The sequence below is a fragment of the Corynebacterium sp. KPL1986 genome (genome assembly GCF_000477975.1).
GTDB lineage: Bacteria > Actinomycetota > Actinomycetes > Mycobacteriales > Mycobacteriaceae > Corynebacterium > Corynebacterium accolens.
Window position 1 is genome coordinate 2,506,303 of the sequence record NZ_KI515719.1, and the last position, 56,851, is coordinate 2,563,153.

General features: G+C 59.8%; 53 protein-coding genes, 1 tRNA gene and 1 other RNA gene (2 of these 55 running past the window's edge). 36 read left to right on the plus strand and 19 right to left on the minus strand.

Features of this window, described 5'->3' with window-relative positions:
* Both hpf and secA read left to right on the plus strand, forming a co-directional pair.
* Nucleotides 1-64, plus strand: partial view of a ribosome hibernation-promoting factor, HPF/YfiA family gene (gene hpf / locus HMPREF1287_RS11610; protein WP_005277524.1) — the final stretch only. Its footprint begins 581 nt before the window's first position; the window shows 64 of its 645 coding nt (coding positions 582-645); its start codon lies beyond the left edge, outside the window; its stop codon occupies nt 62-64.
* Nucleotides 65-301: 237 nt separating this feature from the next.
* Nucleotides 302-2,887 (plus strand): preprotein translocase subunit SecA, encoded by a 2,586-nt coding sequence (gene secA / locus HMPREF1287_RS11615; protein WP_005277525.1) that lies wholly within the window; start codon nt 302-304, stop codon nt 2,885-2,887.
* A gap of 79 nt (nt 2,888-2,966) precedes the next feature.
* Here secA and HMPREF1287_RS11620 read toward each other — a convergent pair whose 3' ends face one another.
* Nucleotides 2,967-3,350 (minus strand): hypothetical protein, encoded by a 384-nt coding sequence (locus tag HMPREF1287_RS11620; RefSeq protein ID WP_023016916.1) that lies wholly within the window; start codon nt 3,348-3,350, stop codon nt 2,967-2,969.
* A gap of 176 nt (nt 3,351-3,526) precedes the next feature.
* Here HMPREF1287_RS11620 and HMPREF1287_RS11625 point away from each other — a divergent pair, with 176 nt between their 5' ends.
* Both HMPREF1287_RS11625 and HMPREF1287_RS11630 read left to right on the plus strand, forming a co-directional pair.
* On the plus strand, nt 3,527-3,937 hold the full coding sequence (locus HMPREF1287_RS11625; RefSeq protein ID WP_005281786.1) for an HAD-IA family hydrolase: 411 nt from the start codon (nt 3,527-3,529) through the stop codon (nt 3,935-3,937).
* Between the two features lie 38 nt (nt 3,938-3,975).
* Nucleotides 3,976-4,452: a hypothetical protein gene (locus tag HMPREF1287_RS11630; RefSeq protein WP_042404175.1), complete on the plus strand. Its 477-nt coding sequence runs from the start codon at nt 3,976-3,978 to the stop codon at nt 4,450-4,452.
* Between the two features lie 6 nt (nt 4,453-4,458).
* Here the strand turns inward: HMPREF1287_RS11630 and rsgA are convergent, their stop codons facing one another.
* Together rsgA and aroA are read right to left on the minus strand one after the other, a co-directional pair.
* Nucleotides 4,459-5,493 (minus strand): ribosome small subunit-dependent GTPase A, encoded by a 1,035-nt coding sequence (gene rsgA / locus HMPREF1287_RS11635; protein WP_005277534.1) that lies wholly within the window; start codon nt 5,491-5,493, stop codon nt 4,459-4,461.
* On the minus strand, nt 5,486-6,787 hold the full coding sequence (aroA, locus tag HMPREF1287_RS11640; RefSeq protein ID WP_034653495.1) for a 3-phosphoshikimate 1-carboxyvinyltransferase: 1,302 nt from the start codon (nt 6,785-6,787) through the stop codon (nt 5,486-5,488). The genes rsgA and aroA overlap by 8 nt, the downstream gene beginning before the upstream one ends.
* Here aroA and HMPREF1287_RS11645 point away from each other — a divergent pair.
* Nucleotides 6,786-7,433 carry an SOS response-associated peptidase gene (locus tag HMPREF1287_RS11645; protein WP_023018174.1) on the plus strand — a complete coding sequence of 216 codons (648 nt, stop codon included), beginning with the start codon at nt 6,786-6,788 and terminating at the stop codon, nt 7,431-7,433. The two genes, aroA and HMPREF1287_RS11645, sit on opposite strands and share 2 nt — an antisense overlap.
* Here HMPREF1287_RS11645 and ybaK read toward each other — a convergent pair.
* Nucleotides 7,419-7,922: a Cys-tRNA(Pro) deacylase gene (gene ybaK / locus HMPREF1287_RS11650; RefSeq protein ID WP_023016919.1), complete on the minus strand. Its 504-nt coding sequence runs from the start codon at nt 7,920-7,922 to the stop codon at nt 7,419-7,421. The two genes, HMPREF1287_RS11645 and ybaK, sit on opposite strands and share 15 nt — an antisense overlap.
* Before the next feature lie 36 nt (nt 7,923-7,958).
* Between ybaK and HMPREF1287_RS11655 the strand changes: the two genes are divergently transcribed.
* Nucleotides 7,959-8,561, plus strand: coding sequence for a sigma-70 family RNA polymerase sigma factor (locus tag HMPREF1287_RS11655; RefSeq protein WP_005277540.1), 603 nt, complete (start codon nt 7,959-7,961; stop codon nt 8,559-8,561).
* The gene (locus HMPREF1287_RS11660; protein ID WP_005281801.1) at nt 8,561-8,833 is read left to right on the plus strand and encodes an anti-sigma factor; all 273 of its coding nucleotides are present in this window, start codon (nt 8,561-8,563) and stop codon (nt 8,831-8,833) included. The genes HMPREF1287_RS11655 and HMPREF1287_RS11660 overlap by 1 nt, the downstream gene beginning before the upstream one ends.
* A 157-nt stretch (nt 8,834-8,990) precedes the next feature.
* Here the strand turns inward: HMPREF1287_RS11660 and HMPREF1287_RS12945 are convergent, their stop codons facing one another.
* Nucleotides 8,991-9,065: a 50S ribosomal protein bL37 gene (locus HMPREF1287_RS12945; protein WP_369707509.1), complete on the minus strand. Its 75-nt coding sequence runs from the start codon at nt 9,063-9,065 to the stop codon at nt 8,991-8,993.
* 104 nt (nt 9,066-9,169) lie between these two features.
* Complete coding sequence (locus HMPREF1287_RS11665) at nt 9,170-9,430, minus strand: WhiB family transcriptional regulator (RefSeq protein WP_005277545.1); 261 nt, start codon at nt 9,428-9,430, stop codon at nt 9,170-9,172.
* Between the two features lie 517 nt (nt 9,431-9,947).
* On the opposite strand from HMPREF1287_RS11665, the gene HMPREF1287_RS11670 reads away from it, so the two are divergent.
* Nucleotides 9,948-10,427: a hypothetical protein gene (locus HMPREF1287_RS11670; RefSeq protein ID WP_034653816.1), complete on the plus strand. Its 480-nt coding sequence runs from the start codon at nt 9,948-9,950 to the stop codon at nt 10,425-10,427.
* Between the two features lie 50 nt (nt 10,428-10,477).
* On the opposite strand, the gene HMPREF1287_RS11675 is transcribed toward HMPREF1287_RS11670, so the two are convergent.
* Entirely contained in the window at nt 10,478-11,716 is a 1,239-nt protein-coding gene (locus HMPREF1287_RS11675; RefSeq protein WP_023016921.1) for a hypothetical protein, read from the minus strand.
* Nucleotides 11,713-13,071 carry a DEAD/DEAH box helicase gene (locus HMPREF1287_RS11680; RefSeq protein ID WP_023016922.1) on the minus strand — a complete coding sequence of 453 codons (1,359 nt, stop codon included), beginning with the start codon at nt 13,069-13,071 and terminating at the stop codon, nt 11,713-11,715. Before HMPREF1287_RS11680 ends, HMPREF1287_RS11675 begins: the two co-directional genes overlap by 4 nt.
* Before the next feature lie 74 nt (nt 13,072-13,145).
* Here HMPREF1287_RS11680 and HMPREF1287_RS11685 point away from each other — a divergent pair, with 74 nt between their 5' ends.
* From HMPREF1287_RS11685 to HMPREF1287_RS11720, 8 genes are all read left to right on the plus strand, one after another.
* The gene (locus HMPREF1287_RS11685) at nt 13,146-13,370 is read left to right on the plus strand and encodes a DUF3107 domain-containing protein (RefSeq protein ID WP_005277549.1); all 225 of its coding nucleotides are present in this window, start codon (nt 13,146-13,148) and stop codon (nt 13,368-13,370) included.
* Nucleotides 13,371-13,436: 66 nt separating this feature from the next.
* On the plus strand, nt 13,437-14,390 hold the full coding sequence (locus HMPREF1287_RS11690; RefSeq protein WP_042404025.1) for a DUF3152 domain-containing protein: 954 nt from the start codon (nt 13,437-13,439) through the stop codon (nt 14,388-14,390).
* Nucleotides 14,391-14,400: 10 nt separating this feature from the next.
* Nucleotides 14,401-15,189, plus strand: coding sequence for a hypothetical protein (locus HMPREF1287_RS11695; RefSeq protein WP_005277551.1), 789 nt, complete (start codon nt 14,401-14,403; stop codon nt 15,187-15,189).
* Between the two features lie 32 nt (nt 15,190-15,221).
* Nucleotides 15,222-18,329, plus strand: coding sequence for an ATP-dependent DNA helicase (locus tag HMPREF1287_RS11700; protein WP_198010393.1), 3,108 nt, complete (start codon nt 15,222-15,224; stop codon nt 18,327-18,329).
* Nucleotides 18,322-21,501 carry an ATP-dependent helicase gene (locus HMPREF1287_RS11705; RefSeq protein WP_023016925.1) on the plus strand — a complete coding sequence of 1,060 codons (3,180 nt, stop codon included), beginning with the start codon at nt 18,322-18,324 and terminating at the stop codon, nt 21,499-21,501. Before HMPREF1287_RS11700 ends, HMPREF1287_RS11705 begins: the two co-directional genes overlap by 8 nt.
* A 99-nt stretch (nt 21,502-21,600) precedes the next feature.
* A complete protein-coding gene (locus HMPREF1287_RS11710; RefSeq protein WP_005277555.1) occupies nt 21,601-22,719 on the plus strand; it encodes a TrkA family potassium uptake protein in 1,119 nt (372 codons plus the stop codon).
* The gene (locus tag HMPREF1287_RS11715) at nt 22,720-23,451 is read left to right on the plus strand and encodes an NAD(+) diphosphatase (protein WP_023016926.1); all 732 of its coding nucleotides are present in this window, start codon (nt 22,720-22,722) and stop codon (nt 23,449-23,451) included.
* On the plus strand, nt 23,444-25,498 hold the full coding sequence (locus HMPREF1287_RS11720; protein WP_005281820.1) for an ATP-dependent DNA helicase UvrD2: 2,055 nt from the start codon (nt 23,444-23,446) through the stop codon (nt 25,496-25,498). Before HMPREF1287_RS11715 ends, HMPREF1287_RS11720 begins: the two co-directional genes overlap by 8 nt.
* Here the strand turns inward: HMPREF1287_RS11720 and HMPREF1287_RS11725 are convergent.
* Nucleotides 25,476-26,342 (minus strand): hypothetical protein, encoded by an 867-nt coding sequence (locus HMPREF1287_RS11725; protein ID WP_232215101.1) that lies wholly within the window; start codon nt 26,340-26,342, stop codon nt 25,476-25,478. The genes HMPREF1287_RS11720 and HMPREF1287_RS11725 overlap by 23 nt on opposite strands.
* Nucleotides 26,343-26,462: 120 nt before the next feature.
* On the opposite strand from HMPREF1287_RS11725, the gene HMPREF1287_RS11730 reads away from it, so the two are divergent.
* Nucleotides 26,463-26,981, plus strand: coding sequence for a M48 family metallopeptidase (locus HMPREF1287_RS11730; RefSeq protein WP_023016928.1), 519 nt, complete (start codon nt 26,463-26,465; stop codon nt 26,979-26,981).
* A 6-nt stretch (nt 26,982-26,987) separates the two neighbouring features.
* Here HMPREF1287_RS11730 and HMPREF1287_RS11735 read toward each other — a convergent pair whose 3' ends face one another.
* Nucleotides 26,988-28,445 (minus strand): zinc-dependent metalloprotease, encoded by a 1,458-nt coding sequence (locus HMPREF1287_RS11735; protein WP_023016929.1) that lies wholly within the window; start codon nt 28,443-28,445, stop codon nt 26,988-26,990.
* A 93-nt stretch (nt 28,446-28,538) separates the two neighbouring features.
* Between HMPREF1287_RS11735 and HMPREF1287_RS11740 the strand changes: the two genes are divergently transcribed.
* A complete protein-coding gene (locus tag HMPREF1287_RS11740) occupies nt 28,539-29,603 on the plus strand; it encodes a PDZ domain-containing protein (RefSeq protein ID WP_034653501.1) in 1,065 nt (354 codons plus the stop codon).
* A 22-nt stretch (nt 29,604-29,625) separates the two neighbouring features.
* Here the strand turns inward: HMPREF1287_RS11740 and HMPREF1287_RS11745 are convergent, their stop codons facing one another.
* Together HMPREF1287_RS11745 and HMPREF1287_RS11750 are read right to left on the minus strand one after the other, a co-directional pair.
* Entirely contained in the window at nt 29,626-30,294 is a 669-nt protein-coding gene (locus HMPREF1287_RS11745; protein WP_023016930.1) for a hypothetical protein, read from the minus strand.
* Nucleotides 30,295-30,330: 36 nt separating this feature from the next.
* Nucleotides 30,331-30,867 (minus strand): PPA1309 family protein, encoded by a 537-nt coding sequence (locus tag HMPREF1287_RS11750; RefSeq protein ID WP_005277569.1) that lies wholly within the window; start codon nt 30,865-30,867, stop codon nt 30,331-30,333.
* Between the two features lie 123 nt (nt 30,868-30,990).
* Here HMPREF1287_RS11750 and HMPREF1287_RS11755 point away from each other — a divergent pair, with 123 nt between their 5' ends.
* Entirely contained in the window at nt 30,991-33,960 is a 2,970-nt protein-coding gene (locus HMPREF1287_RS11755) for a UPF0182 family protein (protein ID WP_034653503.1), read from the plus strand.
* A 162-nt stretch (nt 33,961-34,122) separates the two neighbouring features.
* Nucleotides 34,123-34,199: transfer RNA gene (locus HMPREF1287_RS11760), tRNA-Met, on the plus strand.
* An 88-nt stretch (nt 34,200-34,287) separates the two neighbouring features.
* Here the strand turns inward: HMPREF1287_RS11760 and HMPREF1287_RS11765 are convergent.
* The 3 genes from HMPREF1287_RS11765 to HMPREF1287_RS11775 are packed head-to-tail and all read right to left on the minus strand — an operon-like array spanning nt 34,288 to nt 37,252.
* Nucleotides 34,288-35,118, minus strand: a complete 831-nt coding sequence (locus HMPREF1287_RS11765; RefSeq protein WP_023016932.1) for an ABC transporter ATP-binding protein — start codon at nt 35,116-35,118, stop codon at nt 34,288-34,290.
* On the minus strand, nt 35,115-36,227 hold the full coding sequence (locus HMPREF1287_RS11770) for an iron chelate uptake ABC transporter family permease subunit (protein ID WP_005281828.1): 1,113 nt from the start codon (nt 36,225-36,227) through the stop codon (nt 35,115-35,117). Before HMPREF1287_RS11770 ends, HMPREF1287_RS11765 begins: the two co-directional genes overlap by 4 nt.
* Entirely contained in the window at nt 36,227-37,252 is a 1,026-nt protein-coding gene (locus HMPREF1287_RS11775) for an iron ABC transporter permease (protein WP_023016933.1), read from the minus strand. The genes HMPREF1287_RS11770 and HMPREF1287_RS11775 overlap by 1 nt, the downstream gene beginning before the upstream one ends.
* Before the next feature lie 633 nt (nt 37,253-37,885).
* Here HMPREF1287_RS11775 and HMPREF1287_RS11780 point away from each other — a divergent pair.
* From HMPREF1287_RS11780 to HMPREF1287_RS11795, 4 genes are all read left to right on the plus strand, one after another.
* The gene (locus HMPREF1287_RS11780) at nt 37,886-38,902 is read left to right on the plus strand and encodes an iron-siderophore ABC transporter substrate-binding protein (RefSeq protein ID WP_023016934.1); all 1,017 of its coding nucleotides are present in this window, start codon (nt 37,886-37,888) and stop codon (nt 38,900-38,902) included.
* A 337-nt stretch (nt 38,903-39,239) separates the two neighbouring features.
* Nucleotides 39,240-40,223, plus strand: coding sequence for an ABC transporter substrate-binding protein (locus HMPREF1287_RS11785; RefSeq protein WP_023016935.1), 984 nt, complete (start codon nt 39,240-39,242; stop codon nt 40,221-40,223).
* Between the two features lie 336 nt (nt 40,224-40,559).
* Nucleotides 40,560-42,428 carry a siderophore-interacting protein gene (locus HMPREF1287_RS11790; RefSeq protein ID WP_023016936.1) on the plus strand — a complete coding sequence of 623 codons (1,869 nt, stop codon included), beginning with the start codon at nt 40,560-40,562 and terminating at the stop codon, nt 42,426-42,428.
* 410 nt (nt 42,429-42,838) lie between these two features.
* Entirely contained in the window at nt 42,839-43,456 is a 618-nt protein-coding gene (locus HMPREF1287_RS11795; RefSeq protein WP_023016937.1) for a hypothetical protein, read from the plus strand.
* Between the two features lie 64 nt (nt 43,457-43,520).
* On the opposite strand, the gene HMPREF1287_RS11800 is transcribed toward HMPREF1287_RS11795, so the two are convergent.
* A complete protein-coding gene (locus HMPREF1287_RS11800; RefSeq protein WP_023016938.1) occupies nt 43,521-43,961 on the minus strand; it encodes a DUF1990 family protein in 441 nt (146 codons plus the stop codon).
* A gap of 210 nt (nt 43,962-44,171) precedes the next feature.
* Between HMPREF1287_RS11800 and HMPREF1287_RS11805 the strand changes: the two genes are divergently transcribed.
* The 4 genes from HMPREF1287_RS11805 to HMPREF1287_RS12370 all read left to right on the plus strand — a co-directional run bounded on the left by HMPREF1287_RS11805 (nt 44,172) and on the right by HMPREF1287_RS12370 (nt 47,997).
* On the plus strand, nt 44,172-45,263 hold the full coding sequence (locus HMPREF1287_RS11805) for a S1 family peptidase (RefSeq protein ID WP_023016939.1): 1,092 nt from the start codon (nt 44,172-44,174) through the stop codon (nt 45,261-45,263).
* 239 nt (nt 45,264-45,502) lie between these two features.
* Nucleotides 45,503-45,799 carry a FeoA family protein gene (locus HMPREF1287_RS12365; protein ID WP_005281834.1) on the plus strand — a complete coding sequence of 99 codons (297 nt, stop codon included), beginning with the start codon at nt 45,503-45,505 and terminating at the stop codon, nt 45,797-45,799.
* Between the two features lie 3 nt (nt 45,800-45,802).
* Nucleotides 45,803-47,740 (plus strand): ferrous iron transport protein B, encoded by a 1,938-nt coding sequence (gene feoB / locus HMPREF1287_RS11815; RefSeq protein ID WP_023016940.1) that lies wholly within the window; start codon nt 45,803-45,805, stop codon nt 47,738-47,740.
* Entirely contained in the window at nt 47,737-47,997 is a 261-nt protein-coding gene (locus HMPREF1287_RS12370) for a hypothetical protein (protein ID WP_023016941.1), read from the plus strand. Before feoB ends, HMPREF1287_RS12370 begins: the two co-directional genes overlap by 4 nt.
* On the opposite strand, the gene hisN is transcribed toward HMPREF1287_RS12370, so the two are convergent.
* Nucleotides 47,994-48,776 (minus strand): histidinol-phosphatase, encoded by a 783-nt coding sequence (gene hisN / locus HMPREF1287_RS11820; RefSeq protein ID WP_023016942.1) that lies wholly within the window; start codon nt 48,774-48,776, stop codon nt 47,994-47,996. The two genes, HMPREF1287_RS12370 and hisN, sit on opposite strands and share 4 nt — an antisense overlap.
* Nucleotides 48,769-49,605, minus strand: coding sequence for an inositol monophosphatase family protein (locus tag HMPREF1287_RS11825; RefSeq protein WP_005281837.1), 837 nt, complete (start codon nt 49,603-49,605; stop codon nt 48,769-48,771). The genes hisN and HMPREF1287_RS11825 overlap by 8 nt, the downstream gene beginning before the upstream one ends.
* Before the next feature lie 60 nt (nt 49,606-49,665).
* On the opposite strand from HMPREF1287_RS11825, the gene prfB reads away from it, so the two are divergent.
* Complete coding sequence (gene prfB / locus HMPREF1287_RS11830; RefSeq protein ID WP_005277601.1) at nt 49,666-50,769, plus strand: peptide chain release factor 2; 1,104 nt, start codon at nt 49,666-49,668, stop codon at nt 50,767-50,769.
* A gap of 21 nt (nt 50,770-50,790) precedes the next feature.
* Here the strand turns inward: prfB and HMPREF1287_RS11835 are convergent, their stop codons facing one another.
* Complete coding sequence (locus HMPREF1287_RS11835) at nt 50,791-52,419, minus strand: AbgT family transporter (protein ID WP_023016943.1); 1,629 nt, start codon at nt 52,417-52,419, stop codon at nt 50,791-50,793.
* Nucleotides 52,420-52,539: 120 nt separating this feature from the next.
* Between HMPREF1287_RS11835 and ftsE the strand changes: the two genes are divergently transcribed.
* The 7 genes from ftsE to HMPREF1287_RS11865 all read left to right on the plus strand — a co-directional run.
* On the plus strand, nt 52,540-53,238 hold the full coding sequence (gene ftsE / locus HMPREF1287_RS11840; protein WP_023016944.1) for a cell division ATP-binding protein FtsE: 699 nt from the start codon (nt 52,540-52,542) through the stop codon (nt 53,236-53,238).
* Nucleotides 53,235-54,137: a permease-like cell division protein FtsX gene (gene ftsX, locus HMPREF1287_RS11845; protein WP_005277606.1), complete on the plus strand. Its 903-nt coding sequence runs from the start codon at nt 53,235-53,237 to the stop codon at nt 54,135-54,137. The genes ftsE and ftsX overlap by 4 nt, the downstream gene beginning before the upstream one ends.
* 44 nt (nt 54,138-54,181) lie before the next feature.
* A complete protein-coding gene (smpB, locus tag HMPREF1287_RS11850; protein ID WP_023016945.1) occupies nt 54,182-54,685 on the plus strand; it encodes an SsrA-binding protein SmpB in 504 nt (167 codons plus the stop codon).
* Nucleotides 54,678-55,043, plus strand: coding sequence for a DUF488 domain-containing protein (locus HMPREF1287_RS11855; RefSeq protein WP_005277610.1), 366 nt, complete (start codon nt 54,678-54,680; stop codon nt 55,041-55,043). Before smpB ends, HMPREF1287_RS11855 begins: the two co-directional genes overlap by 8 nt.
* A 66-nt stretch (nt 55,044-55,109) precedes the next feature.
* Nucleotides 55,110-55,492: a transfer-messenger RNA gene (ssrA, locus tag HMPREF1287_RS12375) on the plus strand.
* Nucleotides 55,493-55,728: 236 nt separating this feature from the next.
* A complete protein-coding gene (locus tag HMPREF1287_RS11860) occupies nt 55,729-56,721 on the plus strand; it encodes a siderophore ABC transporter substrate-binding protein (RefSeq protein ID WP_023016946.1) in 993 nt (330 codons plus the stop codon).
* 67 nt (nt 56,722-56,788) lie between these two features.
* Nucleotides 56,789-56,851, plus strand: partial view of an ABC transporter permease gene (locus HMPREF1287_RS11865; protein ID WP_023016947.1) — the start only. Its footprint extends 903 nt past the window's final position; only the first 63 of its 966 coding nucleotides appear in the window; it begins with the start codon at nt 56,789-56,791; its stop codon lies off the right edge, out of view.

The following is a 56,851-nucleotide window of genomic DNA, read 5'->3' on the forward strand; positions in this document are numbered from 1 at the left end:
GGTTTACCGCCGCCACGCTTTCGACTACGGCATCATCTCTTTGTCTGAGGATGCAGAGGGCTAAAATCTCCCGCGCCTGGCTAAAGAGTTAAGCCTCTTTATTCCCCCTTCCTACCCATCACGTTAGAACTCGATGAGGTTTGGAAGGGGGATTTGTCATGCTGTGAGTTATCTGTTTTCTTAGTGCCCTTAGTATGAAATCACTATCGTTTAAGGGCGGGTAGAACGCGAGAAGGGCAGTGGCGTGAGTACAATTGCGGGAAGTTAACTAATGTGTCGCGACAAGAAGGACTAACGAATAGTGTTTGGACTTTCCAAGCTGCTGCGCGCGGGTGAGGGCCGTACGGTCAAGCGCCTGGGCAAAATTGCAGACGATGTAATTGCACTCGAGGATCAGTACGCGGAGCTTTCGGACGATGAGCTAAAGGCCAAGACTGACGAGTTCAAAACTCGCCTAAAGGATGGCGAAGAAAAGAACGACATCTTGCTCGATGCTTTTGCTACCGTCCGCGAAGCCGCTTGGCGCGTCCTGGGACAAAAGCACTACCCCGTGCAGATCATGGGCGGTGCCGCCCTGCACTTTGGCAATGTTGCAGAGATGCGCACCGGTGAGGGCAAGACCCTGACCTCCTTGTTGCCCGCTTACCTCAACGCTTTGGAGGGCCAAGGCGTCCACATTGTTACGGTCAATGACTACCTGGCCAAGCGCGATGCTGAGATGATGGGCCGTGTGCACCGCTGGTTGGGCCTGTCCGTGGGCGTTATCCTGTCTGAAATGCGCCCGCAAGAGCGCAAGGAAGCCTACGACTGCGACATCACCTACGGCACCAATAATGAGCTGGGTTTTGACTACCTGCGCGATAACATGGTGCGCACCCTCAATGATGTAGTTCAGCGCGGACACAATTTCTGCATCGTGGATGAGGTGGACTCGATTCTTATCGATGAAGCCCGTACCCCACTCATCATCTCCGGCCCGGTTGATGGCTCCTCCCAATTCTACGGCGTCTTTGCGCAGCTGGCGCCGCGCATGCGCGAGGGAATCCACTACGAAGTGGACCACAAAAAGCGCACCATCGGCGTCTTGGAAGAGGGCGTGGAGTACGTCGAAGATCAGCTCGGCATTGATAACCTCTACGCGCCTGAGCACTCCCAGTTGGTTTCCTACCTCAATAACGCGTTGAAGGCCAAAGAGCTATTTACCCGCGATAAGGACTACATCGTCCGCAACGGCGAAGTGATGATCGTGGATGGCTTTACCGGCCGCGTTCTGGCAGGACGCCGCTACAACGAGGGCATGCACCAGGCCATTGAGGCCAAGGAGCAGGTGGAGATCAAAAACGAGAACCAGACGCTGGCGACGGTTACCCTGCAGAACTTCTTCCGCCTCTATGAAAAGATTTCCGGCATGACCGGTACCGCGGAAACGGAAGCTGCGGAGCTGCATTCCATCTATGGGCTGGATGTGGTTCCTATTCCTACCAATAAGCCGAACCAGCGCACCGATCATTCGGACCGCATTTACAAGACCCAAGAGGCAAAGTTCGCCGCGGTGGTTGATGATATTGCAGAACACGTCGAGCATGGCCAGCCGGTCTTGGTGGGTACCACCTCTGTGGAGCGCTCCGAGTATCTGTCGCAATTGCTTAGCAAGCGCGGCGTGCAGCACAACGTGCTCAATGCCAAGCACCACGAGGAAGAGGGTCAGATCATTGCCCGTGCGGGCCGCCCTGGCACCGTGACCGTGGCAACCAACATGGCCGGCCGTGGTACCGATATCGTGCTCGGCGGTAACCCGGAAGTCATTCTCGATGAAAAGCTGCGCGAACGCGGCCTCGACCCCTTTGAAGATGAGGAAAAGTACCAGGAGGCCTGGGAAGCCGAGATCGACGGCGAGAAAGAGCGCTCGAAGCGCTTGGGCGATGAGGTGCGCGAATCGGGCGGACTCTATGTCTTGGGCACCGAGCGCCACGAGTCCCGCCGCATCGATAACCAGCTGCGCGGTCGTACCGGCCGTCAGGGGGACCCGGGCGAGACCCGCTTCTACCTGTCCATGCGCGATGAATTGATGGTGCGATTTGTGGGCCAGTCCATGGAGCACATGATGAACCGCCTCAACGTGCCTGATGATGTCCCCATTGAGGCCAAGATGGTCTCGAACTCCATTAAGGGCGCCCAGGCGCAGGTGGAGAACCAGAACTTCGAGATGCGCAAGAACGTGCTGAAGTACGATGAGGTGCTCAATGAGCAGCGCAAGGTGGTTTACTCCACGCGCTATTCCATCCTCGATGCCGATGACATCAAGGACGATATCCGCACCATGATCGATGACACGGTCTCTGCCTACGTCGCGGGCGCTACCGCCACCGGTTATGTCGAGGACTGGAACCTCGAGGAACTCTGGAACGCTCTTGAGGCGCTCTACGGCCCCACGATGTCCCCGGAGGAACTCGTAGAAGGCTCCGAGTACGGCTCCCCAGGCGAGCTCACCGCGGAGCAGCTGCGCGATGCCCTCGTCACCGACGCGAACCGGGAGTACGACAAGCTGGAGGAAGCCGTGTCTGCCATCGGCGGAGACAAGCAGATGCGCAATACCGAGCGCATGGTCATCCTGCCGATTATTGACCAGAAATGGCGCGAGCACCTCTATGAGATGGACTACCTCAAGGAGGGCATCGGCCTGCGCGCGATGGCGCAGCGCGACCCGCTGGTGGAATACCAGAAGGAGGGTGGCGATATGTTCAATGCCATGAATGAAGGCGTGAAGGAAGAAACCGTGCGCCAGTTGTTCATGCTGCGCAAGCAGTTCAAGCAGCAGGAAGAAAACCAAGAGTCCGGCGGTGACTCGGGCTCTGGTCCTGCAGGCCAAGAAACCGTAGAGGCATAAAACCTCCGCGCTCTTTTGCGCCCCTTCCTTTCCTCCCCACCTTCGCGTGGTGAAGAAGGAGGGAGGGGCGCTGTTAGTTTTAGAGCAGCCGAAACGAGCGCAGCCCCTGGTCCGTGGCGGAGCCGGTAAAGGCGTGGCGCTGGGTGCCGATGACAGCGGAACCGAAGTATTCGCCGTTGGGACGCGCGTGCAGGCTGGTAAGGCGCAGGGCATCGGTGTCGTAGGGGCTTTTTCGACGGTGTACCCAAGAACCAATGTGCAGGCGGATGGAATCCGAAAAGCGCGGGGAATTGAGGTGGGCAATGGGGCGGTAGCCGGCGGCGACCTCAAGGATAAAGACGACCCAGGCTTGGATATGGTGCTGGGCGGCTACCTCTGCAGTAGTGGGCAGGCGGCCGTAATGGATGCGGTGCGGGGCGATATATAGCTTGAGATGAGAGTAGCCGGGAATGGGCTCATACATGGTGAAATGAGTGCTCCTGCGAAAAAGGCAGGGAGGCGAACGCGTGATAATTATCTCATGGGGGCGCTGCGCGCGCTATTTCTGGCAGTTTCCTGTATGAGGCGGGCGAGAATATAAGCGCAGTTCGCTATACTTTCGGGAGTTACAAAATATTCGTGTACTGAAGGATTAAATATATGCGTGGTCTCATCGTTGACTATGTCGGCGTCCTCGATGGCGCTGAAGAGGACAATCGCCGCTGGAAGGCTCTTCTATCCGCGGCGAAGGCAAATGGTGCCGCAACCGCTATCTTGTCTAATGACCCGGGCGGTTCCGGCGCTGAGCACATTCGCGAGTGGGAATACCGCGGCAACGTCGATGCCGTGGTGTTGTCTGGCGAAATCGGGGCGGAAAAGCCGGAGGTTGCGGCCTTCCAAGCGGCTGCCGATGCCCTCGAGCTGCCCTTGAGCGATTGCGTCATGGTCGATGATTCGATTCTTAACGTGCGCGCCGCCGTCGATGCCGGGATGATCGGTTTCTTGTACACCAGCTTCGACCGCGTGTCCGTAGAAATTCAAGCCGTATTCGATATTGAAGGGGAATTTTAGTGGCTGAAGCCCGCGTCTATATTCCGGCGACCTATGCCATGCTGGCGGAGCTCGCAGAAACCGGTACGCTCGCGGCGCGTTCCGGTTGGGGTTTCATGGTTACCCCGGCCCTGCGCGATTTTTATACCGCAGGCGATGAAGAAGAGATCGCCTACTCCGCCTTCCTCGAGGCCTCCATGGCCTCGCTGCGCCTGTTGACCATTGGGGATGAGGAGAAGTTCCCGCACCGTCGCGTGGTCATTTCCATCGACGTTGATGACACGGCAGTCACCCCGCGCCCAGATATGGGCGAACCGGTGGTAGAGCTCCAGCCAGCGCAGTTTGGCACCGATAACCTCGCCGCCATTCACGTGGATATTGAAGAATCCGAAGAGGCAACGGCCAAGGCCATCGAGGCCATTGATTCCGCTGACCTCGGCGATGAGGACGCGGAGCTCGCGGTGGGCGATGCCCTGGATAACTTCATGGCCTTCTACCACCCCACGGAGCTGCCCTTCCTTGTGGAATTGCTCTAGGCCGCGCTAGTTTTCCCACTCCACGTTGGTGCGCAGGGCTTGCAGCAGCCCGCGTACCGCATCGCGGCGGCGGGCGGTAGCGGTGCCCTCGGGAATGATTTCTGGATCATCGAGCCCGCATTCGGGATCCGCCGGTGGCCCCGCGTGCGTACAGCCGCGCGGGCATTCCTCAATGGCCGCGGCGAGATCCTCGAAAACGCCAAGGATGGTATCCGCGTCCACGTGCGCCAGCCCAAAGGAGCGAATGCCCGGCGTATCGATGATCCAGCCGCCCTGGGAGTCGGTGCTAGGAGCGTCGGTGGGCAAGGGGAGGGCCACCGATTGCGTCGAGGTATGCCGGCCCTTGCCGATGCCCGATACTTCCCCCGTTTCCCTTTCCGCATCTGGGACCAGCCGGTTAACCAGCGTGGATTTGCCCACCCCGGAATGCCCGATGAGCGCGGTGATATGCCCATCTACCTGCGCGCGCACGGCTTCCAAGCCATCCTCGACCCCGGCCTCGACCACCGTGACATCTAGGTCGGCGAACTCTTCTGCAAACGGCGTCGGGTCCGCGAGATCCGTCTTGGTAAGGCACAAGATGGGGTGGAGGTTGCCCACGAACGCGGCAATCAAGGCGCGCTCGACAAAGCCGGACCGCGGGGGAGGGTCGGCCACGGCGGACACGATCAGCAATTGATCGGCATTGGCTACGACGATGCGCTCATACGGATCCGTGTCATCGGCCGTGCGGCGCAGCACGGAGGTGCGATCCGCCAGCTTGACGATGCGCGCCAGCGTGTCCTTCGCACCAGAGGTATCACCAACCACGCCGACGCGGTCACCGACTTCGATGGCGGTGCGGCCCAGCTCGCGGGCGCGCATGGCGGTGACGGTGGGGCCATCGTCAAGCGCGACGCCCCACCGACCGCGGTCCTTGGTAATTACCATGCCGTATTTGGCATTTTTGTGCTTGGGCCGATCCTTGGTGCGCGGGCGCGAGCCCTTGCCGGGGCGCACGCGCACATCAGATTCATCAAAGGAACCGAAACGTCTAGCCATGTAAATCCTGTTGGTCGGGGTGCAACATCGTCTCCCACATGCGGGCGAAGCCGGGCAAGGTCTTGGAAGTGGTGGAAATATCCTCAATCTGGATACCAGGGACCTTTAAGCCCACAATGGCGCCGGCGGTGGCCATGCGGTGATCGGCATAGCAGGGCCAATCGCCGCCGTGGAGCTCGGCGGGTTCGATCACCAGGCCATCGTCAAGCTCGGTGACCCTGCCGCCCAGCGCATTGATATTCGCCGCGAGTGCCTGCAAGCGGTCGGTCTCGTGGCCGCGCAGGTGGGCAATGCCCGTGAGCCGCGACGGCGTTTCCGCGAGCGCGCACAGGGCCGCAACGGTGGGGGTAAGCTCCCCGATATCGCCCATATTGCGCTCGATGCCCTGCAGCTTGCCTGCCGGGTTGCCCTCTGCCGTGACGCTGTTGTGCTCCTGGGTTACCATCACGCCCATATCCAGCAGGATATGGCGGATGGCATCGCCCGGCTGGGTGGTATTCGCCGGCCAATTCTTGATGGTCAGGCGCCCGCCGGTGACCGCCGCGGCGGCGAGGAATGGCGTGGCATTGGATAAGTCCGGCTCGATGAACCATTCGCGTCCGGCGATGGGGCCGGGGTGCACCGTCCACGTCGTGCCATCCGAATCCACGCGCACGCCCGCCTGGCGTAGCATGCCCACCGTCATTTCCACGTGCGGCATGGACGGCAGTTGGCCGCCCTCGTGGGTGAGCTGGATGCCCTGGGAAAAGCGTGCCCCGCTGAGCAGCAGGCCGGAGACGAACTGGGAAGAACCGGAAGCATCGATGGTGACCTTCCCGCCTTCTGGCACGTCGTTGGCGGACACCGTAAAGGGAAGGCTATCGCCTTTTACATCAACGCCGAGGCTGCGCAGCGCATCCAGCGTCGTGGACATGGGGCGGTTATAGGCCTGCTTATCGCCATCGACGCGCACCGGGCCATCCGCCAGCGCCGCGACCGGTGGCACAAAGCGCATCACGGTGCCGGCCAGCCCGCAATCCACCGTGGCACCGTGCAGCTTTCCAGGCTGGACGTGGATATCGGCCCCCTCATGGGTGAAGCGAACCCCCATGGCGCTGAGCGCATCCTCCATCAGCTGCGTATCGCGCGATACCAGCGGGGCGTGCAGGATAGACGGGGAATCAGCCAGCGCGGCCAAGATGAAGGCGCGATTGGTAATAGATTTCGATCCTGGCACCTGGTGTTCCCCCGTAACGGGGCTGGTAGCCAGCGGGGCGGTCCAAGGTTGAGACATAGTGTCCATAATAGAGGCCATGTGCGGAAGATTCGTTCTTTTTACCGAGTCCCTCCTCGATGAGGTGGGAAACCTCCCGGGAATCCAGGAAGTCCACGCCCCACAGGGTACGCCCGGGCCCCGATATAATATTGCCCCGACTCAGCCCATTCCCATCGTGCGCGTGCGCGAGGAGCTAGCGGAAGTTGATCCCGCGCGGTGGGCGCTCTTGCCGCAGTGGAAGAAAGACCTAGATGGCCCGCCGCTTTTTAATGCCCGGGCAGAAACGGTGGCGAGCAAGCCGTCTTTTCGCACCGCCTTTAAATCCCAGCGCTGCCTTATCCCCATGAACGGCTATTACGAGTGGCACAAGGATGGCTCCACCAAGACGCCGTACTACGTCCACCCAGACCAGGGACTGCTGTGGGCCGCGGGGCTCTGGGATACCGGGTTGGACCGGCTCTCTGCCACCATCGTGACCACCGCGGCTACCGAAGAGATGGAGTGGCTGCACCACAGGTTGCCGCGATTTTTGGCGCCGGAGGAGATGCGCACCTGGCTCGAGGGTAGCGCCGAGGAAGCCAAGGAGCTGCTAGCGCCCACGGGCCTGCGGGGATTTGAGTACCACGCGGTGGATAAGGCCGTGGGGACCGTCTCTAATGACTACCCGGAGCTACTCAGCCAGTAGATCGGCAAAGTCTGCCCCGCACAAGCGCGCGAGGTCTTCTGCATCGAGCTCGATATCTAGGCCGCGGCGGCCGCCGGAGATAAAGACAGTATCGAAAAGCACCGAGGATTCCTCGATCACCGTGGGCAGCGCGTTCTTTTGCCCGAGCGGGGAAATACCGCCGTGCACGTAGCCTGAGGATTTCTCAGCATCGTGCACCTGCGCCATGGCGGCCTTAGATACGCCAAGGGCAGCGGCGGCCTTCTTGAGGCTTAAATGGTGCGTGGTGGGAATCACGCACACCGCCAACTCACGGCGCGGACCTTTGCCCGCGGTGAGATCAATGATGAGCGTTTTCAGCACGCGTTCGGGTTCTACGTCTAAGGCCGCCGCGGCGTGATCACCAAAGTGATCCTTGCCCGCCTCGAAGGTGGATACGGAGTGTTTGACTCCGGCATCTTCGATAACTTTCAGTGCCGGGGTAGCGGCATGCGGGGACTTTTTGGCCATATAGGAATTTTAGCGTGAGACGTTAGGATAGATTGTGTGGTTAAAGAAACAGTGAGCGAGAAGGAGCTGCAGCGCCGCTTTGAAAAGGAAGCGCTCCCGCTGCTCGATCAGCTCTATGGCGGCGCGCTGCGCATGACGCGAAACCCGCAAGACGCGGAAGACTTGGTGCAAGAGACCTATCTGAAGGCCTATAAGTCCTTTCATTCCTTTAAGCAGGGAACGAACCTGAAGGCATGGCTGTATCGCATCATGACCAATAACTACATCAACTCTTATCGCAAGGCGAAGCGGCGCCCTACCGAGTCTTCTGCCGATGATCTGAGTGATTTTCAGCTCTATACCACCGCGGGGCACGATTCCACCGGCTTGGAATCCGCCGAGGTGGCAGCGCTTAAAGAGATGCCGGATAGGTCCATTTCGCAGGCCATTAATGACCTACCGGAGGACTACCGGATGGTGGTCTACTACTCCGATGTGGAGGGCTTAGCGTACAAAGAAATCGCCGAAATCATGGATACTCCATTGGGAACGGTGATGTCTCGCCTTCACCGTGGAAGAAAAATGCTCCGCAAGGCGTTGAAGGACGTAGCACGTGAACAAGGAATTGGATTAGAACACCCGGACATGGAGGACAAGTAATGGAAGGCGCAACCGGAAAGAACTGTGGTGCGTGCAGCTCCACTGAGGTACACAACCTATTTTGCGAGCTTCTCGATGAATCCACGACCTATGCCCGCGCTTTAGCCATCCGCGAGCACATCGCCCAATGCGATTTTTGCCAGCAACGCCTAGAGCGCGAAGAGCTCGTCCGCTCCCTCGTGCGCAATTGCTGTGCCGGCCAAGCTAAGGCACCGCAATCGCTGCGCCGCCGTATCTCGGTAGAAATTACGGAGATCGAATCCCGCTGGTAAGAAGTGTCCTTCAGAGCTGCGAAACCCTCTGGAGGCTTCTGGGGTTTTTGGGGTGCAGAAATTTCTTGTTTAGACCTTAACGTAGATATAGCAAAAGCCCGGCTGGGTAGTGCTGAAATGCACTGCCAACTAAGCCGGGCTTTATGTTTGCTGTACGTTATGCGCCAGGACGCTTGCCGTGATTAGCGGCCTTCTTGCGGCGATCCTTGCGCTTGCGACCACGCTTGCTCATTGCGCACTCCTTCGTTGAGGGTTTCTGAACTTTATTCAACTGTAGCGGCTAAGGGCGCCGAAACGAAAATTGGGGTAGGCGTTAGGCTCTCCGGGTCCGCGCTTTTAGGCGGACACGCGGGAACGGCCGCGGCCGCGGTTGCGGCGACGCTTGAGGGCGCGGCGCTCCTCTTCAGACAGGCCGCCCCAGACGCCGGCGTCGAGGCCAGACTCGAGTGCCCAGTTGAGGCAGGAAGAAGCGACGGGGCAGCGGTTGCAGACCAGCTTGGCCTTAGCGATCTGGGTAAGAGCAGGACCAGAGTTACCTACTGGGAAGAACAGCTCTGGGTCTTCGTCGCGGCAAACGGCTTCGTGGCGCCAATCCATGATTGATATCTCCTAACAAATTTTTGACAGCAGTAAATACGAGCGCAATCCGTGCGGGGCAGGAAAGCACCTTGATTTTTAGGTGGTGTGTGAACTGGTCTGCTAGCAGTGGGGCCCGGTCTCGAGGTCGGGCCAGCGTCGCCGCCGCCTATGGTTCACGGTGTTGTTGCCTGAAGTTTCCTCCAGGTTAAGAAGAGGTTTACGCCCTCTTTCTTTTTGCTACTAGAGAATCATGACATGTTTACCCGATCGCCGCTAGGGTTAAAGACTAAATTGTGGTTAACATCACGCAAATAGGCGCAGTGTGGGGGCCATAAATGCCAAAATCAAATTTTAAAGAAGCCTGTGAGAATCGCCGTGAGCTGCAGCTATAGGTGCTATGTTGTGAGTGTGGTGAGGGAGAGGCCGTCAAATCTCCCAGCTCAGCCCCTTGCCCCCGCGCTAGCGCAGGAAACATCGAGGCCCTGCCGTGGGTGGCACAGAAAAAATTCACGCCGGATTAGTAGACTGTGGCTTTGTGTCTAAGCAGAACAAACGCCAGGTAAATAAGCAGCAGCGAGATAAGGCGGCAGCGCCAGCGGCACCACCGGATAGTGCCCCGCAGTCGGTGCTGATAGGCGCTGGCATTGCCACGGTGCAATCCATCGCGGTTATTTGTTTTGGTATTTTCCTCATCGTGCGCGAAGCGATGGGCGCGGAAAATGACTCTATGGTTTCTGATTCCGGATCAGGAAGCTTTGTGGGGCTTGGCACCGCCATCTTTATCTTCATCGTCTTTGGCTTTGTCATCGCAGGCGCCTGGGCCATGGTGAAGGGAAAGCGATGGGGAAGAGGCGCCGTAGTCCTCGTAGAGCTCATCTTGGGCGCGAGCGCGTTTCAAATGTATAGCGGTGGATCCCCGGTGCTGGGAACTATCACCCTGTTAAGCGCGGTTGCGGTGCTTTATCTCTTGATGTTTAGGCGCGAGTCCTCAGAGTGGGCCGCCTCGAATTTCTAAGGGCCACTCGCGTTTGGGCCATTCGCGCGGGAGCAGCGAGTGGCACTCGCTTAGTCGCTGCTGAGGCCGACGACGGTATCGCCGCGGGTTTCTACAATGGTCTCGCCCGCCAACGTGAGGTGGACGGGACCACGGTAATCTCCGCGGTCGACGGCAATCTCGCGCAGTACCTCCCCGGTAGACCAGTCCACAACAGCTATGCCTTTCTCGGTGGGCATCAGCATGCGCCCAGCTACTGAAATCGGGGTGCCGATGGCGCCGTCAATGACGTGATCGACGCGCAAATCACTGGGAGTTAAAAGGTAGAGGCGCTGCCCATCAAACCACGTCATATGGTGCGGTTGATCCGCTACGGCTGGGGCGAAAGGGCTTGTGCCGGAATCGATGGCTGCGGAAGGCTTTACGGGGGTAGAAGAAAGCTTTTCGCCCTGGTTGTTATAGGACTCAATGCGGGGTTCTGGGCCGGGGATATAGACCGCGGCGGCGTCTTGGCCCACCGCGATAAGCCGCGCCCCATCGCGTTCGAGGGAGACATCGGCGTCCATTTCTGGTTCCCGGGAGTCTTCCGGGGTGGTGGTTTGAAACCTTAACCAGGTGGTGTGAGGTTCCTCCGGGCACGATTCCGTTAGCGCCAGGTTCTCGGTACGCGTCAACGCCGAAGAAATGGTGCACTCCTCGTGCGGTTGCTTCTGTGCCTCCTGCTTGGCCTCTACATCGCCGTATTCCACGGTGCGCACGAGATCTGAGCGCCACAGATCGATTCTCCCGGCAGACACGGTCCCTACCCGGTCATTGGATTGCACGGGGATAACGTCCGGGGAATTGATGGCACTGCGGGTGGAGTCATATTCACCCGTTGCCGCGTCGATGGCAACCGTATCCCCGCAGCCCACGCCCGTGCGATAGGTGGCAACCACCTTGCCCCAGGCGGTCGATAGCGAGCAGAGTTCGGCATCGCTGCGGGTATAAGTCCAGGCCGTGGAACCATCGGCATTGGTGGCAGTGAGTACATCGCCATCGTGGCTAATGCTCAACCCGTGGGCGGAAATGGCGCGGTATTGGCCGGGTACGGGCTGGTTGGGCAGGCTGTAGGCAGTGGTGAGGGTGGAGGGGACATCGGCAAGCACAGTGGCATCGCTTTCCCCATAAACGGCCTCTTGGTGCAGGTCAGCCTGGTGGATATTGGCGGTGGCGACCGCGCCGCCCACCGCGATGGCGCAGATAGCGCCGATGATGCCGGTGGCCTTCCAATCCGCCGCGGTTGCCCGCAAGATGGGGGCCTTAGTCATCGGCGCCCTCCTCGGGGCGTGCCCTTGCCGCGCCGAGCTCCGGAACGGGACCGGGACCGCGACTGGGACCGGGATTGGGTCTGTCCCGCGGACCGCTTATGCGCCGGAAGCTGGCCAATCACGCTGGTGGCAGGGCCCACCTTTTCCTGCACGCCAGCGGGGATGGACAGCGCCTGGGCAAGCTCCGGCGAGGTGGAAAACCACTGTGGTGGCGTGGCCGTATCTAGGCCTAGCTCATCGTTGATGACCCGCCATTTGGCCAGCTCATCGTAGCCAACGAGGGTGACGGCGGTGCCGGTATGCCCAGCGCGGCCGGTGCGCCCGATGCGGTGGATAAACGTCATGGGATCATCGGGAACCTGGTAGTTGATGACGTGGGTGACATCATCGACGTCGATGCCGCGCGCGGCGATATCAGTGGCGACGAGGATGTCCACCTCGCCCGAGCGGAAGGCCTGCAGGGACTTCTCCCGGGACTTTTGGCCCAAGTCACCGTGCACGGCGCCGACGCGGAAGCCGCGCTCAGCAAGGTCATCGGCTAATTGCGCCGCCGAGCGTTTAGTGCGGGTAAAGATGATGCTGCGCCCCCGGCCTTGGGCCTGCAGGATATGCGCGATGACCGCCACCTTATCCATGCGGTGGGCCTGAAAGGTGACCTTGCGGGTGGTTTCGTGCGTGACCTCATCCGCCTCCGATTCGGCCCGAATGTGTACGGGCTTATGCATGAACTGGCGCGATAGGTTCAAGATTGCGCCCGGCATGGTGGCAGAAAACAGCATTGTTTGGTGCGCATTGCCATCAAGCGCTTCCAAAATCGCCTCTATGGAGGGCAAAAAGCCAAGGTCCAGCATCTCATCGGCTTCATCGAGCACCACGATGGCGACGTGGCGCAGGACCAGATCGCCGCGCTCATGCAGATCGAGCAGGCGGCCTGGCGTGCCGATGACCACGTCGACGCCGCGCTGGAGGAGCTTAATTTGCTCCTCATAGGGGCGCCCGCCGTAGATGGCAGCGAGGCGGACCGGCAGGTGCGCGGCCGCGTCCTGCAGATCAGCGGTGACCTGCTGGGCTAGCTCGCGGGTGGGCACGACGATGAGAGCCCGCGGCGTCCCATCCGGTGGGGCAATATCCGCGTCATCAAAAACGCGATCGAGCAGCGGTACGCCAAAGCCAAAGGTCTTGCCCATGCCGGTGCGCGCCTGGCCAATGAGGTCTTGGCCATTGAGCGCAATGGGCAGGGTTAATTCCTGGATTGCAAAGGTTCGCGCGATGCCACGGTCAGCGAGCCCATCGCAGATTTCGGCGGCGACGCCGAGTTCCGCGAAGGTCGGTGGCTGGGTTTTTATGACAGACACACCTTGATAGTAGCCGGGATGGTTATAGTGGGGCCATTGGCATGTAAAACTCTCGTTAGAGGAGGATAATTTTTATGGATATCAAGTTTGGTTTTGCAGATACCCCGCGCGAGCTGATCATTAGCACCACCGGCGAGCAGGCGGAGCTGACGAAAAAGATTAATAGCGCCTTGGCGGAAAACTCCACGTTGGAGCTAGAAGATGACAAGGGTCGCAAGTACCTCGTGCGCACGGACCGCGTGGTGTACGTCGAGGTTGGTGCCGCGAAGAAGCAATCTGTCGGTTTCGCCGGCGCCTAAGCTTGGGGCTTTCTAAAGGTTTGCTAATTCAGTGTGTGAATAAGCAACCGGGTATCCTCAATGCCTATGGAAAGTAGGCAGAATCGCAAGGCTCAACAGGGCCATAGGCGAATTCCGGATCACCCGAACCCGGTGGTCCGGTTCGCCCACCGCTACGGCTGGTGGCGTGTGGTGGCTATCCCCGTGATGGTGCTGCTTACCGTCTGGGTGATTGTGGATATCGCGTCTGGCTCTTCGGCCGATGACAATGGCGATGCATCCAGCGCGGAGACTACCGCCGCCGCCACTCCTACCCACGAAGATCTCACGGGCCCGGATCCCGCAAATGCGGAGGCGGTAGAGCGCGAGATTAGCGAGATGCCCCCTGGAAGTGACTTCACCAAAAAGGGAAAGGGTACTTTCCACGGAATCGGCCGCCCCGGTGCTGTAGCCGGTGAAGGCGGCGAGAAGAAGGTCCGCTATTCCATCGAGGTAGAAGATGGACTTAATACCGCTCCCTACGGCGGCGATGATGCCTTTGCCGCAATGGTGGAGGCAACCCTTGCGGATCCACGCGGGTGGACCGCCCAAGGTGACTTCGAATTCGAGCACGTTGCCTCCGCAGACGATCCCGATACTCGCATCCAGCTGACCTCATTAGGTACGGCCGCGGAGCGGTGTGGTGAGAAGATCGAAACGGAAACCTCCTGCCACACCATGTTTACCGGCGAATCCACCACCATCATCAATGAGGCGCGGTGGGTACGCGGAGCCACGCCTTTTGAGGGCGATTTGGGCAATTACCGCCAGTACGTCATCAATCACGAATTGGGCCACGCCATTGGCTATGCCTCCCACCAGCAATGCGGCGGCGAGGGCAAATTGGCCCCGGTGATGATGCAGCAGACGCTGAGCTTGAACAATAAACAATTGCATGACCGCAATCCCAAGGAGGTCTATCCTGATGAGGATGTGACCTGCGAGCCTAACCCGTGGCCATATCCCAATCCGGAGCACAAGGATCCCCACCAACCCCAATAAGGAGTACTGGATGCCGCTTCCCCCAGAGCATGTTTTAAGCGCCTTCCACGCGGAGACCGGAGCGACAGGGTCGCGCCGGGCCCAAGGCGATCAGCTGGGCCCGGTTTGGGATAACGGCATCAAGGTGGGAGACGTTGTCTACTCCCAGGCCGGCCCTTTCGCGGCGTGGTCTGCCAAGGTGCGCGAAAGGCTCAGCGTGCCGGGCGCGCGGGTATCGAGGCCGGTTCTCGCGAGCGACGGGCGCCATACCGCGGCCGGGTGGAAGGCGACGCAGTTCCTTCCCGGCGAGGTCACCGGGCGCATCGATGAAGCGGCGCAGACGGCCTTGCGCTTGGACGATGCCATGGCCAATGCACCTGCGCCGCCGGGTGCGCACCGCGATGATGCCTTTGCCCGCGCGGAGCGCACCGCCTGGGCGGAGACGGGGGAGGCCTACGATAAGGCCGCGCTTGCCGATGTCCCCTTGGTCACCGCTCATACCGCTCTGCTGACCACCACGGTCTTTTATGGCGCGCACCCACCGGGAATCGTGGATCTCGTGCCGAGCCAATCTGCCCGCCCGGCGGGGTGGAGCGCAGCGCTCGTGATCGTGGACGGTTTGATCGCACAGGTGGTAGATGATGATATCTGCCAGCGGTTTGGCCACGTGCCGGGCATGCAGGAGCTTTTGCTGCGGGCGGTGTCTTACCGCCGGCATATCAATGATCTGAATCCGCGGTCGCGCTCGAATGTGCGTTCTAATATTGAGCGGGTAGAACAGTTTCTTGTGTCTAGGGCATCTGCGATACTGGGGCGGTGACTTACAATCCCCATTCCACCGCCCGCGCGGGAGTGGTCTTACCGCCGTCGCCCGAGGTACGACTCATCGCCCGCACCCCGTCCGCATACGCTCGTTCCTGGCCTGTTGAGCTGCCGGAAACCGGTACCTGGAAGGTAACCGGCACCGCTGGAACCGGCGTATCCAGTTTTCTTATCGATACCGTCATTCATGCCCTCGACCGCGCCCAGGAGACGGGGGCAGATCCCTCCGGCATCCTCGTTGTCGCCGCCTCCAAGGAATCCGGCGCCCGCCTGCGCCGCGAGCTTTCGGAACGCCTCGAAGATTATGCGGCACAATCCTCCATGGTCCGCTCCATCCACTCCTTGGCCTTTGCCCTTCTGCGCAGTGCAAGCGACGAGGAATTGCGCCTTATTACCGGCGCGGAACAAGATGCCGTTATCCGGGAATTGCTCGAAGGCCACGCTGAATCCGGCCACGGCGACTGGCCAGAGGAAGTCCGCCCCGCCCTTGAGTACGTAGGCTTTGCCCGCCAACTGCGCGATTTTCTTTTGCGCTCCATTGAACGAGGACTTAGCCCCGCGGATTTAGAGAGCCTCGGAGCTAAGTACGGCCGCGGTATGTGGAGTGCTGCCGGTACGTTCCTGCGCGAATATGAACGCGTCCAAGCCCTATCCGGGGCGCATTCCTATTCCGCGGCCGAGTTAGTCAACCAAGTCTTGCTGCGCCCAGAACTTACGAGTTCGCACCCGTGGCACACCATCGTGGTCGATGATGCCCAGCTATTAGATCCCACCGCGGGCAAGCTCATCTCTCGCTTGGCCTCCGATGCACAATTGCTGGTCATCGGCGGCGATGCGGACCAATCCGTCTTTGCCTTCCGCGGTGCGAATTCGCAGTTCCTCGAGGAATTTCCCGCGGAGAACTCCGTCGAGCTTTCGCAGCCGCACCGCAGCGGATCCCCGGCCTGCGTTTCCATCGTGGATTCTGAGGGCCGCCTGCGCGATGTGGTGGCCGATACCGTGCGCCGCCGCCATTTGGACGATGGCGTGCAGTGGCGCGATATCGCCGTCATTGTGCGCTCAACGGCGGATATTGGCCAGATGCGCCGCACCTTGCTGGCCGCCGGGGTGCCCGTGCATATCAGCCCAACCGACGTCATTTTGGCTGAGCAGCGCCTAGTATCCGCCATGCTCCTTGCCCTGCGCGCCTTGGAAGAAGACCTCAGCAATGCGGAGCTCGAGGAATTGCTTACTGGGCCCGTGGGCGGGGCGGATCCCGTCACACTGCGCCGCCTGATTCGCGGCCTGCGCCGGTGGGCGCCCGATACGCGCGGCATGGATAGCCTGCGAGAGCTCTTGCACGGCGAGCTGCCGGACTTCAACGGACAGCTCACGGAACGCGAGTTTTCTATCCTGGAGCGCGTGCGCGCGGTACTCGCCGCGGGGCGGCAGGCTATACAAGCCCAAGCCTCTGTGGAAGAAATCCTGTGGGAGGTATGGAGCGCCACTGAGTTGGATATGCGCCTGCAGACATCCGCCTTGCGCGGCGGCGCCACCGGCTCGCAGGCGGACCGCGACCTCGATGCCATGATGGCGCTTTTTGATGCCGCCGGTGATTACTCCGAGCGCCGCCCCGGCTCCTCACTGCAGTCCTTTTTAACCCACATCACCGAACAAGAACTGCCCACCGGCGTCCGCGACCGCCGCACCGCCATCCCACAGGCCGTGGAGATCATCACCGCCCACGGCGCCGTCGGCCGCGAATGGGATACCGTCATCGTCGCCGGAGCCCAAGAAGGCGCGTGGCCCTCGCTGGGGGAGACCGGGTCCATTTTTGGCCAAGAAGATCTCATCGATCTCCTGGACCGCGATATTGAGCCTGATACCCCTGTTAGCCACATCGCCTCCCGTCTGGCCGAAGAGCGCCGGCTCTTCCACGTCGCCACCACGCGCCACCGGAACCGGTTACTCATCGCTGCGGTGGAAAATCCCAACGAGGATGCCTTTGCAGAGCCTTCCCGCTTCATCGCGGAATTTACTGGGCGCGGGGTTGATGTTCCCGGCACAATGGCGCGCCGGGAAGCCAGCCGCGCCTTGCGCGCCACCCAATTTCCCCGCGAGCTGGGCTTAGACGTTCCCGAGCCAGCACCGGTGTCCCTGCGCGATGGACTCGAGGTCGATCCCCTCGATATATCGGTGCTGTCTGTACCTTCCTTCGTGGCGCAATTGCGCCGCGTGGTCGCGAACCCAGAATCCGGCGAGGCGGAGCGGCGTCAGGCGGCCCGGCAGCTGGCGCGTTTAGCGCAGGCGGGCATCCCTGGCGCCCACCCAGACCAGTGGTTCTCCGCGCGCTCTGTGGCATCGCATACGCAGCTGCGCGGTAGCAAGAGCCTATCGCCATCCCGGGTCGAAGCCCTGCTCAACTGCCCGCTCAAGGCGATTGTGGGAAACTTGGCCGAAGATCCCAGCGGCGCCGAGCACCTCTTGCGCGGCACCATGGCACACGCCTTCTTGGAGGCCATCGGCCGCGGCATGGATGCGGAAAAGGCCCGCCTGCTCGTCATGGAAGCCTATGAGTTCATCCTGGATGTTCCGCAGTGGCAGCTACAGAGCAAGTTGGAAGAATTCTCCCGCCTGCTGGAGCGCACGCAGCAATGGGCACAGCAATCCGAGGTTAAAAATGAACTCGCCGGGGTGGAAGTACCCGTCTACGTCGAGGTCGCCCCGGATATTCGGGTCGGCGGATTCATGGACCGCTTGATGCAGGACGGGGATGGAAATTACCTGGTCGTGGACCTCAAGACCGGTAAATCTGCAGCGACGCAGGCGGAGGCGGAAGAAAACCGCCAACTAATGACCTACCAATTGGCCTTGTCCCGGGGAAGCTTCGACGGGCAGCGCGTGCGCGATGGCGAAGGGATGCCGCGCGCAGGCGGAGTTCTTGTCTATCCCGGAAAAGATTCCAGCAAAATTACCACCCGCACACAAAGCCAGCTCACCGCAGAGGCCCTGGAAGAATTCTCCGCACTTTTGCCACCACTGGCGGCGGAATTGCGCGGTCCGCAGCTTACCGCCCGCACCAATAAGGATTGCGATAAGTGCCCCATTCGTACCATCTGCCCAGTGCAGGAGGAAGGAAAGATGACCATCCATGCCTAAGCAGAATTTTTCCCCGGAACAAATAGCGAAAGCACTGGGCAAGGACTACCCACCCACTGAGGAACAAGCCCACGTCATCGAGGGTCCTTTTGGCCCCAAGCTTGTGGTGGCCGGCGCGGGTGCCGGTAAGACGGAAACCATGGCCTCCCGCGTGGTCTATTTGGTAGCCAATGGCTACGTGCGCCCAGAGGAAGTGCTGGGGCTGACCTTTACGCGCAAGGCGGCGCAGCAACTAGAACAGCGCATTCGCCGCCAGCTCATTCAGCTGCGCGATTCCGGGCTCATCGTCCCCGGCAGCCCCGCTGCGGAGGCGCTTAACAATATCGCACCTACCGTGGCCACCTATGATTCTTATGCCGGCGAGCTCGTGCGCGAATACGGCCTCCTGGTCCCAGTAGAGCCCTCGGCGCGCATCATCACGGAAGCAGAGCGCTTCGCCATTGCTTATGACGTGGTGAAAAACTACGGCGGCAAATTATCGGATGAAAAGACCTTGGGTTCCATTACGGAAGTCCTGCTCAAGATCACCTCCGATATGGACAATTCCTTGAAGGATCCGGATGATATCGCCGAATTCGCACGGGATTTTCGCGCCGATATAGACAACCTGGAAAAGGCCCCGAGGACGAAGGGCGAGTATTCCAGGGACCTGCAGAAGTACATCAATGTCCAGGATCTACGCGTGCAGTACGTGCCTTTGATCGAGGAACTCAAGCGCGCGCAGGCAGAGCAGCAGGTCATCACCTTTGGCGAGCAGATGTCTGTAGCGGCGCGCCTCGCGCAATCGCACCCGGCGGTGGGCAAGCAACAGGCGCAGCGCTACCGCGTGGTCATGCTGGATGAATATCAAGATACGTCTTATGCCCAGCGCGTACTCCTGCGCAGCCTCTTTGGTGGGGAACACAAGGACATTTCCGTGACCGCGGTGGGCGATCCCATGCAGGCCATTTATGGCTGGCGCGGGGCTACCTCAGAAAACCTCACCGCGTTTGTGGAGGATTTCCCGCAAGCCGATGGCACGCCTGCTCCCAAGGATCAGCTCACTACCTCGTGGCGCAACCCGTCGGGTGCCTTGGAGCTGGCCAACTCGGTGGCGGCCGGGGTCTTTGGGGGCGGCCCGCGGCCCGTCGATGAGCTGCACGCGGCCCCGCACAAGGGCGAAGGCGAGATTGAGCTGGCCTATTTCGCCAGCGAAGACGAGGAACACGAGTTTATTGCGCAGAAATTAAGGCAGCAGTGGGATGCGCGCGAGGGCGATGGCTTTCGCGCAGCGGTGCTGGTGCGTACCAACCGGCAAACCGCGGCCATTGCAGCAGCCTTGGATGCCGTCGATGTCCCCAATGAAATCAATGGCCTGGGTGGACTGCTGTGGCAACCGGAAATCCAGGACCTCGTAGCGCTGGCGACCATGCTGGTGCGGCCGGAAGACGCGCAAGCGGCCCTCCGCATTTTCGCCGGGCCCATTTGCGGGCTGGGAATGGGCGATATTCAAGCCCTTGCCGCGCGCCAAAAGAACCTGGCGGGGGCAAAACAAGAGCGCCTGCAGTGGGAAGAGGGTATGGATCCTGAGGAGTATCTGCGCGCCCAATTAGCGCAGCTTACGGCTGAGGGCCCAGATCAAACGGTGGGGCTTGCCGATGCCCTGGCGGACCTCGGCGAGCGCGACCGCTATACCCCGCAGGGCTTGGCGCGCATGGAAGAGGTATCTGCCAAGCTGCGCTACCTGCGCACCTACTCGCTATCCAAGCCTTTAAGCGATCTCTTTGCGGACATCGAGGCCATCTTCAATATCCGTACCGAGGTCCTTGCCCGCGGCAGCGCCGGGGGAGCCACCCACCTGGATAAATTCGCCGATATCGTCGCCGGATTCCACGGGGATTCCCTGTATGCGCTCCTAGATTATTTGGAGCTCGCCCGCGAACATGAAGATGGCCTCGGGCTTGGGGAGGTGCCCGCCTCAACGGATCGCGTACAAATCATGACCGTGCATAAGGCCAAGGGCCTGGAGTGGGAACACGTCTATGTCGTGCACGCTGACTCTTCGAGCTATAAGGCCCAAGCAGAGACCTTTTTGTCCAAGATAGAAAAGGTGCCCGGTGACAATGACTACATCGAGGTCTCACCGGATGCGGTTACCCGCTCAGAATTCGAAAAAGCCTGCAAGGCATTCTTGGATGATGACCGCGCGCATAACGCGGAGGAAGCGGCTCGCCTGTTTTATGTGGCCCTCACCAGAACCGAGTCCACGTTGACCGTTACCGGCTCCGGCACGAATAACCGGACGGGCAAGGCTAAGAAGGGCCCGTACGAGTACCTCGAAAGGCTAAAAGAAACCTTCCCCCAGTACGTAGGGGAATGGACGGTGCCCGAAGAGCCGGTGGAAACCTCGGCTCATGCGGCAGAAAGTGGGCTCTTCCCGGCCCTTGAAGCAGATCCGGATTCCCTAGCCGGCGCGGATGCGGTCCTGGCCGCGATGGAGGACCTTCCTGAGTTAAGCCACGGCGAGACCTTCGAGTTGTGGGAACAGGATGCGGGCGCGCTCATTGAGGAATACAAGTCCTTGCAGCAACCGGTTGTGAATGTGGAACTTCCCAGTGAACTTACCGCTTCTGACATGGTGGCCCTGGGCAGCGATCCGCTACAGTTTGCGCGCCGGCAACGCCGCCCCGTGCCGTTTAAGCCCAATTCCTATGCCAAGCGAGGCACCGCCTTCCACGCGTGGCTGGAAGAGCGCTTTGGCAGCCCCGCGCTGCTAGGGGAAGAGGAATTGCCGGGCATCGATGAGCCGGAGGATTTCGATCTGGAAGAGCTTAAGGAATCTTTCCTGAATTCCGAGTGGGCGCAGCGCCAGCCGGACTTTGTGGAGGCGCCGTTTGAAATTACCATCGGCAGCGCGGTGGTGCGCGGGCGAATGGATGCCGTCTTCCGCTTGGCAGATGACACCTGGATGGTGGTGGATTGGAAGACCGGGCGGCCGCCGAAGGGTACTGCCATGGAAGCGGCGAAGATTCAGTTGGCGGTCTATGCCGAAGCCTGGCGGCGCATCCACGGCGGCGATAAAATCCGCGCCGCTTTCCATTATGTTCACGATGGTTATACTTTTGAGCCAGATACTTTAGCCCAAGGTGAGGAGCTGCGTAGCCTGCTTGAATCGTCAGTAGCAGGCCACTAGGGCTAAGGTATGGGGACGGAACGCGGACGATGAATGGATAGTTGCGTCCCCGTATAACCGGCGGAATCAAAAATCGATCCAGAAAAGAAGGCTGGGCCAGTGGCCAAAAAACATGCGAAGGTGCTCAAAGGGCGTATTAAACAGCGCTTTTTGCCGCAGGTCGAGTTGTCCTCGCAACCTGATCACGCGCTCCTTGATGTCATCACTGTGCCCAAGGATCAAAACGCCAGCCCGTGGCGCCAGTTGGCCAAACGCGCGCTGTGGGCATTTGGCATCCTCATCTTTGTCACCATCGTGGTGTACTTAGACGGTGAGGGCTATAGCGAGGACATGTCGCTTTTGGATTCCTCCTACTATGCCGCCGTCACCCTGACTACCGTGGGGTATGGCGATATCGTTCCCGTTACGGAGCAATCGCGGTTTATCAACCTCGTACTTATTACCCCAGCCCGCCTCGTCTTCCTTGTGCTGTTGGTTGGTGCGACGCTATCCGTGCTGACGGACAAGGCCCGCCGCACCTTTGAAATCCAGAACTGGAGAAAACAATTGCGTAACCACACCGTCGTTATTGGCTATGGAACGAAGGGCGCCGGGGCAGTCGCCGCGCTCTTGGCAGATGACGTGCCCACCTCCCAGATTGTGGTCATCGATAATAACCGCGCCTCGCTGGCTCATGCGGAACACCATGGGCTGGTCACCATCTTTGGCTCGGGCACCAAGCAGGACGTGCTTAAGATCGCCGGGGTGGAGCACGCAAACTCCATTGTGGTCACCCCGTCCTCGGACGATACCGCGGTGCTGTGCTGCCTATCCGTGCGCGAGCTTGCCCCCAAGGCCAAGATTGTGGCCTCGGTGCGCGAGTCCGAAAACCGCCATCTCTTGCTCCAATCCGGTGCAGATTCCGTGGTGACGTCTGCAGAGACCGCCGGCCGTCTACTGGGGCTTGCCACCGTGACCCCCACCGTGGTGGAAATGATGGAGGACCTGCTTTCTCCTAACGAGGGCTTTTCCGTATCAGAGCGCGCCGTGCGCGAGTTCGAGGTTGGTTCCAACCCGCGCCACCTGGCGGATATCGTGCTCGCGGTGCTGCGCAATAACGAACTTCACCGCGTTGATACCGCTGATGCCTCCGCACTGAAACCGGGCGACCGCCTGCTGTATATCAAGCATGACTTGGAACAACCCGTGGAAGTGCAAGATGAGGACGAGGAGGATTAATTGTATTTGCCCGTAACGCACACGGGTCTAGTGCCTGCCACCGCGAGCGGGGACGCCGCGTTGGTGGAGCAATTGCCGGAGGGCGTGGGGACACCGGAGATGGTGGACATCGGCACGCTGCACGTTTTTGCCTGCCCGGAAGCAATTGCGCGGCGGATGGGGCAGTTGCAACCTGCGACTTTTTTCGCCGATGATTCCCTCGTCATGCAGGCCATTGCCTTGATTCGCAACCGGCTGGAGCAGCGCTTCGATCCGCGCACGGGCCACCCGTTGGACTATCCCACGCCGGGTATTATTGGCCGCGATCCGCAGGATTCGCGCCGCATGGTGTTTCCGCGCCTAGACCCGGCGGTTATCGGGCTCATTGAACTCAAGGGCGAGGAGCAGATTTTGCTGGCGCGCAATCGCGGGCGCAATAGCTTCTTTTCCTTGATCGCTGGATACGTGGAACCGGGAGAGACCATTGAGGCCGCCTTTGCCCGCGAAACCATGGAGGAAACCGGGCGCCGCATTGACAATCTTCGCTACTGGGGATCTCAGCCGTGGCCGCCGAGTGGCTCGCTTATGCTGGGCTTTCACGCAGAGACATCGGATGTCCAGCCCACCTGCCATACTGATGGGGAACTGGAAGAAATTCGTTGGGTGACCCGCGCCGAGCTGCTTGAGCTCCCGTTGGCCACCGCGGGTTCTATCGCACACACGATGATTATGGAGTGGTATCACGGTGAATAAGCCGGATTTGTCCCTGCTGGATGAGGATCAACGCCGCGCGGCCACCGCCCCGCGCGGGCCGGTGTGCATTTTGGCGGGCGCGGGCACCGGTAAGACGCGCACCATTACCTATCGCATCGCCAATATGGTGGATCAAGGGTTCGTAAACCCCCAGCGCGTTTTGGCCGTGACCTTTACCGCGCGTGCGGCAGGAGAAATGCGGGATCGCCTGCGCATGATGGGCGTTGCTGGCGTGCAAGCCCAAACCTTCCACGCGGCCGCGCGGCGGCAGCTGAAGTATTTCTGGCCGCAGGTCGCAGGCGATCTGCCGTGGACTCTATTGGACAATAAATTCCCGCTGGTAGCCCGCGCGGTGCGCTCGGTGGGGCTGGATAATTCCAAAGACATGATCCGTGACGTGCTGGCGGAAATCGAATGGGCGAAATCCGCGCTGGTCAGTGCGGAGGACTATGAGAGCGTCATCGCGGAAACGGATCGCACCGCCCCGGCCGATGCCGCCAAGGTGGCCGAGGCCTTCCGGCGCTACGAGAAGGCCAAGGCTACGCCGGATATGATGCATTTGGACTTCGATGATCTGCTCATGCACATCGCTGGCGCCATCGAGAACGTCCCGGCCATTGCGGAGACCTTCCGCGAGCAGTACCGCACCTTCGTCGTTGACGAGTACCAGGACGTCACGCCCCTGCAGCAGCGCGTGCTGAATGCTTGGCTGGGCGATCGCGATGATCTCACCGTGGTGGGCGATGCCAACCAGACCATCTATTCCTTCAATGGCGCATCGCCGGAGTACCTGTTGAATTTTTCGCGCAGCTATCCGGACGGGACCATCGTCAAGCTGCAGCGCGACTATCGCTCTACGCCGCAGGTCACGGACCTGGCTAATCGGGTCATCGGCAAGGCTACGGGGCGCGCGGCGGGCACCCGCTTGGAGCTGCAGGGCATGCGCGAGCCTGGGCCGGAGCCGACGTTTAAGGCCTACGAGTCCGAGGAAAATGAGGCGCAGGAGGTGGCCGGGCAGGTGCTGACCCTGCTCAACCAGGGCGTGCCGGCCTCAGAGATTGCCATCCTGTACCGCATCAACGCCCAGTCGGAGCAGTTTGAGCAGGCGCTTGCCGATGCCGGAGTGGTCTACCAAGTCCGCGGCGGTGAAGGTTTCTTCCGCCGCCCGGAGATTCTGGAGGCCATTCGCGTGCTCATTGCCGCCACGCGCCGCGATGATTTGCCGGAGGACCCCGTGGCGATTGCGCGGGCCGCCTTCGTCGAGCTTGGGCTCAGCGCCACCGAACCGCAGGGCGCGCAGGCCCGCGAGCGCTGGCAATCGCTGAACGCGCTGGTGGGATTGATTGAGAAGATCGTGGAATCCACCCCGGGCATCGATCTCAACGGGGTGCTGGGTGAGCTGCGCCGCCGCTCCACTGATAAGCAAGCCCCCGCCATGGAGGGCGTTACTCTCGCTACGGTGCACGCGGCAAAGGGCTTGGAGTGGGACGCCGTCTTCCTCGTCGGACTGAGCGAAAAGCTCATGCCCATCAACCACGCCATTAAGGCGGGTAACGAGCAGATCGAGGAAGAGCGCCGCCTGTTTTATGTAGGCATTACCCGCGCCCGCGAGCACCTGGCCCTGTCGTGGGCATTGGCGAAGACCGCCGGTTCCAGGGCCTCCCGGGAGCGCACCCGCTTCCTCGACGGCATCGCGCCAGGCGTGGAATCGGCTGCGGGAAGTGGCCGCTCCCGCCGCCCGAAACGCTGCCGCGTGTGCAGCGGGGTTTTAGAGACCCCGGCGGAAAAGGTCATTGGCCGGCATGAAGACTGCGAGGGCAATGGCGACGACGAAGTCTTTTCCGCCCTCCGCTCGTGGCGCGCACAGGTTGCCCGCGAGGAAAAGGTTCCGGCCTACGTCATCTTCACGGACGCCACGCTGCAGGCCATCTCGGAAGAACTGCCGGTAGATGAGGCGGAGCTGCTGTCCATTTCTGGAATAGGGCCCAATAAGTTGGAGCGCTACGGCGAGCAAATCCTAGAGGTCATTCGCTCTGTGCGGTTGTAGCCAGGTTGACCTTGCCGCCGAAGCACACCGGGCACCGCGGATGGGCGATGGCCGTGCGCTGCTGGTGGCGGCCATAGACGTCTACCTCCCATTGTTGCCCCGGCCGCGGGAAGGCGGTCGGCGCGCCTGGCGGTAGGGGGCGTTTGCTTAAGCGGCGGATTATCACCTGTACTTGGGCCGCCACCGCATCGATAACCAGCTTTTCTGGCTGCCTGCGCACGCTGGTGAGCTGGGAGGCAATGGTGCTCCACTGCGGATCCGCATCCACGCGGTATAAGTGAATGCACAGCGGGCAGGGGCCTTGCCCTTCCACACGCAGGGGCCCGATGATGCCGCGGTTATCTTGTAAGGAAATGGGCAGCCAGGTTGTCGGGGTGCCTGCAAGCGCATTGGCGCAATCGATGGGGCAGTGGAGCTGGTCGATGGCAAGCACCGTAAAAAGCCCATCGAGGTCGTGGATATAGGAAAAGATATTGTCCTCATCAAGGGGGATGCGCACCGTATATCCATCTGCTGCCAAGCGGGCGCGCAACTCCAGAGCAAGCGGGGATTCACCCAGCATGATGATGGTTTCATGCTGCTCGGGATGTGGTGGCTGGGGCCAGAGGATGCCATAGTCCAGAGCATCATCGATGAGGCTGCTGGCGGCGGCGCTATCCAAGCCGGCCGCTTCCAACCGCGCCGCCAATTCCCCGGAATCGACCGGCTGATGGGCCGTGGCAAAAGCGCGGGCCACACCTTGCGCATTGCCCGTATCCGCCACCGCAACCCGGGTGGCGTCCATCCCAAATTGCACCACGGAATCCTCGCGGCAAAATACGCCACACCCTGGAGCTAATGTCACACGTTGAGCCGTGCCTTGTGAGGCAGTCACTGGTTTTTCCCTCGATTCCCCTTTTATCACCCCGAATACGGCATATGTGCCGCATGTGCGTCCATTGCACCACAGGTACAATGGCCTGTCATGTCGAGCACGCAACCACCAGGACGTACCCACCCTGAGGTCAAGGTTATCCGCTCTGCGCGGCGGCGAAAGTCCGTGCAGGCGCGCATGGTGGCCGGGGTATTGGAAGTGCGCATTCCGGCCTGGATGTCCGCCCGCGAGGAAAACGAGGCGGTACAGGATATGCTCGCGCGCCTAGAGAAGAAAACCGGTGGTGCGAAGACCGATGCGGCGCTTCTCCAGCGCGCCAAACAGCTCAACGCGCAGTACCTGGAAGGCCGCGCGTGGATTGGGTCCATCCGGTGGGTGAGCAATCAAAATACGCGGTGGGGTAGTTGTACTACTTCCACCGCGGATATCCGGCTGAGCAACCGCCTACAGCAGGTGCCGGATTATGTGCTGGATTCGGTCATCATCCATGAGCTCACCCATACCTTCATCCCGCGCCATGGGCGCGAATTCTGGCAGTGGGCCGATAGGGCGCCCCACGCCGAGCGGGCCAAGGGCTACCTTGAGGCCTACCAGCGCTGGGGCGGTTAGCGCGAGCTACTTATCCTCGCCGCCGTTGTCCTTTTCGGAGTTGTCGTCGCCGTCGTCCGCGTCGTCGCTGCTCTGCGCGTCCTTGTCTTCTGCAGAACCCTTGTCCTCTTCGGACTTGTTGTCGGAGTCCTCGCCGGAGCCCTTGCCGTTTTTGAGCATCTCTTCGAGCTTGGCAAATTCTTCCTCGAAGCCCTCATCCGGCTCATCATCCAAGAGGGAATCGATGAAGGCGGCCGGGTTATCGAGGTGCTCTGCGGTGGGCAGGAAGTCTGGGTGGTCCCAGGCCTTATCGCGCTTTTCGGCACCTACGGCCACGGTGGCGCGGCGCCACAGCTCGGCGGCCTCGGTGACCTTGGGGGCGTTGAGCTCGATGCCCACGACCTTGCTAAAGGCCCGCTCGGCAGACCCGCCGGTGCTGCGGCGGTGTGCCCAGGCCTCAGTGAGCTTGGAGGTGGAGGGGATGCGCTCGCCCAAGGCCTCGCTTACGACGTGCTCGGCCCAGCCCTCGACCAAGGCCAGCAGGGTTTCCAGCCTGGAGGCGGCGGCGGTGTTCTTGGAGGTAACCCGCGGAGAGAGATCCATTCCCTGCAGTTTGCTCATGGCTTCCTGGATGGCCTGCGGGTCGCCGGATTCCAGGTTCAGCTCGCGGGCGAGCTCTTCAATGTGGGAGGTATCAATGACCAAGCCGATGGCGTATTCCTCCACGGAGGAGACGATGCGCTCTACCAGCCACGGCACGTGCTTAAACAGGCGCTGGCGGGCGGCCTCGCGCGCGGCGATATAAACCAGTACCTCTTGGCCCGGAACGTTGAGCTCGCGCGCGACCTTCTGAATGGTATGCGGCAAAAGCGCCACCGTATTGGCCGGGGCGATGGGCAGGCCAAAATCGGAGCCGGTCAGTGCCTGGCTGGCGAGATCGCCTAGGGCGTGGCCTAGCTGCATGCCGAAATTCATGCTGGACATCTGGCCCATCATCTTGGTCATCGGGCCCATCATTTCGCGAGCCTCTTCCGGCATGGATTCCAGCTGGGCATCATTCATGTGCTGGGCCACGGGGGTGACCATGCGTTCCCAGGCGGGCATGGTTTCTTCCAGCCACTGCTTGGAATCCCATGCCTGCGTGGTACCGGAAGCGGTGGGGAGAATAGAGGCATCGTCAAGCCAGAGCTCCGCCAGGCGCACCGATTCTTCTACTGCCTTGGAATCTTCCGCGCTGATGTCTTTTGACTTGGGGATCTGCTGCAGGGCGATGCGCTTGGCCATATCGTAATTGACCGGCCCGGAGTTCTGGGGCGAGTTCATGGACGAGCCCATGCCGGATAGCATCTGACCGAACTGGTTCAGCATGTCTCCGAGGCCGCCACCATTACCGCCGCCGAATGCGCCGAACGGGTTCTGGTCACGACGGCCGTCATTATCGTCGTCATCGTTATTTGGGAAAGAAAAACCGAATCCGTTGCTCATGCGCTCCAATCTACCGGCACCGTGCGGAAAGTTTCCATGATCACAGCAACGCTGACAGCGAACAGTACGCCAAAGGTTGTAGGCTATTGCTTCGTGAATTCTCCTGCTAGCCGTCGCGTCCGCACCATCGCCTGGGGTGCTATCCCCGTTGTGCTTACCGGTGCGTTGGTATCGCTTGACCATATCCCGGGCACCGATGTCTCGCTGACCGTTCCTTATGCCGCCGAAGGCCCTGGCCCCACCGTGGATACGCTGGGCGAGGTTGATGGCACCCAAGTCGTTGATGTGCAGGCGCCAAAGACCTATAAGCCCAGTGGGCACCTGAATATGACCACCGTATCCGTGCGCACCAATATGACCTTGGCGCAGGCGTTGGGGCGCTGGACGCTTACCGATGACACCCTGGTGCCCATCGATACCGTCATTCCGCAAAACATGACCGATGAAGAGGTCCAAGAATCCAATAAGCAGGCCTTTACCCAATCGGAGTCCGCGGCCACCATCGCGGCGATGGACTATTTGCACCTGCCGGTCAAAATCACCGTGGCCGAGGTCATCGAGGACGGCGCCGCTTCGGAGCACCTTAAAAAGGACGATGTCATCACCGCCGTCGATGGCACCGAGGTCACCGAGCCAAGCGAGGTCCAAGACATGATCAAGGACAAAAGCCCCGGCGATAAGGTAAAAATCAGCGTCACCCGCGGGGACAAAGAGCTCAGCGAAGAGATTGAATTGGGCGAAAACCCGCACGATAAGGGCAAGGCGTTGCTGGGAATCGCCATGCTATCGCAGCCCAAGGACGATATTTCGGTGAACTACAACCTGCAGGATATCGGCGGGCCATCAGCGGGAATGATGTTTACCCTGGCGGTCATCGATAAGCTCAGCGATGAAGACTTAACCGGCGGTACCTTCGTGGCCGGCACCGGTACCATTCAGGCCGATAGCAAGGTTGGGCCAATTGGTGGCATCGAGCATAAAATCGCCGCCGCGCACGAGGCAGGCGCCGAGCTCTTCTTGGCGCCTAAGGACAACTGTTCAGCGGCGGCCGGCAGCGACCACGGCGATATGACCATTGCGCAGGTAGAAAACCTCGACGATGCCGTGGCGGCCATGAAGGACTTTGCGGCGGGCAAAGACGTCAAGGAATGCACCTAATAAAAACTCATAAGGCCGGGGCCTAGTCCTTTACTAGGCCCAATTCCTTAATTTTTTCTTCCGGGTCCACCTGGTCAGAAGAGATCATCTGCTGCATGACCAGGCCTTCCTTATTATCCACCACGGTGATAACGGCCGTGGTGCCCAACGTGGACCAGCCGACGACGCGATCGCCATCGTCTTCGATGGCATGGGAGCTGCGCAGCTCTGTAAGTACCTGGGTGGTCTGGGAGGCCTTGGAGTGCGACTTAAAGAACTGGAATTGCCCCACCTTAGGGCCGGAGCAATTGTAGGAAGAGTCCCCGCCGGTGGAATCGCAGCGCTCAAACTGGGCGAATAAGTCCTTGGGTGCCAGCGACTTATATACGTCGTAGACTTTGGCGACTGACTTATCCAATTCGCCGCCAGCACTCGGCTCGCGGGTGGTGCTTTCCTCGGAAGCCTCGTCCTCGTCCTTGTCTGCCGATTCTGACTCCGTGGAAGACGTGGAGGATTCGGTGCTTGATGCCGCGGACTCCTTGTCGTTCTCAGAGGTCGTGGTGGTGGTGGCCGCAGAGGTGGTCTCTACGGGGGCATCGTCAGGCGCATCAGCATCGGAAGAACAACCTGCCGCAGCCACGCTGAGCCCTAGTAACGCCGCCGCGGTAGCGGTGCGGGCAGAAGAACGGCGGGTGAAGGAAAGGCGTCGCACTGTATAGAACTCCTTGGTTGCGGGCTTAATTGCCACTTAGTCTAGTTCATCCGGATCCTGGTTGAGGCCATAGCGCAGCGCGGCGATTACGCCAGGGGCCACCTGCGGGCCGCCGCGGAGCTGAATATCGTCCTCAGCAAAGGGGCCGGCCGCCTCAAGCTCTTCTTCAGTGGGCCGCAGCTGCAGCAAGGTGGTCTCAATTCCTTCCTCGCGCAGGGCACCCGAATACAGGCGCGCCGGGCGAGGGGAGGGATCCTCGCTAGAAGTATCCCGGAACTTGATCTCCTGGGCCAAGATGGCGCCCGCGACCTCGCGCGGCCAGGCCAAGCGGGAGACGTAATCAGCCAATTCCTCGGAACCCGGCTCGATGTTTTCCGGGACATTGTCTTGCACGATAAGGGTCAGCGGGGACGCGGTTTCCTCATCCATGGCCGCTAGCTGGTCCGCCACCAGATGGGTGGGAACAAGGGCGAAGATGGTGGGGCGGGCGTCCCAACCTTCAGCATGGACGAACTCCACGGCCTCCGTCATAGCGCGGTTTAAAGCTGGCTGTGATAATTCGGGGGAACTCATAGGCATCCTTATTCGTTATCTGGGTATTGATTCCTTAAACTGGAAAAAGTCTACATGTTTAATATTCGCACTATTTGATTGGAGCTGGCGTTGTCCCTAGGGTCATCCACACCAGCCGCCCCATTGAAGCGGCCACCTAAGGTCGCGGCAATTATTGCGGCCATCATTGCCGTCCTCTTATTCTTCGGACCCATGCTCGTGGGTATGTACACGGATTGGAGGTGGTTTGGCTCCATTGATTACCGCAGTGTTTTCACCACCGCGATTATTGCGCGCATAGTCCTCTTTATCATCTTCGGGCTCGTTGCTGCCGCAGTGGTGTGGGCAGCCGGGTTCTTTGCCTGGCGCGGCCGCCCCGATTCCCTGGATATGGGGGATTTGAATTCGCCGGTCTATCAGTACCGCCAGTCCATTGAGAAGTCCATGGGCGTGCTGTTCAAGGTCATCCCGGCCATCGTGGGCATCATCGCCGGTTTCATCGGCCAGTCCCACTGGCGCGATGTGATGCTATTCCTCAATGGTCAGGACTTCGGCGTACAAGACCCCCAATTCCACCACGACTTGGGCTTTTATGCCTTTAGCCTGCCCGTGCTGCAGATGGTGGTCAGCACCCTGTCCATCCTGCTTGTACTCGCCTTCCTCATTGCCCTATTCGGCCACTACATCTTGGGCGGAATCCGCATTGGCAATAAGGCCGCGGGCGTGCGCGGCTCTATCTCCCGCTCGGCGCGCCTGCAGCTTGCCATTACGGCCGGGCTGTGGATGGTGGCCCAGGTCGCCGGATACTGGCTGGAGCGCTACGGGCTGCTGTATTCCGAGCACGACCTGTTTACCGGTGGTTCCTACACGGATATCCACGCCTACCTGCCCGCCAAGATCATTTTGATGATCATCGGCGTCTTCGTCGCTATTGCGCTCTTTATGGCCATCGTCATCAAGGACCTGCGCATCCCTGGCCTCGCCGTCGTGCTCATGCTCGCGTCCTCGCTCATCATCGGCCAGGCATGGCCGCTGCTCATGGAGCGCTTCTCGGTACAGCCAAACCGCCAGGCGAAGGAAAACGAGTCCATTGCCCGCAATATCGAGGCCACGCGGTATGCCTATGGGCTTACCGATGACCACGTGACCTACAAGGAAAACTGGGGCGGCGACAACGTATCGGATGACAAGGTTGCCTCCGATAACGCCACCATCAATAACCTGCGCTTGCTGGATCCAGAGATTTTGTCGCCGACGTTTACCCAGATGCAGCAGCTGAAGAACTTCTATGGGTTCCCAGAAACGCTGTCCATGGACCGCTATGAAATCGATGGCAAGATGCGCGACTTCGTCGTTGCAGCCCGCGAGCTGGACCCGAATGAGCTGCGCGAAAACCAGTCCGACTGGATCAACCGCCACACCGTATATACCCACGGCAATGGCTTCGTAGCCGCGCAGGCCAATACCGTCGATGAGGTTGCCCGCGATGCCGGTTCTGCTCGCGGTGGTTACCCCATCTTCACCGTCTCTGACCTACAGACCCAGGCCGGCGAGTCCGAGGGTGAGGGCGAGACCCAAGATGCCGAGAAGTCCTTGGGCATCAAGGTAGACCAGCCCCGCATTTACTACGGCCCGGTCATCGCTAGTGCCGCAGATAATTTGGACTACGCCATTACCGGTACCACCGGCGAGAACCCAGTGGAGTACGACACCGATAGCACCAACTACACCTATGACGGTGAGGGCGGCGTTGAGATTGGCAATCTCTTTGACCGCACCATGTATGCCGCCAAGTACCGCGAGCTGAACTTCCTGCTTTCGGACCGCGTGGGCAGCGAATCCAAGCTGCTTTATGACCGCGACCCCCGCGAGCGCGTGGAGAAGGTTGCCCCATGGCTGACCACCGATTCCGCTACCTACCCGGCCGTTATTGATGGTCATCTGAAGTGGATCGTCGATGGTTACACCACCCTGGACTCCCTGCCGTACTCGCAGCGCGCTTCGCTTTCCGATGCCACCCAGGACGCCCTCAACCCCGATGGCACAACCCAGCGCTTGGTCAATGACCGGGTGGGCTATATCCGCAACTCCGTGAAGGCGACCGTGGATGCCTATGACGGCAGCGTGGACCTCTACGAGTTCGACAAGGAAGACCCCGTTCTCAACGCCTGGGAAGGTGTCTTCCCGGATGTGGTGAAGCCGGAATCCGAGATCTCCGATGAGCTGCGCGAGCACTTCCGCTACCCAGAGGACATGTTCAAGGTGCAGCGTGACCTCTTGGCCCGCTACCACGTTGATGACCCGAACGTCTTCTTCAATAACGACGCCTTCTGGTCCGTACCGAATGACCCGACCGCAGAGGAATCCCGTGACCTGAACCAGCCGCCGTACTACGTGATGGCTGCCGATCCGGAAACCGGCGACCCGAGCTTCCAGCTGACCACCTCGTACCGTGGTCTGAACCGTGAGTTCCTGTCCGCACACATGGCGGTATCTTCCGATCCGGATACCTACGGCGATATCACCGTGCGCGTGCTGCCAACCAATACGCAGACCCAGGGTCCGAAGCAGGCACAGGACGCCATGATGTCTTCTGACCAGGTTGCCCGCGACCGCACCCTGTGGGAAGGCACCAACGATCTGCACAACGGTAACCTGCTGGCCTTGCCGGTCGGCGGCGGCGAGATCCTCTACCTCGAGCCGATTTACTCGCAGCGCAAGGATCAGGCATCCGCCTTCCCGAAGCTGCTGCGTGTGCTCGTGTCCTACAAGGGCCGCGTGGGCTACGCACCGACTATCGGTGATGCCCTTGAGCAGGTGGGAATCGACGCCAAGTCCGCCCAGGACATCGAAGAGATCGAGGGCGACTCCGGCGACGACGATGCCGATAAGGACAGCTCTTCTGCGGACAAGAAGGACGAGAAGAAGGAATCTACTGAGGAATCCGCTCCGGCTTCGGCCCCTCGTTCCTCCGATGAAGCAGGCGCTATCGAGGACATCAACAAGGCCCTGAAGGGCCTGGAGGATGCCCGCAATGGCTCCTTTGAAGAGTACGGCCGCGCCTTGGATGAGTTGGACAAGGCAGTTGAGTCCTACCAGAAGTCCGAGGGCTAAAGCCTCTCACTTCGCGTAGTAGAAACTCAGGAAATAAGGCACCTACCCAGGGGATTTGGGTAGGTGCCTTCCTGTCTGTATAGTTACAGAAGTCGCCGGGACAGAGCGAATACATTAAGTATTAACGCACTGTTCAAGCGCAGATGATGGAAGTCATCTCGACGCGGGGTGGAGCAGCTCGGTAGCTCGCTGGGCTCATAACCCAGAGGTCGTAGGTTCGAATCCTGCCCCCGCTACCAACTTCCAGGCCCTGGCCAGAAAAGATTCTGGCCGGGGCCTTTACTTATGCGCCACCCTAGTGGGTGGGCTTAACCCTTGGGCGTAGACCTAAGCCGGTTTCCTGAGTGGAACGATGAGTGGATCTCCAGTCTCCGGATCCTCAATGACCCGCGCCCGCAGATCAAAAGCCTCCTGCAGGAGCTCTGCGGTGATGACCTCTGCGGGTGTACCGGAAGCAATGACCTGGCCGTCTTTCATAACCACGAGATAATCGGAGTAGCGCACCGCCAGGTTGAGATCGTGTAGCACCATTACCACCGTTCTGCCTAGTTCCTGGCGCAGGCTATCGACTAGTTCGAGGATGTCCACGGAGGTCGCGAGATCAAGGTACGTCGTCGGCTCATCTAGGAAGAGGATGTCGGTGTTTTGCGCCAACACCATGGAGATCCATACGCGCTGGCGTTGGCCGCCGGAAAGCTCATCCAGCGTGCGGCTAGCAAGATCTGCAGAACCGGTTTGCTTTAGGGCCTCGAATACTGCGTCTTCGTCTGTGGAGGACCACTGGCGGAACCACGCCTGATGTGGGTGCCGCCCGCGGGCCACCAGATCGGAGACCAACAGGCCTTCAGAGGCCACGGGGGATTGGGGCAGCATGCCCAGTATGCGGGCGACGTCCTTGCGCTTCATGTCCGAGATATTCTGGCCATCCACACTCACGGTCCCGGTATCAAGGTTGAGCAGTCCTGACATGGCGCGCAGCAAGGTTGATTTACCGCATCCGTTGGGCCCCACGATGGTGGTGATCTTTCCGGCCGGGAACGTGGCGCTGAGATCGCGGATAATGGTGCGCTGTCCGTAGCCCACCGTGACCGAGGAAGCGACGACGCCACCGGCGGTATTTGGTCGGTCTGCGTTTGGCTGGGGAATGGGGGAGGTCATGCGTCTGTGCTCCTAGTGCGTTGAACGAGTAGGTAGATGAGGAAGATGCCGCCCAGTGCGGAGGTGACAATACCCACCGGAAGTTCCACCGGCAGAACCGCTTGGGTGACGATGTCCGCGCCGAGCAGCAGTACTGCGCCGGTAAGCGCCGACGCCGCAAGCGGGGGACTGGGTACGCCACACAACCGAAGGGCCACCTGGGGCGCTACGAAGGCGATGAAGCCGATGGGCCCGGCAGCGGAGACCGCTACCGCAGCTAGGGCTACGGCCAATGCCAGCATCGCTACCTGCACGGCGTTGACTCGCTGGCCCAGCGCTCTGGCGAGGTCGGGGCCCAGAGTGGTGGCCAGTGCTTGGTAGGCGATCCAGGCCAGCAACGGGGCGCAGACGATCACAAGGACGGCGATGGGGATGGTGGTACTCCACTCCGACCTCGCTAGGGAACCGGTGAGCCAGAACTGTGCCTGGCTTGCATCCCGCAGCTCCGCGCGGACCATGAGGAAATTGATGTAGGAACTCAGCAGCGCGGTAATAATGATGCCCACGAGGACGAGACGGTAGGAATCGGCTTGGCGTCGCCAAGCCAGCGCCCAAATCACCGTGGCGCTCAGGATCGCGCCCAGCAAGGCGGCCAGAGGAATGCCGATTCCGGCGAGCCAACCGGCGAACCCACCGCCACTGCCGAGGACGATGACCGTGACGGCCATGGCCGAGGCTCCCGTGGTGATGCCGAGGATATCGGGGCTGGCCAGCGCGTTGCGGGTGACTGTTTGGGTGAGCGCGCCGGACAGCCCCAGCGCGCAGCCGACCGCGATGGCGGTGGCCACGCGGGGCATGCGCCACTCCAGGACCACGAGCCTTTCCACGCGGCTTCCTTCCCCTTGGAAGATCACCTCAAGTACCCGGGGAACGGAGATGGGGTAATCGCCCAGCCCAATGGAAAGGGCACCCAAAAAGACAATGAGCGCTGCGGCGATAACGCATACCAGCACCACCCTCGGGCGCCAGAGGAAGGAGATGGGCCCAGCCCGGAATGGTATCCCGCCGGGCATTTGCCACGGCGTATTTTGTTTATCCTGTACAGCTTGTGCAGCTTTGTTGCGTCGCATCACAGCGTCATCACCTTCTTCCGGTAAATCAAGGCGATGAAGAACGGTGCACCAACGAAGGCCAAAACGATGCCCACTTGGAGCTCGCCGGGGCGGGCGATGAGGCGGCCTACCACGTCCGCACACAGCAATAGCGCCGCGCCGGCAAGTGCTGAGTACGGCAAAATCCACTTATAATCTGGGCCGGTAAGAGCCCGGACGATATGGGGCACTACCAGGCCAATGAAGCCCAGCGGGCCCGCGGCAGCCGTGGCCGCGCCGGCCAGCAGTGCGATGATGCCCATGCCGCCCAGCCTTGCGGCCGCGGTATTGATGCCGAGCCCTGCGGCGACGTCGTCGCCTAAGTTCAAGATATTCAGCTGCGGGCCGGTGGCGAACGCCAGGACCAGCCCCAGCACCACGAACGGCAAGATGCCGAGCGCAATGTTCATATCCCTGCCGGCCAGGGAGCCAACGGTCCAAAAGCGCATCCGGTCCAGGTTATTCTCATTGGTGAGAACGAATGCGCTGGTAATAGCGCTTAAGACCGCCGACAGCGCGGCACCGCCTAGCACTAAGGTCAAAGGATCGACCGCTGCCTTGCCCGCGGAGGCCAGGCCAAAGACGAGTGCGGTGGCCGCAATCGCGCCGAGGAACGCTACCACGACGGTGGCCCACGGGGCGGTGATGCCAAACAAAGCGAAGCTGACCACAACGCTGAGCGCCGCGCCGGAACTGACACCCAGGATTCCCGGATCCGCCAGGGGATTGCGGGTGTGGCCTTGGATTAGAGCACCGGCGACTCCCAGTGCTGCCCCCACGATGATGGCCAGGATGGTGCGCGGCAGCCGCAGCTCAGCTACCACGCGTTGGTTGGTGGAAACTTCCTCCTGGCCACCGCGTGCGGCCGGGAGTTCCCGCAGCGCAGTCCACACGTCCTCCGCAGGAATGGAACGGGCGCCATACAGCAAACTGCAGATAGTGCCAACGAGGACCAGCAGGAGCAGCGCCCCTAGACCCAGGAGGCGGGTAGTGCGCACACTCATGGCGTGGCCTCCAATCGCTGCTTCCGCTTGCCGATGCCCCCACGCCCAGCCAATAGTGCCCAGCGAGCACCGGTGCTGCGGAGTGACGCCACGGAAAGTACTGGCTCACAGGTTGCGATGGGATTCCCTAAGTCGCGGGGTGGAGAAAGGTACCTAGCTACTCCCGCTGGGCGGGGAGGGGAGCTTCGCCCGAGGCGTGGCTCAGGCTGTTGCTGGGTGTGATTGTCAATCATGGACAAGCATATTACCGTTTTCATGTAAGGTAAGCCTTCATTTAATTAAAAGACTGTAAAAGTGAAGGGCTGCAAGTCATCGCAACTGGCCCTAGGCGCCCACTATTTAGGTGAAACTCTATGCGGCACCTTTTGTAGTGCCTGTCTCAAAGTTGAGTGTGCTGCATGTGCATCGCATAGGCGGTGCCTGGAAATCTTTTGGTGACCAGCGTAACATTGATTATTTAGGCAAGCCTAAGTTATCTTTTTAACGTGCGAGAATATGTCATTGTCTCCAACGATTGGGGAACTTGGTTGCCCCCCCCCATTTGGGTGTAACCAACCAAATATTCTGACCTTTCCCATTCGTGAACGGGCTAGGCCTTGCGCTGAGATCCGTCACCAGTAATAACGGAGAAAAATGACACTCAAGAAAATTCTTGTCGGTACTGCTACTGTGCTGGCTCTGGGCACCGCGGTGACGGCGTGTTCGACTGATGACCAGTCCGAAAACTCTGCAGACTCCCAGGCGGTCAACGCCGAGCAAGGCGCATTCCCCACCACCATCGAGCATCGCTATGGTTCCACCGAAATCAAGGAAGCCCCACAGCGTGTGGTCTCCCTAGGCTATACGGATCAGGACGCGCTGCTGGCGCTCGGAGTCACGCCGGTTTCCGTGAAGTATTGGGATAGCATGACCCCAGACGGGCAGGCTGCGGGCAACTGGTCTAACGACAAGATCGAGGGGGATACCCCTCGAATCGATAAAGACACAGAGGTCAATGCGGAAGCCATTGCTAAAGACAAACCAGATCTCATCGTGGCCGTGTACTCGGATATTGATGAAAATACATACAAGAAACTCTCCGATATCGCCCCTGTCGTCGTGCAAAAGGGTGAATATAAAGAGCTGCAGCAACCGTGGGACGTGACTACGGAAGAGATTGGGCAAGCCGTAGGAAAGCCTAAAGAAGCAAAACGTCAGGTGGAGCAGGTTAAAGCGAAGTTTGCAGACCTAAAGGGCCGTCACCCAGAGTGGGCCGAGAAGGAACTCGGTGTGGCCACCGTCTCTGCCGACAGCCTGGCCGTCTTTGCTGAAGAAGATCCGCGCAGCCGCTTCTTTACCGAGCTGGGGTTCAAGATCAACCCCGCCTACGCGGCAATCACCAAGGATAAATTCTACGGCGAGGTCTCCAAGGAAAACGCTGACCAGGTTGATTCCGACGTACTGGTGTGGGACCAGTTGTCCTACGCTCCGACGCAGGACAAGGCATCTGTTACCGAGGATCCAATCGTGAGCAAGCTACCCGCCGTTAAGGACGGGCACAGCGTCTACTTGGAAGGTGACCTAGAAAAGGCCTTCGGATGGCAAACGGTGCTGAGCTTGGACTACCTGCTGGATAAGATCGAGCAGCCTTTGGTGGACGCCACGAAGTAAAAGGACTCAATCGCTGAACCGCTCCCGCATGAATGTGAGGGGGCGGTTTTCGCTTTGTGGGGAGCCGGTCGCACCGCCGATCCGCTGCCCGGAAGTGCATCGTCAAGCAGCTTTTTCTTAGGACCGAACTTTTATGGCTAGGGGAATGAGTCCTGTGCAGGTGTGGGATTAGGAGGCCGGAAAATAGGAAATATCTATAGGGAAATAGTTTAATCAGACTATTGCAACGTGGCCTAGGTAATTCTAACCTAACTTAAAAGTTGCCTTCGGGTCTACCGGAAAATCTGATGAAAAGAGCTGAAAGGCAGCTTGAGGAAACCGACTTTAAGGAAAAGGGATGTCAGTAAAAAGAGGTGCGCGGTCATTCATCGCTGCCGCTATCTGTGCCGGATTAGTTCTGTCAGGCTGCTCGTCGAACGATTCAACCGATGAAGCAGCAACAACCTCCGAGGTTGCAGAGGACGTGACCATTGAGCACGCCCGCGGTACGGATACGTATCCCGTCAACCCGCAAAATGTGGTTGCTGTGGGGACGGCCGTTGATAACCTGCTGGAACTTGGAATTAAACCAGCAGCCGTCGTGCAGCATAGAATAGACAAGAACTCGCCTTGGCGTGAAGAGAAGCTCGATGGCGTCAAGGTGATCGATCAGACAGACTTCAAGACTCTGCCCCAGGAACAAATTGCGGCAATCGAACCCGACTTCATCGTTGGTGATTACTGGACGATATCCGAGGCTAATTACAAGGAATTGTCTGCAATCGCACCGACTCTCGGCGGAATTTCCGATAAAGGTGAGGGAATTGGCTGGGAATCTCAGCTAGAAGCTTTGGGCAAGATCTTCAATAAAGAATCCGAAGCGAAGAAAGCCATTGAAGAGGATCAGAAGCGTTTCTCCGACGTGAAGGAAAAACTGCCAAACCTCTCCGGTAAAACCGGTATTGTTTCCCAATTCGCCCAAGGCTCCTTTGGCGCCGTTGCTGACCCCGAGGATCCAGGTGCCTCCTTCATCTACGATCTGGGAATGAAGTTCCCAGACAAGCTGACGGACGGATCCGTTTCAGTTGATAGGGGACGCGTCACGCTTTCTCCGGAAAACGTGTCCTACCTGGCCGCTGATTTCATGGTTATTTATAACCGCGACGGCTCAATCGAAGAATTTGAAAACATTCCGGGATACAAAGATCTTCCGCAGGTGAAATCCGACGCGACTCTTGCCGGTGATTCAGCCGTCGTCGCCGGACTCAACAACCCAACGAGCTTGAGCCGAGCTTGGGTGCTGGATAAGACGATGCCGACGCTGGAAAAGGTTGGAAAGTAGTCAAGGTCCGCATAACCCTGATACCTGCTAGAAGAGGCTCGCTCCGTTGCAGCAGGTAGTCATGAACGCCTTCCGATTTATCGGGAGGCGTTCTCTTCAATGGACTGTACCCAAGGCAGTGGTGCGTCCGTTCTTGCCCTTCGAAAACCGAAAACCTGGCCTCACGCTTCCCGCATATTCGCTCATCGGCACAGCACGATGACTGTATTAAAGGTGAGTAGGTGAGCCGGAAAATGCTTGGCGCTGGGAGAGGCGTTCAAGGCGTCAGCACAACTTAATAAGACAATTTAGGCCATCGAATAAAGTGAAATAAAAGCCATCAAAACCGAGAGGGGAATGGTCTCAAAAATGCCAAGGACCAGCCGGAGCAGGGAAATTTATCCAATTTCTTACCGGGAATTGTATGTGGAAAATATCGAAGATATATCGCCAGCCATGCGGCGAATTACGCTCAGCGGGGAGCAACTCCGAGACCACGATCGCGATGGTATTTCCGTTCCTTCGCTGATAAGCCATGGTTTTGACGACGACGTTCGGCTCATCTTCCCGGATCCGGAAACGGGGGAGCGGCCGCACCCAATAGCGCAAAATGATGGCAACTTATTGTGGCCAGAAGCCGTTAAAAACCTATTCCGCACATACACGGTTCGCTACTTTGACGCTGTACGCGGGCGATTAGCCATAGATTTCGCGCGCCATGGTCAGGGCTTGGCCGAAAACTGGTCCCAGAATGCCCGCATCGGTGACCCCATTTTTGTGGCAGGGCCGAAATCGTGTGCACAGTTACCCACGCATACCGATTGGCTTTTCTTGGCAGGAGACGAGACGGCGCTCCCAGCAATCGGCCGCTGCCTCGAGTCGCTCCCGGCTGGGCATGATGCGATTGCGGTGATAGAGGTTCCGACGAGCGCTGATATTCAAGACCTAGACATTCCCGATTCGGTACAGATCCACTGGGCCATACGTGACCGAGGCGAGGACTTCGTAGAAAAGTCGCGTGCGCTTTTTGAGGAGACTTCTCAGTCGGCATTGCCAGGTGGCGAAGCGTACGCATGGGCGGCGGGGGAGGCCTCCCGGCTGAAACCGCTGCGGCGTTTGTTTAAGGCTTCCGGAATTTCCCCTGAGCATCGGGAAATCACAGGCTACTGGCGGCGTACCAGCCAAAGCGACGCTAAAGAAAGCGCATCGAACAGCAGCAATAGTGTTTTGCACAATATCCATGATCTGGCTGAGCTGAATTCAGCCTTTGCGCTCCGCACTGCCGTGCGTTTAGGGCTCTTCCAAGAAATCGATGCAGGTGCGAACACGGTCCCTGCTCTTGCTGCTGCGACAGAACTGCACGAGGATGCGCTACGGAGGTTTATCCGTTACCTGGCGGCTCTTCAACTCGTCGAAGTACGCGAGCGTACCCTCGCGTTGACCGCAATGGGAACTGAGTTGGCGGACCCAGATTCCAATGTGGTGCGTTGGTTAAGCGGGCCTGCGCATCTTGAGGCGATGGCGCTGATGCGCCTTGAACACAGCCTTCGTACCGGAGAGTCGGCGCCGCAAGGCGAAAGGGGATTGCCGTGGTCAGAATATCTTGGCCAAGACCCGCACCTGGCAGCCGAACGCTTTGAGCAAAAGAATGTGAGTGCTGGGTGGACTGCTCCTTCCGCGGCAAAGGAACTGCAGCAGTACCTGGATGACACCGCTCGCGTTCTCATCATTGGCCAGGGAGGTGCAGTATATGCGGATGAAATTCTCCGCCGATGCGAACATGCTGAGTGCCGGATTATCACCGATGCGTCCTCGGAAGCGGTGCTACGGGAAATCGCAGGAGCTTCTCGTGAACGATGCGAAACGAGTGGCGGCGAAAGCGGCTTTAATCCCACCGAAGCAGACTATGCGTGGGCAACTGACGTTATTTTCATCGATCCCTGGAGCGTCTTTGGTAGCGAGGCGGTGGCCGCCGAATTAGGCCGCGCGGTTGGTGGGGATAAGTCCCGCCGGGCTTATATCCTTACCGAGGTCCTCGAGGAAGCCGGCGGCGATGAGCATTCCTATGAAGAGGACTTGGTAAGGCTTTCCATGTTCGGCACCAAGGTGCCGACCCAGGACGATGTCAGCGCTGCTACCGCTGATAGCCGCGCTCTTATTTCTTCTGCCACTGCTGTTGGCTGGGGAAAACACCTTTTTGTCCTGGAAGCAGAAGCGAATTCCTAAAGAGGAACCTCGGTAGGACAAATGCCTCGAGCTTCACCTTTTATTTTCGGACCACGGTCCCGCGTGGGAGGCGGGTAGCCGTTACAGCCATAAGTGTGGTGAACACGGTGAAGTAGGCGAACGTTGTCCAGCCGACCCCGTGGGTGGGGGCCTTTTCGACCGCGACGTTGTGTTGGCGCGGCGGCGGAATATCCAAAACAACCGCGTTTGTCCACTTTTCGGCTCGATCTTTGGCGAAATGCGGTTGTTTTGGACAACCCGAGGCTCAGCCGTATCTCTCACTGAAGGGAGGGGCACTGAAATCACAAAAGAGCCCTCCGATTCTTCCATTCTCGGTTCCCGTGCACGCACCTTAACTTTCTGGAACGCTAGGATAGGAGAAAATAGATCTAGTTAAGGAGTACAAAGCAATGGCTAAAGAAACTGCACGCGCCCTTGGCCACGAAGTAGACGTGGATCGCGAGAAATTTACTTACCTGGCATCGACTGATGCCAATGGCAACAAGATTGAATCCGGCAAGGCTGCGGGAGCCGGTGTAGCCGGAGCCGCGGCTGGCGGGGCTGCTGCTGCCAGCGCCGCCGCAACGGCAAGCGCAGATGAGCAAAATGATGCTGCGGCGCAGAGCGATTACGAGCCGAAGAATCACGTCGTTACCGGCGCTGAGGAAGAGCACGTCGCCGCTGCGTCCGAGCAGCCGGACCTGCAGGAAAAGCTGGATGAGGACAACGCGGACTATGAGCCCTCACAGCACGTGGTGGGCGAGGCCGAAGAGGAACACATCGCTGCCGCACCGGAGCAGCCGGCAGAGGATGCAGCTGATGAAGAGCGTGATGACTTTGATGACCTGAAGGACAAGGTCACCGAGGCCGGCAACGTCGTTGAACAAGCCATCAACCGCGCCAAGGACTTCGTGGAAGACAAGGCGCAGGAATACCAGGAGGGATCCGGTAAGAAGGGCGGATTCTTTGACCGCGTGAAAGACGTTGTGCGCGAGGCTCGCGATAACCTCGACGAAAAGCGTAAGTAGTTAACCGCGCCTAGGCCGCTGCTTTTCCCGTAGGGGGAGAGGCAGCGGCCTTTGTGCTGCCGCGCTAGTCCAGCGCGTGCAGGTAGAACCGGCGGATGAGCAGGCGGCGGGGGATATCGACAAGCGGGCGCAAGAAGGGCAGGAAGGGCTCGGAGGCGGCATCGATAAGCAGCAGCGTCCGCCCATCGCGCAGGCGCTCTAAGGTGAAGGTTTCCTCGCCGCGCTCGAGGTGTCCGGGCAAGGTGCCGTAGGTAAAGCCGCAGCGGCCATCGCCGGCGAAGGTCTCGACCACGCGGCAGCGGAAATCAAATGGGCCAAGGCCCATGGTGATTTCGGCGCCTTCTTGGACGACCGGGTGGCTGGGGCGCACGCGGAAGAGGCCGCTGCGCTGGATGCCCCAGCGAAAGAGCCGGTGGGCTGCGGTATCGAAATCGGCGTCGATGACCCGGCTCATGTGCAGCTGCGGGAATCCGGCGGTATCGGAATAAGAAAGTGGCTCTGGCATCTCAAGCGCCAGCGTTTATCTGTGGGGAGCTCATGGGGGTAAAGAATAGGGCATCGAAAAATTTTGGGGACGGATTGATCGCGGGATCACCCCCGAAACCTGAAAGAACGGTAACGGCTTGGAAACAGTCACAGGACTTAGCTGCTTTCACACGCGATTCATGTCAGGATTTAGCTAGCACGATCTTGACAACTGAAAGAAGGTACATTGATGCTTCGCATTCCGCACCTAAAGAAAGTCCTGGTGGGCTCGGCTTTCGCTGGTGCGTTTTTCTTGGGTTCCCCGGCAGCAGGAGCCCAAGAATTGCCCCAACCGGATATTGACTCGGCAGGGTTTATCAACCACGTGCGCGAGGGCCTCGCGGGCTTTGGTGTTGAGACCCCAGAGGTGGATAAGCAGGTCACCGATACCGTGGATTCCGCGCTGCAAAACGCCCGCGACACGGTGGCAAGTAACGTCCAGCAGGGGGCTCAGTATGCGGAGCCGGCCACCAACCCGAACCCCTTCGGGCTGCTGGAACAAGCCACCCAGGTAGAGCAAAAGCCCTTGGGCAATAACCCCAACTACCAGTGGAAAAATGATGGCTTTTCCAAGGTAGCTGCGGGAAAGCCTGACGCGGACTTTGTCCTGCACCGCGTGCCGGGTTCCCTTTTCGATGCCCCGCGCATCCCCGAAGAATCCGATGCCGCCATGAATCAGGGCAAGTCCCTGTATGGCCCCGGCACCCCTATCTACGTCAATGGTGAGACCATGTGCACCTTGAGCGTTGCCGGCAATGACGCCGCCGGCCGCAAGGTGGGCCTGACCGCGGGACACTGCGGTAATGAGGGCGATGCCATTACCTCGGCCGATTCTGATCACATTGGCCCGACGGGCACCATCGTGTCCAAGAACGCTGCATTGGATTATTCCGTGATCGAATTCGGCTCCAACGCTGAGGTCACCCGCACCTACAACGGGGTTACCGTCAACTCCTTGGGCGGGACTGTTAACCCCGGTGAGACCGTGTGCAAGCAGGGCGTTGCCACCGGCAAGACCTGCGGCATGACCTACCAGCAGGCGCAAAGCGTCCAGGTCAACCAGGTCTGCGCCATGATGGGCGATTCCGGCGCGCCGCTGCTTGCCGGTGACCGCCTCATTGGTTCTATCTCCGGCGGCTTCCTGCCGGTGAACTTCCCGTGCCGCACCCCGTTGCAGGGCCCAGTTCATAACCCCACCGCCGCTACCAACATGGATACCGTCCTGGCGGATATGAACCGCCGCGGTGGCGTTGGCGCAGGGTTCACCTTGCCTGAGGCTTAAGCGCGAAGAAGATAGCGCCCCGTTTGGCTTTGAGAGCCGCACGGGGCGCTTTTTCGTGTGCTATTTCTATAGTCATATAACGCGCATCCGCCCCGCCAAAGTGGGGGAAAGCCCAGGCTATCCTTGTTCGCAGCCAGCGGCCTAAACTAAACTGAGACTTACCTATTACCCACTTAGGGTTAGTCAATATCTGCTGTGAATGTCCCCCTTCTACAGCTAAGTTTGAACCGAGGTTCCCCATGCACAACCCTTTTTCCTCATCCCATCCCACCCCACCAGAATCTGGGTCCATGCGCGCGGATCAGGCACCCACCGATGCCGTGGTAGAACTGTCCGCTGAGTGCCTGCACAACGCGATCGAGACCCAACCGGCGCTGGCCGTGCGGCTGCGCGAGCTGGGCTTTCGGCCCGGCACCCGCGTGCAGATCGGCCGCACCGTCGCAGGTGGCGCGCGCGTGGTGAGCGTGGGCACGGCCCGCTATGCGGTGGATGCGCACACGCTGCGCCAACTCGAAGTCATTCCAGTGGAGGCATAAGCCATGGCACATAACTCCACGGCCCCAGCAAGCTGCCACAGTACCTCTAGTATGCGGATAGCGGCGGAAGGCACGCCCGTCCTGGCACTGGTGGGCGCGCCGAATTCCGGAAAATCCACACTCTTTAACGCATTGACCGGCGCGAAGGTCCAGACCGGCAACTGGCCGGGCACCTCGGTCGAGGTCAGCCGCGGGCTCTGGAATGCGCAGCCAGAGGCCTTCGACATCATCGACCTGCCCGGCGCCTATTCCCTAGACCCCATGAGCCCCGATGAGGCCTTTACTAAGCAGATGCTCATTGACTGCCCCGCAGATGAGCGCCCCGATGTCGTCGTGGTCCTCGTGGACGCAACGGCCTCGGCCCGCGGGCTCAACTTGGCGCTGCAAATCGCCGCCGAGCCATACCGTGTCGTCCTCGGCGTGACCAAGGAGGATATGGCCGAGCAGCAGGGCATTAGCATCGATACTGACGCGCTCTCCCGCGCTACCGGCATGCCAGTGGTCAGCGTCAATGGTCGGCGCCGGCGCAACCTCGACGGGTTGGAAAGCGCCGTGGCGCAGGTCATGCGCGCTGAGCCGACCATCATTCGCGAGGATTCTGGCCTGGACCAGCGCTTCGCGGATCTCGATGCCGCCGAAAAAGCTGCGGTCCACCGCGTGGAGGTGGGCGAGACCCTCACCCAACGCGTCGACCGCGTGGTGCTGCACCCGGTGGTGGGCCCACTGCTCTTCCTCGCGGTGATGTGGGCGGTCTTCTTCATCACCACCACGGTGGCAGGGCCCATGCAGGACGGGCTCGAGGACCTTATTACTGGTCCGGTCTCGGACGCGGCCCGCGCCGGGCTGGAAGCCATTGGCCTCGACCATTGGCTGATTACGGGCCTGCTTGTCGATGGCCTCATTGGCGGCGTCGGCATGGTCCTGACCTTCGCCCCGCTGCTGGCGCTGATGTTCTTGTGCCTCGCGGTGCTGGAGGATTCCGGCTACATGGCGCGCGCCGCGGTGGTCACCGATAGGGTCATGCGTTCGATTGGTCTGCCTGGCAAGGCCTTTATCCCCATCGTGGTGGGCTATGGCTGCAACGTGCCAGCGATTTCGGCCACACGCGTGCTTGGCGATGTCCGCCACCGCATCCTTACCTGCCTGCTCATCCCGTTTACCTCGTGCTCGGCGCGCCTTATCGTCTTTATGATGCTGGCGCAGGTCTTTTTCCCAGATCACGCCGGATCGGCCGTCTTTGGCATGTATGTCTTATCCATCGCCTTGGTGGTCGCCGTGGGCCTGGCTCTGCGCAAAACGGTCTGGCGCGCCATGCCGTCCGAGGCGCTCGTTATTGACCTGCCGTCGTATCAGCTGCCCACGTTCAAGCTATCGCTCTCGGTCATGTGGGTGCGCCTGAAGGGATTCCTGCACACTGCAGGCGGCATCATCGTGGCCACGGTGGTGGTCATTTGGCTGCTCATGTCCATCCCAGTTACCGGTGGGCATTCCTTTGACGAGGAAGCCGTCCCGCCGGAGGACTCGGCCTATGGAGCGGTATCCAAGGCGATTTCCCCGGCGTTTGCGCCGGCTGGCTTCGATTCGTGGTCCCTGACCGGCCCGCTGGTAACAGGTTTTGTGGCGAAGGAAACACTGATTTCCACCTGGGCACAGACCTACGCCGTCGATGATGTCACGGATGCGGATCCTGAGGAACAGGCCGAGTCTTCGCTGGCCGATCACATCCGCAGCGACTTCGACGCCGCCTCCGGCGGACACGGCCTGGCCGCGGTGTGGGCGTATATGGTCTTCCTCTTGGCCTATACGCCGTGCGTAGCCACGGTGGCCGCGCAGCGGCGCGAAATTGGCTGGAAGTGGACGCTCATCGGCTTTGTGCTGCAGCTCGTCACGGCTTGGGTTTTGGCCGTTGGCGTCTTCCAAGTGCTGAGGTTATTCCTATGAGCCCTACAGACAAAGTAAAAGAAGCGATCCGCGGCGGTCACTCCACGCCCGCGGATATCGCCCGGGCAACGGGATTAGGGCAGGGGACGGTGGAGGTTATCCTCGCCCACTTGGAACACAGCGCGCAGCTCGTGCGCGAATCGCTGTCCTCGTGCCCCACGGGTGGCTGCGGAAGTTGCTCGCACAGCGATGGTTGCTCCGGCGCCGAGGGCGGGCGCCGCGAACCGGTCCTATTGAAGCTTTCGGCCCGACCCTAATCCTGCAGCATCTGCAGCGCGGCCTTGTGCAGGCGGCCATTGGAGGCAATGGCCGATCCGCCGTGCGGCCCGGGATTGCCGGACAGATCCGTAAACGTGCCGCCGGCCTCGGTCACGAGCAGGGATGGGGCGGCGAGGTCCCAGAGGGAGACCTCCGGCTCGGTGGCGATATCGACGGCGCCTTCTGCCACGAGGCAATAGGACCAGAAATCGCCGTAGCCGCGCAGGCGCCACGTCTTATCCGTGAGGTTGAGGAACTTATCGCGCAACCCGCGCTCGGACCAGCCTGTCAGCGAGCTCATGGCCAGGGATGCATGCCCAAGCTTTTCGATCTGAGAGACGTGCAGGCGCTTCGGCTCGCCGCCAAAAACACGGTAGGCACCGGCGCCTTTCGCCGCGTACCAGCGCCGGCGCAGGGCAGGGGCAGAAACCACGGAGACGACCGGTTCGCCGTCCTCAAGCAGGGAAATAAGCGTGGCCCATACCGGCACGCCGCGCACGAAGTTCTTCGTACCATCGATGGGATCGATAACCCACTGGCGGCCTTCGTAGCAGGCCTGGCCGCCGAATTCTTCGCCCAAAACCTCATCGCGCGGGCGGGAGCGCTTCAGCGAATCGCGGATGTGCTTCTCGCAGTTCAGATCCGCATCCGAAACCGGGGTCAGGTCCGGCTTTTCCTTGACGGAAAGGTCGGTGGCCTCAAAGCGATGCATCGTGACCACATCGGCGTGACCGGCTAACTCGAGAGCGAGACCTAAGTCTTCTTTGAATTTACCCACGGAGCCATTCCTCCATTTGTTGAACTACCTGTTTATTTCCGGCCAAGCACCACTCGACGCCACCGGCTTCTACCTTGCGGGCGGCACCACCGGCGGCCTCAATGAGAGCCTTGCCGGGGAACCAATCCCAATCCGCTACCGAATGCTGCATCCATGCGCCCCACGTGCCTTCTGCCACGGAGGCCAAGTCCACCGAACCGGCACCAAGCATACGGACTGTAGCAAAGTTTTCGGCCACCCGCTGCCACGCGGCACGAATTTCTGGATCCGCCAGCGACGTTGGGTGTAGGTAGGACGAGAGAGAGATTTCTTCTGCCGGCTTATCCTGCAGCTTGGCAACGTCCTTGCCATCGAGCGAGGTGGGGTAGTCGCGCCCGCCAAACCAGGTATAGCCCATGGCGGGGCGGTGGACGGCGCCGAGGGCGACCCCGGAGGCATCGGTAAGCGCGAGCGCCGAGCACCAATAATCCGAGCCAGAGGTGAAATTGTAGGTGCCATCCACCGGATCGATGACCCAGTTGCGCCCAGACTGGGACTCGCGGGCGGTGCCTTCCTCGCCCACGAGACCATCCTCAGGGCGCACGGCCTCTAGCACGCCGGCGATAAAGCGCTCGGCGGCGCGGTCCGCATCCGTGACCACGTCAGAAATAGAGGTTTTCTGCTCAACCGAGACGCCCATCTCGCGCAAGCGCCAAGCCAAGCGTCCGGCGTTATACACAAGCGCCTGCGCCAAATGGGCATCCCCATCGTCTGCATGCGCGACAATAAACGTTTTGATGACCGCATCGATCATCTCCTGCAAGCTTGGCTTTTGATCCATGCACACCATTGTCGCCCTAAATTCAACCAATGGCTAATTCTGTGGGGTAGGTGGGTAAGATTGGGGCCTATGCGTCCCGAAGTAATTACACGGCTCAAGCAATTGGACACCACCCTGACCACCATTGAAAAGGTCATGGATCCGGAAGCCTTGGCTGCGCGCATTCGGGAGTTGGAAGCCCAAGCTGGGGATCCCTCGCTGTGGGATGACCCCGAGCACGCACAAAAGGTCACCTCTGAGCTGTCTTCAGCACAGGCAAAGGTCCGCAAACTGGAGTCCTTGCGCGGGCGCTTAGATGATATGCCGGTGATGTACGAGCTCGCGGAGGAAGAAGGTACCGTCTCCGTTGCCGATGAAGACCTTGCTGAGCTGGAAAGCGCCATCGAATCCCTCGAGGTAACAACCATGCTCTCCGGGGAATATGACCCGCGCGAGGCCGTGATCAATATCCGGTCGGGTGCCGGCGGGGTAGACGCGGCCGATTGGGCGGAGATGCTCATGCGCATGTACACCCGCTGGGCCGGAAAGCACGACCACAAGGTGGATATTTACGATATTTCCTATGCTGAGGAAGCCGGTATTAAATCCGCCACCTTCGTGGTGCATGGGGAATACATGTACGGCCAGCTTTCCGTGGAACAGGGCGCGCACCGCCTCGTGCGCCTTTCGCCCTTTGACAACCAGGGCCGGCGCCAAACCTCCTTTGCGGAGGTCGAGGTCCTTCCCGTGGTGGAGCAAACGGACCACATCGACGTGCCAGATAACGAGGTGCGCGTGGATGTGTACCGTTCCTCTGGCCCCGGTGGACAGTCCGTTAACACCACCGATTCCGCGGTGCGCCTGACCCATATCCCCACCGGCATCGTGGTCACCTGCCAGAATGAGAAGTCACAGATCCAAAATAAGGCTTCTGCCATGCGGGTGTTGCAGGCAAAGCTCTTGGAACGCAAGCGCCAGGAGGAGCGGGCGGAGCTCGATGCGCTCGGCGCCGGCGGCAATGCCTCTTGGGGCAACCAGATGCGCTCTTATGTTTTGCACCCGTACCAAATGGTCAAAGACCTGCGCACCAATTTTGAAATGGGCGATCCCTCCAAGGTACTCGACGGGGATATCGACGGCTTCTTGGAAGCCGGCATCCGCTGGCGCATGCAACAAGAGCGCGGCGAGGATTAACCTCAACCGCGCCCTGCAGGATTAAGCCGGGTAGTGCATCGGTGCGCCCGGTCCAAGTGGGATACCCAGCAGGTACCACACGATAAAGAAGATGAACCAGCCAACGATCATGGCGATGGAATACGGCAGCGCCAGCGACATCAGCGTGCCAACACCCGCCGGCTTGTAGTAGCGCTGCAGGAAGGTCAGTGCGAGGGCGAAGTACGGCGACATCGGTGTGATGATATTTGTCGGCGAGTCACCGATACGGAAGAGCATCTGGGAGACCTCGGGCGAGATGCCCACGTACATCATCATCGGGACGATCACCGGCGCCATCAGCGCCCACTGCGCGGAACCTGAGGTAATGAACAGGTTGAGGATTGCCACCATGGCCACGAGTGCGGCGAACATCAAGATGGGCGGCAGCGACCATGCCTGCAGCAGCTCAGAACCCTTAATCGCGGTCCAGACACCGAGGTTGGACCACTGGAACCACGCCAAGAACTGAGCGACGGCGAAAAAGAGCACCAGCATGGGGACCAAGGTCTTAATGCCTTTAGCCATGAAATCTGGCACGTCCGAGGCGGACTTCAGCGTGCCGGCGTAGATGCCGTAGACGATGCCGCAGACCAAAAAGGCCAGGGCAATAGGAACCGCAATCGCGCTAATCAGCGGCGATTCCATGAAGCTATCTTCCTGGCTAGCGAGCGGAGAGCCCGGGATAAAGAGCAGGGCGAAGAAACCAGCGAGGAAGATGAGCAGCGCGATGCCAGAGGCGGTCAAGCCCTTTTGTTCCTCCGGCTTTACCCGCAGCTCGTCTTCTTCTTCCTCGAAATCAACGTCGCCTTCTTCCGCGTCCTCGTCCGCCTCATTATCAGCGGCGCCGGCGGCCTGGGAGAAGGAGACTTCCTCGTAATTGATCTTGTCGTGGTTGACCAGGTCGCGGGCCTTTTTCACCATGAACCATTCCGTGACGGCGGTAATGATAAGCGATAGCACGATGGCGGATGGGATGACGAAAAAGATATTGGCCAGCGGGCTGACCTCATAAGCCTCATCCACAAACTGTGCGGCAGGAGTGGAAATACCGGCCAGCAGGAGGTCAGTGATGTTGAGGATCAGCGAGGCGTTGAAGCCCGCCGAGGATGCCGCAAAGGCCACCATGGCACCCACGATGGGGGAGCGGCCCACCGAGTGGAAGGCCATCGCGCCCAGCGGGATGAGGATGACATAAATGGCATCCGAAGCCACGGAACCGGTCACGCCGGCCAGGGCGACGATGAAGGTAAGGAACTTCGGGCTGACCTTGGTCACCATGGCGCGCACGAGCGCGGACAAGAGCCCAGACTGCTCGGCCACGGCCACACCCAGCATCACGGCGAGGATGACGCCCAGTGGCGGGAAGCTCGTGAAGTTCTCCACCGCGTCCGTGACCATGCGCGAGATATTCTCGGTGGTCAGGAGGGATTCAACCTCGATGGTATCGCCGGATTTAGGATCCTCGGCGCTCATGCCAATTAAGTGGCCAATCCATGAGGTAATGGCGACGATGATCGCGAGGATGACGAAGAGCCAGAAAGGATCGGGGAGTTTATTGCCAATCTTTTCTACGGTGCCTAAAAAGCCGCTTGCTTTCTCCGGTTTTTCTTTGGTTTTAGTCTCGGCCATAGTATCGGCACTTTCTGTCGATCGGGTCGGGCATCATTGCGTACCAGATTTTGTGTTCTAGACTACACTACTAAATAGCGTTCACAGGTCACTGTCAACTTTGGTTGCTACAGTGGCGGGGTGATTACTTTCAATAACGTGACTAAGGTGTATTCCGCCCAGTCCCGCCCCGCGCTCGATGGGGTGTCTTTTGAAATTGCGGACGGTGAGTTTGCGTTCCTCATCGGCCCTTCGGGGTCCGGAAAGTCCACTTTTCTTGAGCTCATGGTGCGCTATAGCAATGTGACCTCGGGCGATATTTACTTCGGTGACTTCCACGTCAATGAGTTGAAGGGCAAGGATATTAACGCCCTGCGCCAATCCATTGGCTACGTATTCCAAGATTTTCGGCTGCTTCCCAAGCTGAACGTGTACCAGAATGTGGCGTTTGCCCTGGAGGTCATCGGCAAGAGCAAGCACCGCATCTCCACCGCGGTGCCGCAGGTGCTGGAGATGGTGGGGCTGGAAAACCGCCACCATGCGATGCCGCACGAGCTTTCCGGCGGTGAGCAGCAGCGCGTTGCTATCGCCCGCGCCCTGGTCAATCGGCCGAAGCTGCTGCTTGCCGATGAACCCACGGGCAACCTCGATCCCGCCACCGCCGACGGGATCATGGACTTGCTGTTGCGCATCAACAAGCGTGGCACCACCGTAGTGATGTCCACGCACAATTCCCGCGCCGTGGATAAGGCGAAGAGGCGCGTGCTGGAATTGCGCGATGGCACGCTCGTTCGCGATGAACACAACGCCGCCTATTCGGCGCAGGAGGAGCAGGCATGAACCTAGGATTCATCTTCCGCGAGGCCACCAAGGGCTTGGGCCGCAACCTGACGATGACCATCGCGATGCTCATTACCACAGCCATTTCTGTCGGCGCCGTGGTTGCCGGCATCATGGTCACCAACCTCACCAAGGATACGAAGGATATCTACTTGGACCGCGTCGAGGTTATGGTGCAGCTCAACGAGGATATTTCAGCCACGGATCCAAACTGCTCCACTCCCGCATGCGCGGACTTAAAGGACCAGTTGGAATCCGATAGTTCCGTAGAGTCCGTGGAATTTCGCAACCGGGAGGCTTCCTACGAGCGCTTCCGTGAGCTCTTCCAGGACACGGATCCGGTGATGGTGGAACAAACCTCGCCGGATGCGCTGCCTGCAGCATTGCACGTGCGCCTCGTTGATCCGGAGGAAGCCTCCGCTATCGATGCCGTGCGGGATAACCCGGCGGTAGAAGAGGTCGTGGACCAGCAGGAAGAGGTGCGCGAGGCGGCAAGCAACCTCGATTCCATCCGCACCGCCACCTTCATCGTGGCCATCGTGATGTCCATTGCAGCCATCTTCTTGGTGGCCAATATGGTGCAAATCGCCGCCTTCCACCGCACCCGGGAGACCGAAATTATGCGCATGGTGGGCGCCTCGCGCTGGATGACGCAAGCGCCGTTCGTGGTAGAAGCGGTGCTCGCCTCCCTTATCGGTGTGGTCCTGGGCGGTGCCGGGCTGCTCGTGGCGAAGTCCCAAGTGATCGATCCTGCGCTGCAGGGCCTGTATGAATCGCAGTTGCTGGCACCGATGAAGTTAAGCGATCTGTGGATAGCACTGCCGCTGGTGGGGCTGCTCGCCTTGGCGGTTACCGCTGCCACCGCGCAGATTACCCTGCGTTCCTATGTCCGCCGCTAAGCCGTTTGCCGGGTGCGGTAAACGAGCAGTACACTGAGGCAATTATGGCTAAAAAGGGCAAGAAGAATAAGAAGGCGGCTTCCGGGGACGCCACGCTTGCGACCAACCGCCGGGCCCGGCACGACTATAAGATCCTCGAAGAATTCGAGTGCGGCATCGTCTTGCTCGGCACGGAGATCAAATCCCTCCGGGAAGGCAAGATCTCGCTTAATGATGCCTTCGCCACCATTGATAATGGCGAGGTGTACTTGCGGAATCTACACATTCCGGAGTATTCGATGGGGTCCTGGACCAACCACAGCCCGCGGCGCACCCGCAAGCTCTTGCTGCACCGCCGGGAGATCGACAAGCTCTACGGGCAGGTGCGCAACGGCAATAAAACCTTGGTGCCGCTCAAGGTGTACCTCAAAAATGGGTACGCGAAGTTGTCGCTGGCGCTCGCGCAGGGTAAGCAGGATTATGACAAGCGCGAAGACATCAAGCGGCGCGACCAGAACCGCGAAATCACCCGCGAGCTCGGCCGCCGCGTGAAGGGGATTAATGCTTAAAACGGTAAAGGTTCACGATGCAGTCAAGGGCGAGGACTCCATTTCCGGAACCGGCGTATTGGTAGACCGCCTGTGGCCGCGGGGCATCGCCAAGGCGGACCTGGACTATGACGAATGGTTTAAGGACGTGGCGCCCAGCCCCGAGCTGCGCAAGTGGTGGGGCCATGACGATGATTCCTTCCAGGAGTTTTCGCGCCGCTACCGCGCCGAGCTCGATGACCGCGAGTCCGAGGAACTCACCCGGTTGCTCTCCTTGGCAAAGGAGGGGGACCTCACCCTGCTCTTTGGTGCTGCCGACCGCGAGATTAACCACGCGGTGGTCTTAAAAGACTGGCTGGAAGAGCACTTGGAGAAATAAAAGCGTCTGCGGTAGTGTTGGAATAACCGTAGGGAATGATGCACTATCCCGTCCCTACAGTGCTATGGGGTTGATTTGGTTTCGACTTCGTACACTGCGCCAGGGGAAGCGTGCCGGTGAAGGCTATCGACCACCGTTTAAGCGTCGTAGCAAACAAATAAACGCAGAGAAGAACTCTCAGCGTGACTACGCCCTCGCTGCCTAATTACAGCGACGCGTGTCTGTCAGCCTAGGTTTCGTTCCTGACCTAGAATCTGGCATCGACTAAGGAACTTGCCGTCTGGCTGTGTCATCAGGACCAGATGGGACTCTTACTGGTGACTGGGCCCATCATCCGGTACGAGTTCGCCCGAACCGGAGGGCCGAGCAGAGATCATGTGCGAACTGCGCACGGAGAAGCCCTGGCAAGGTGACGAAGGACCCGGGTTCAAGTCCCGGCAGCTCCACCAAGAGCCCCAGCTAGATTCAGTTCTAGCTGGGGCTTTTCTCATAAAATCCATCCGCGCGGGGGTAGGGTAGGCGGGTATCGATTTGTCCTCGCAACAGGGGTTTTCTTTCGCAAATGCAGCGCGTTTCTATGGTCGGGACGATGCGCTTTAGGAAAGGTTACCCTCAACCTTGATTGGTTAGGGTGACTTAAGATAAGTTAATGGGGCATTTGTTTCTCGTCTATAAGGAAAGCACAATGAAGAAAATTCATCGCGCTCTTTTGTCTGTCGTAGCTGTCGCCTCCTTGGCACTTACCGCATGTAGCACTGCGGAAGAAGAGGACCAGGGTTCGAATAAGGGGACATCGGAAAGCGCACTGCAGATCGAAGATAATAATGGCACCCACGAGCTTGACGTACCGTTCGAGCGCGTCGCGGTAACGGATAACCGCGCCTTCGAAATCCTCGCGGACTGGGACCTCAATATCGTGGCTGCCCCGCTCGGCATTGTCCCAGATACCCTCTCGGACAAGATCAATGAAGACTCGATCGAGGCCAACCTGGGTATGCACCGCGAACCTGACCTGGAAGCACTGGTTGCCGCAGAGCCGGACATCGTCATCAACGGTCAGCGCTTCACCCAGCACCAGGCTGATATCGAGGCACTGATGGAAGATACCCCGGTCCTCGACTTCTCCCCGCGCGACGATAAGGACATGGCGGAAGAACTCATCCGCCAGACCGAAGCACTGGGCAAGATCTTCGACCACGAAGACGAAGCAAAGAAGCTCGTGGATGACTTCAATAAGGCGCTGGACCGTGCCAAGGACGCCTACGATCCTGAGAAAACCGTCATGGCGGTCAACACCACCGGTGGCGACATCAACTACATCGCCCCAGGTAAGGGCCGCTTCTTCGGGCCATTCTTTGACCTGCTGGGCATGAAGCCTTCCCTCGAGGTGGAAAACGCTAGCGATGACCACGAGGGCGATGACATCTCCGTCGAGGCAATCGCTGATTCCAACCCTGACTACATCCTCATCATGGACCGCGACGGTGCTATTGCCAAGGATGAAGCAGGCTACACCCCAGGTAAGAAGCTGGTAGAGGATTCCGCGGCACTCAAGAACGTGACTGCCGTTAAGGAAGGCAACATCGTTGCCGCTCCGCAGGATACCTACACCAATGAAAACATCATTACCTTCACGGAGACGCTCAACGCGATGGCAGACGCGTTTGAAAAGAACTAGCCACCACTAAAAACCGGAAACCGGAGGGATTTGTGCCCTCCGGTTTTCAGGTGCGTAAAGGATAGTTATGGAAACCACCACCCGCACAAAGGTCTGGGATTGGAAGCTGGGCCTCGGCGTACTCATCGTA

Excerpts from the sequence above, each read along its gene's own strand:
- HMPREF1287_RS11860 (WP_023016946.1), top strand. The coding sequence starts at position 55,729 with ATGAAGAAAATTCATCGCGCTCTTTTGTCTGTCGTAGCTGTCGCCTCC.
- HMPREF1287_RS12370 (WP_023016941.1), top strand. The coding sequence starts at position 47,737 with ATGAGCCCTACAGACAAAGTAAAAGAAGCGATCCGCGGCGGTCACTCC.
- HMPREF1287_RS11780 (WP_023016934.1), top strand. The coding sequence starts at position 37,886 with ATGACACTCAAGAAAATTCTTGTCGGTACTGCTACTGTGCTGGCTCTG.
- aroA (WP_034653495.1), bottom strand. The coding sequence starts at position 6,787 with ATGGCCTCTATTATGGACACTATGTCTCAACCTTGGACCGCCCCGCTG.
- HMPREF1287_RS11790 (WP_023016936.1), top strand. The coding sequence starts at position 40,560 with ATGGTCTCAAAAATGCCAAGGACCAGCCGGAGCAGGGAAATTTATCCA.
- HMPREF1287_RS11855 (WP_005277610.1), top strand. The coding sequence starts at position 54,678 with ATGCTTAAAACGGTAAAGGTTCACGATGCAGTCAAGGGCGAGGACTCC.
- HMPREF1287_RS11675 (WP_023016921.1), bottom strand. The coding sequence starts at position 11,716 with ATGACTAAGGCCCCCATCTTGCGGGCAACCGCGGCGGATTGGAAGGCC.
- HMPREF1287_RS11795 (WP_023016937.1), top strand. The coding sequence starts at position 42,839 with ATGGCTAAAGAAACTGCACGCGCCCTTGGCCACGAAGTAGACGTGGAT.
- HMPREF1287_RS11705 (WP_023016925.1), top strand. The coding sequence starts at position 18,322 with ATGCCTAAGCAGAATTTTTCCCCGGAACAAATAGCGAAAGCACTGGGC.
- HMPREF1287_RS11695 (WP_005277551.1), top strand. The coding sequence starts at position 14,401 with ATGCCGCTTCCCCCAGAGCATGTTTTAAGCGCCTTCCACGCGGAGACC.
- HMPREF1287_RS12365 (WP_005281834.1), top strand. The coding sequence starts at position 45,503 with ATGCACAACCCTTTTTCCTCATCCCATCCCACCCCACCAGAATCTGGG.
- smpB (WP_023016945.1), top strand. The coding sequence starts at position 54,182 with ATGGCTAAAAAGGGCAAGAAGAATAAGAAGGCGGCTTCCGGGGACGCC.
- HMPREF1287_RS11805 (WP_023016939.1), top strand. The coding sequence starts at position 44,172 with ATGCTTCGCATTCCGCACCTAAAGAAAGTCCTGGTGGGCTCGGCTTTC.
- rsgA (WP_005277534.1), bottom strand. The coding sequence starts at position 5,493 with ATGGCTAGACGTTTCGGTTCCTTTGATGAATCTGATGTGCGCGTGCGC.
- HMPREF1287_RS11625 (WP_005281786.1), top strand. The coding sequence starts at position 3,527 with ATGCGTGGTCTCATCGTTGACTATGTCGGCGTCCTCGATGGCGCTGAA.
- ybaK (WP_023016919.1), bottom strand. The coding sequence starts at position 7,922 with ATGGCCAAAAAGTCCCCGCATGCCGCTACCCCGGCACTGAAAGTTATC.
- HMPREF1287_RS11750 (WP_005277569.1), bottom strand. The coding sequence starts at position 30,867 with ATGAGTTCCCCCGAATTATCACAGCCAGCTTTAAACCGCGCTATGACG.
- HMPREF1287_RS11835 (WP_023016943.1), bottom strand. The coding sequence starts at position 52,419 with ATGGCCGAGACTAAAACCAAAGAAAAACCGGAGAAAGCAAGCGGCTTT.
- HMPREF1287_RS11645 (WP_023018174.1), top strand. The coding sequence starts at position 6,786 with ATGTGCGGAAGATTCGTTCTTTTTACCGAGTCCCTCCTCGATGAGGTG.
- HMPREF1287_RS11660 (WP_005281801.1), top strand. The coding sequence starts at position 8,561 with ATGGAAGGCGCAACCGGAAAGAACTGTGGTGCGTGCAGCTCCACTGAG.
- HMPREF1287_RS11620 (WP_023016916.1), bottom strand. The coding sequence starts at position 3,350 with ATGTATGAGCCCATTCCCGGCTACTCTCATCTCAAGCTATATATCGCC.
- HMPREF1287_RS11765 (WP_023016932.1), bottom strand. The coding sequence starts at position 35,118 with ATGACCTCCCCCATTCCCCAGCCAAACGCAGACCGACCAAATACCGCC.
- ftsX (WP_005277606.1), top strand. The coding sequence starts at position 53,235 with ATGAACCTAGGATTCATCTTCCGCGAGGCCACCAAGGGCTTGGGCCGC.
- prfB (WP_005277601.1), top strand. The coding sequence starts at position 49,666 with ATGCGTCCCGAAGTAATTACACGGCTCAAGCAATTGGACACCACCCTG.
- HMPREF1287_RS11665 (WP_005277545.1), bottom strand. The coding sequence starts at position 9,430 with ATGGATTGGCGCCACGAAGCCGTTTGCCGCGACGAAGACCCAGAGCTG.
- HMPREF1287_RS11690 (WP_042404025.1), top strand. The coding sequence starts at position 13,437 with ATGGAAAGTAGGCAGAATCGCAAGGCTCAACAGGGCCATAGGCGAATT.
- HMPREF1287_RS11825 (WP_005281837.1), bottom strand. The coding sequence starts at position 49,605 with ATGGTGTGCATGGATCAAAAGCCAAGCTTGCAGGAGATGATCGATGCG.
- HMPREF1287_RS11685 (WP_005277549.1), top strand. The coding sequence starts at position 13,146 with ATGGATATCAAGTTTGGTTTTGCAGATACCCCGCGCGAGCTGATCATT.
- HMPREF1287_RS11730 (WP_023016928.1), top strand. The coding sequence starts at position 26,463 with ATGTCGAGCACGCAACCACCAGGACGTACCCACCCTGAGGTCAAGGTT.
- HMPREF1287_RS11775 (WP_023016933.1), bottom strand. The coding sequence starts at position 37,252 with ATGAGTGTGCGCACTACCCGCCTCCTGGGTCTAGGGGCGCTGCTCCTG.
- HMPREF1287_RS11800 (WP_023016938.1), bottom strand. The coding sequence starts at position 43,961 with ATGCCAGAGCCACTTTCTTATTCCGATACCGCCGGATTCCCGCAGCTG.
- HMPREF1287_RS11630 (WP_042404175.1), top strand. The coding sequence starts at position 3,976 with ATGCTGGCGGAGCTCGCAGAAACCGGTACGCTCGCGGCGCGTTCCGGT.
- HMPREF1287_RS11770 (WP_005281828.1), bottom strand. The coding sequence starts at position 36,227 with ATGCGACGCAACAAAGCTGCACAAGCTGTACAGGATAAACAAAATACG.
- HMPREF1287_RS11785 (WP_023016935.1), top strand. The coding sequence starts at position 39,240 with ATGTCAGTAAAAAGAGGTGCGCGGTCATTCATCGCTGCCGCTATCTGT.
- HMPREF1287_RS11735 (WP_023016929.1), bottom strand. The coding sequence starts at position 28,445 with ATGAGCAACGGATTCGGTTTTTCTTTCCCAAATAACGATGACGACGAT.
- feoB (WP_023016940.1), top strand. The coding sequence starts at position 45,803 with ATGGCACATAACTCCACGGCCCCAGCAAGCTGCCACAGTACCTCTAGT.